This window comes from Citrobacter sp. R56, assembly GCF_016811995.1.
Lineage (GTDB): Bacteria > Pseudomonadota > Gammaproteobacteria > Enterobacterales > Enterobacteriaceae > Citrobacter_D > Citrobacter_D enshiensis.
Window position 1 is genome coordinate 975,965 of sequence record NZ_CP069159.1, and the last position, 57,671, is coordinate 1,033,635.

Here is a 57,671-nt window from a genome sequence, read left to right on the forward strand (position 1 = left end):
ATGGCGGAATACCAGATGCTGGATGGAAAAAAGTGGCGCGTCTCTCTCCCGTTGCCTGTCCCTGGCGAAAATCATCTTTACCAGTTCTGGAAAGGATCCGCAGACGAACTGCAGGCCAGCGTCTTTCTTGACGTAAATGGGATCCGGGTCATCAGCCAGTAACGCGCTTCATAACAGGAATCACATCATCATGACGAAAGCAGAAAAGGTCGTCTGGACCGAAGGGATGTTTCTGCGTCCACACCATTTTCAGCGGACAGAAAGTTACCTGCTCAACCACGTGCGTGAATGGGGAGCGCTGCAACGATCGTATCTGTGGGGATTTCTCGATGTTGAACTGGACGAGGCGATGCTCCGTCAGGGATGCATTGCGCTGAGCTACGCGAGCGGACTGCTTCCCGACGGCACCTTTTTCCACCTGCGCAATGGCCGCAACGCGCCGCCGCCGCTGAAAATCCCTGACAACCTCACCAATGAAAAGGTTGTGCTGGCATTGCCGGTTCGCCGGGGTGAGCGTGAAGAAGTCATCTTTAGTGAAGAGCAGGCTTCGCTGGCGCGCTTCATGGCCTATGAGCAAGACGTTGAAGACGATAACGCGATGTCGGTAGGCGACGCCACGGTACAGTTTGGTCGGCTGCGCCTGAAGCTGATGCTGGAAAACGATCTGACGGCGGAGTGGACCGCTATCGGCGTGGCGTTCGTCACTGAGAAGCGTAACGACAATCACGTGCGGCTGGATAACACCTATATCCCGCCGATGCTGAATGCCAACAACAGCCCGCAGCTTTACAGCATGATTAACGATCTCCACGGTTTACTGGTTCAGCGTAGCCAGCAGATTGGCGGTCGTTTGCGCCAGCCTGGGCGTTTTAACACCTCTGAACTGATTGAATTTACGCTGCTTTCGCTGGTGAATCGCCACCTGGGCGAAGTGTCGCATTTCAAAACGCTCCCGCTGCTGCACCCGGAAACGCTCTGGCGCAGCTGGCTGCCGTTTGCCACTGAACTCGCTACCTGGACGTCGCAGCGCACCGCAGAAAGCATACTGCCCGTATACGATCATGACGATCTGGCGGGCTGCTTTAGCAAGCTGATGCTGATGCTCCGTCAGGGGCTGTCGCTGGTGATGGAAGACCATGCGATTCAGTTGCCGCTCAACGAACGCTCCCACGGCCTGAATATTGCCACCGTACCGGAAACGAGCATGGTGCGTGAGTTTGGTTTCGTGCTGGCCGTGAAAGCCAACGTGCCGGGCGAGCAGCTGCAAACCCATTTCCCTGCGCAAATGAAAGTGGCGCCCGTCTCTAAAATCCGCGATCTGGTTCAGCTTCAGTTGCCGGGTATTATGCTGCGCGCTATGCCCGTCGCGCCGCCGCAGATCCCCTGGCACGCTGGCTACAGCTACTTCGAGCTGGAAAAGGGGGGAGAACTGTGGAACGAGATGGATAAGTCCGGCGCGTTCGCCCTGCATCTTGCGGGGGAGTTCCCTGGACTCGATATGGAGTTTTGGGCCATCCGTAGCCCGACAGAATAATAAAGCGAGCGCTTACTATGCAGGAACGACAGGATCCCGGCAGCGATGCCGCGTTTACCACAGCGAGTGGAAATAACCCGCTGGTGGCGGCCGCCAATCCGCTGCTCAATGCGATTGCGCAAATCCGTCATTCGGTTTCTCACGATGATCAGTTGGCGTTACGCCAGCGCTTAATCGACGAAATTCGCCGCTTCGAAGTGCGCTGCCAGCAGGCAGGATTGCCGTATGAAGTGATCGTCGGCGCACGCTACTGTCTGTGCACGGCGCTGGACGAAGCCGCCGCGCTCACCCCCTGGGGCAGTAGCGGCGTCTGGTCCAGCAGCGGACTGCTGGTGACCTTTCATAACGAAACCTGGGGCGGGGAGAAGTTCTTCCAGCTGTTGGCGCGCCTGTCGCAGAATCCGCGTGAACACCTCCTGTTGCTGGAGATGATCAACTACTGTCTGCTGCTCGGTTTCGAGGGGCGCTATCGGGTGCTGGATAACGGTCGTACCCAGCTTGAGACCATCAAGCAGCGGCTGTGGCAGATGATCCGTGGCGTGCGCGGTAGCTATCCGCCCGCGCTCTCTCCGCATCCGGAAGATCGTCCTGTGCTGCGCAAACTCTGGCGACCGATGGTGCCGCTGTGGGCCTGCGTGGCGCTGGGCGGTTTTATCGCCTGCCTGTTCTATATCGTTCTTAACTGGCGCCTCGGTGACAGTACCAATCCGGTGCTGGCGAAGATCTACCAGTCTCAACTGCCGGAAACCACGATTCAACATCCGGCGCAACAGCTGCCTGCGGTGCTGAACCTGCGCGGTTTCCTGAAACCTGAAATTGATGCCGGGCTGCTGGTAGTGAAGGATGAAGCGGATCGCAGCGTGGTGATTCTGAAAGGTGACGGTCTGTTCGCTTCCGCCTCCACGGTGGTGCGTGACCGCTATGAACCGGTCATCGACCGCATCGCCCAGGCGATGAATAACGTCAGCGGCAAAATTCTGGTGGTGGGGTACAGCGACAACCTGCCGATTCGCAGCGCGCGCTTCGCCTCCAACTATGAGCTTTCGCTGGAACGCGCACGCTCAGTACAAAAACAATTGCAGGGAAGACTCTCGCAACCTGAACGCGTGAAAGCGGAAGGGCGAGGCGAGATCAATCCCGTCGCGCCAAACAACACGCCAGAAAACCGCGCCCGTAACCGCCGTGTGGAAATTACTCTGCTGGTGTCGCCTGAAAATACCCAGGCTGAGCTGAACGGATTGCCGCAAGGAAACTAAGGATGCTGACAACTCTTCTTTCCATTCTCACCAATCGCGTGCTGTGGAGCCTGCTCGGCGTGACGGCGCTTGCCGCGGTGATCTGGATGATTGGCCCGCTGCTCTCCATCGTGGATACCCGGCCGCTCGAATCTGAACAGAACCGCATCATCAGCATCGCGGTGGTCTACCTGATTTGGGCCCAGAGCCACATTCTGCCGCGTTTGTATAACGCCTGGTTAAACCGCAAGTTGATGGACAAGCTCAATGAGAACACCACCAGCCCGGAAGCGGCGGATCCCCAGAAACGGCTGAACAGCGAGGAGCAGATCCTCGCAGGACGTTTCGACGAAGCGGCGCAGATGCTGAAAAAAGCCCACTTCAGCAAAGCGGGTAACCGCACCCAGTGGACCCAGCGGTTCAGTACGCAATATCTCTATCAGTTGCCGTGGTATGTGATCATCGGCGCGCCGGGTTCCGGCAAAACGACAGCGCTGGCCAATTCCGGGCTGCAATTCCCGCTGGCGGACCGCTTCGGTAAAACCGCGCTGCGGGGCATCGGCGGCACACGTAACTGCGACTGGTGGTTTACCAACGAGGCGGTGCTGCTGGACACCGCCGGGCGCTACACCACGCAAGAGAGTGAACAGGTGCAGGACGCCAGCGAATGGCTGGAGTTCATCGCGCTGCTGCGTAAATACCGTCGCCGTCAGCCGATTAACGGCGTCATTATCACCATCAGTATTTCTGACCTGCTGACCCAGTCCGCCGAGGCGTCCCGCCAGCAGGCGGTAAACCTGCGCCAGCGTCTTTCTGAACTGCATGAGCAACTGGGTATTCGCTTCCCGGTCTATGTGATGGTGACCAAGGCCGACCTGCTCAAAGGTTTCCGCGCCTGGTTTGCTGATTACGACAAAGTGCAGCGCGATCAAATTTGGGGCTTTACGCTCCCCTGGGAGCAGACCAAACACGCCGACTTTGATCTGATGGGCAACTTCACCCGGGAGTTCTCGCTTCTGCAACAGCGTCTGGATGCGGGGCTGCCGGAAACCATGCTTAAAGAGCACGATGCGAAAACCCGCGCCGATGCGTATCTCTTCCCGCAGGAGTTCGCCGCGCTGCGCCCGCTGCTGGCGGACTACCTGAGCACGGTCTTCGCCCGTTCTAACTTTGAAACTGAGTTCTCACCGCGCGGGATCTACTTCGCCAGCGGGACTCAGGAGGGGATGCCGTTCGACCGCGTGATGGGCGAACTGAACCGCGCGCTCTCGTTGCCGGAAGGCGAGGAAAGCGATAGCTGGGATTCTGTCAGCAAGGCGTCGCCGATCCCGGGTGCGAAAGGCCAGAGTTTCTTCATCAAAAACCTGCTGCAAAACGTCATTTTCCAGGAAGCCGGTATCGCCGGGGAAAACCGCTGGTGGGAACTGCGCAACCGCGCCGTTACCTGGTCTGGCTATGCGGCGATCCTCGCCCTGTTGGTTATCCTTAGCGGGCTGTGGCTCATCAGCTTTAACCGGAACAAAGCGTATCTGGAAGAGGTGGATGCAAAAGTGCCGCACCTGGAGCAGCAGAGCAAAGCGTTGCAAAACCAGCCACAGCGCGATCTGTTTGCCCTCCTGCCGCTGCTCAACGATCTGGTGGAACTACCAAAAAGCAACGCATTTGACGTCAACGATCCTCCGGTGACTCGCCGTATGGGGCTTTATCGCGGTGATGACGTCAGCGACGCTTCGCAGTCTCTGTATCAGAAAGCACTGGATCAGATGCTGTTGCCTGCCGTGGCGATGCACATCACCACCTGGCTGCGTAACGATAACGGCAGTGATGTTGAATACAGCTACGAGGCGCTGAAGGCGTATCAGATGCTCTATCAGCCGAAGCATTACGACGGCAAGTTTTTGCACTCGTGGGTGATGCTGAATTTACAACGCAATCTGCCGCAAAACGTCACGCAGGCGCAGCTTCAGCAGCTCGAATGGCATCTGACGCAACTGCTGGAGCCGCAAATTCAGTCTTCGCCGTATGCCCGGGACGAGACGCTGGTGGCGCGCGAGCGGGCGCTGATCAACCAGCAGCCGCTCTCCACCCGCGTCTATGGTCGCCTGAAGCGTCTGCTTGAGCATGATGAAAATCTGCAGCCGGTTTCGCTGGCGGACCTGGGCGGCCCGCAAAGCGAACTGGTCTTTTCACGTAAAAGCGGCAAACCGGTGAGTGAAGGCGTGCCGGGCCTCTACACCCCGGATGGTTACTGGAAGAGCTTTAACGGTCAGATTGACAACGTGACCACCGCGCTACACGAAGATGACGCCTGGGTGCTGGGCGCGACGTCATCGCAGGAAGACAAACCGCAGATCGATAACGCCGTACGCCAGCTCTACATGCGTGACTTTATCGCGAACTGGGATCGCTTCCTTGCCGATATTCAGCTCAACAACAGCGCCGATCTTTCTCAACGCATCAATACGGCGCGCCTGCTTTCTGGTGCTAACTCGCCACTGCGCCGTCTGGTTCAGAATCTGAGCCAGGTGCTGGATTTGTCGCACAATGCGCCAGCACCCGAGAATGCCGGGAAAGCCCAGGAGCAGGGCAACCGGGCCACCCGCACGCTGGAAGCGCTGTTTAGCAACAATGACGCAGCGCCGACACAGAGCGCGGTCATGACGCAAACCCCTGAACAGCGGGTCACCGAGCATTATGCGCCGATGATTGAGCTGGCGCAGCCGCTGGAGAAGGGCGGTAAAACGCTCGTTTTTGATGATTTTCTCAAGCAGGTTGATGAGCTTTACCGCTACCTGACGGCCGTCCAGGACGCTGCTAACAGCGGCATGCCGGCACCGGGCGGCGAAGCGATTAGCCGTCTGCAGGCCAGCGCGGGTCGTCTGCCTGGCGGACTGCAAACCATGTTTAGCAATATGGCAGTGGGTGCCAGCAGTGACACCCAACGCCGTGATCTGGAAAACGTCCGCAAGCGGATTAACGTTGAAGTCGGCGGTTTCTGTCGCCAGGCGATTGCCGGTCGTTACCCGCTGGTTCGCAGTGCCAGCACAGAGGTCACGCCTGACGATCTCGCCCGCATGTTCGCGCCGGGCACCGGGCTGATGGACACCTTTTTCCGCGACAATCTGACCAACAAGGTGGATACCACCCAGGCGAACTGGCGCTTTATGCCAGGTATCGATGGCAAAACCCTGCCGGGGAGTGAAGGGCTGCTGCGTCCGTTCCAGCAGGCGCAGTCAATCCGGGATGCGTTTTTCGCCAACGGCGCAACTACCCCCTCTTTCAAGGTGACGGTGCGCACTGTGCGGATGGACAACACCATTCTGAACCTGACGCTGGACGTGGACGGGCAGCAATTGCGCTACAGCCATGGACCCCAGGCGGTGCAGATAATGAACTGGCCGGGACCGGGCGGCACGAACCAGGTGCGTATGCAGTTAGGGCTGGCGAATGGCAGCACGGCCACACTGGTGACTAACGGCGCCTGGGCGCTGAACCGCTTTTTCGATAAAGCTCGCACCAGCCCCGGCGCGGGCAGCCTGAGCCGTCAGGCTACCTTCAGCGTGGATGGTCATCAGGTCACGCTGGAGTTTGCGCCAAACAGCATTCGTAATCCGTTCCAGCTTCCCCGTTTCTCATGCCCATAACCGCAAGGACAGCCGTATGACGAATCCCCCTGCGATGAACCTCTACAGCTGGTATGGCAAATTACCCAGCGCAGGCGACTTTCTGCAGCGTCGTTTTCCTGACGCGTTACAACGCCAGTGGTCCCACTGGTTTCAGGTCGGCCTGCTGGCCTGGCAACAGGAAGAGCAGCGCAGCGGCGAGCGCCAGTTCGCCAAAGCTCCGGTATGGAATTTTGTTGTACCGCCGATGTTGGGTAGCCAGATGATCCAGATGGGCTGTCTGCTGCCAGCCCGTGACAGCGTAGGGCGGCAGTATCCGGTCTGCGCCCAGCTTAGCTTTACGCCTGCTGAGTGGTCGCCGCGTCTGTTGGGGCAGGCCGAAAGCTGGTATCAGCAGCTTGGCCGGGTGGTATTACACGCGGTGCGCAACGGTTACTCCGCCGCGCAACTGGAAGAAGCACTGATGATGATTCCGCCGCCGCAACCCGTTGAGCCGCAGATGCGCTCCGACATCCTGGATGTGATCGGTTATGCCGAAGACGACCCGATAACCCTGGGGTGGCCGCAGGCGGCAGAGTGCTTCGACCCGCAGCGTCAGGCCAGCTTCTGGTGGACCAACCGCTGCGATGGTTACCCGCTTTACACCCACGTTCACAGCGGAAACTTTACCGGGCAGCTTTTTACGCTGCTGTTCGATCCGGCAGGCGGTGCCCGGCCAGGTCGTCACGGCCTCTATCCGCCGATGTTTGAATAAGCAGGGACTCCATGAATATTGATGAAATTCTCGCGCCGATTAGCCACGAAAACCCCTGCGGCGAAAATCTTGAGTACGACGCTGACTTCCAGGCCATGGGGCAGGCAAGCCAGGGCAAAGCCGAACAGCAGTTCGGCGACACCATTATTCCAGCGGAACCTGCCGACTGGAATACGGTGGAAAAGCTCGCCACCCGCCTGTTGGGGCGTACCAAAGATCTGCGCGTCATGCTGGCGTTAACCCATGCCTGGACACGGCGTCGGGGGCTATCGGGATACGCAGACGGTCTGTTGCTGGTAGAGCAGGCGCTTTCCCGCTACTGGGAACCGCTGTACCCACGGCTGGAAGAGTATGGCGAAACCGATCCGTTCTACCGTATTAACGCCCTCGCGGGGCTGGGCGATAAATCCGATCTCACTTTCGCGCTGCGTAATGCCTCGCTGTTGCGCTCAAACGGCGACGAGATTTCGCTGCGCGATGCCCAGGCGCTGCTTGATGGCAGCAAAACCGAATGCCCGGATTATCCCGGTGGTCGTCCAAGGCTGATTGATGAACTGGCCCGCGGCGGCCAGCCCGGCACCGAGGCGGTTTTCTTGATTAACCAACGGCTACTGGCGATCCGCGATCGGCTGGTCGGGCACCTCGGGGAGAGCGGCGTACCGGAAATGGAACAACTGCTGAAAACCGTTGGGCTGGTGGCCAGCGCCTGTCAGATGACCGATATCAGCACGCTGTTGCCGGGCGCTGAGGCGTCGGTTGAACAAAGCGCAACGCCGCCGAGCGCCACAGTTCCGCCCGTTTCGCAGGTCGCGGACTGGCGCAGCGTGCAGGTCACCAGTCGCGCCGACGCGCAGTTGATGCTGGAGAAAGCGAAGCAGTATTTTGCGCAATATGAGCCGAGTCACCCCGCACCATTGATGATTGAACGGGTGCAGCGGCTGTCTGAACTCAACTTTATGGACATTATTCGCGACCTGGCGCCGGACGGCGTTAACCAACTGGAAAACATTTTTGGACGCCGCGAATGACGCGTCCAGGCATTATGACGACAGGCATGACGTCTGCCGTTTCACCTTCACCGCGCATCTTTGACGGAGAACATCATGGCAATGAGTAACAGTGGGCAGAAATTCATCGCACGTAACCGTGCCCCCCGCGTGCAGATCGAGTACGACGTAGAGATCTACGGTGCAGAACGTAAAATTCAGCTGCCGTTTGTGATGGGCGTAATGGCCGATCTGGTGGGCAAACCGGTTGAAAATCTGCCGGCGGTCGACGAGCGTAAATTCCTTGAAATCGATATCGATAACTTCGACGAACGTATGAAAGCGCTGAAGCCGCGCGTTGCGTTCCACGTGGATAACACGCTGACCGGCGAAGGTAAGCTCAACGTCGATCTGACCTTCGACAGCATGGATGACTTCCTGCCGGATGCGGTGGCCCGCAAAGTTGAACCGTTGAACAAGCTGCTGGAGGCGCGTACTCAGCTCTCCAACCTGTTGACCTATATGGACGGCAAAAACGGTGCGGAAGAGCTGATCGCTAAAATTCTGCAGGATCCGACGCTGCTCAAATCCCTGAGCCAGTTGCCGAAAAATGACGATAGCGCGAAAGGTAGCGAGGAATAATCGATGAGCAACCAGACTCAACAACAAGAGCTGCAGGCAGATCAGGCGTTCAGCCAGGACGAATTCAGCGCGCTGCTGAACAAAGAGTTTCGTCCTAAGACCGATCAGGCGCGTTCGGCGGTGGAAAGCGCAGTAAAAACGCTGGCGCAGCAGGCGCTGGAAAACACCGTCACCTTCTCAAACGACACCTACCGCACCATTCAAAATCTGATTGCCGGTATTGATGAGCAGCTCTCGCAGCAGGTGAATCAGATTATTCACCATGACGAGTTTCAGAAGCTGGAAAGCGCCTGGCGTGGCCTGAGCTATCTGGTCAACAACACTGAAACCGACGAGATGCTGAAGATCCGTTTTATGAGCATCTCCAAACAGGAACTGGGCCGTACCCTAAAACGTTACAAGGGTGTGGGCTGGGACCAGAGCCCGATCTTCAAGAAAATCTACGAACAAGAGTACGGGCAGTTTGGCGGCGAACCGTTTGGCTGCATCGTCGGTGACTACTATTTCGACCATAGCCCGCAGGATGTTGAGCTGCTGGGGGAAATGGCGCGCATCGGTTCTGCGGCACACTGCCCGTTCATTACCGGTACCGCGCCGGGCGTGATGCAGATGGAGTCCTGGCAGGAGCTGGCCAACCCGCGCGATCTGACCAAAATCTTCCAGAACACCGAATATGCCGCCTGGCGTTCGCTGCGTGAATCGGAAGATGCCCGCTATCTGGGGCTGGTGATGCCGCGTTTTCTGTCTCGTCTGCCGTATGGCATTCGGACTAACCCGGTCGACAGCTTTGATTTTGAAGAGCAAACCGACGGTGCTAACCACAACAACTACTCCTGGGCGAATGCCGCTTACGCAATGGCCGCTAACATCAACCGCTCCTTCAAAGAGTACGGCTGGTGTACCTCGATTCGCGGCGTGGAGTCCGGCGGGGCAGTCGAAAATCTGCCGTGCCACACCTTCCCAAGCGATGATGGCGGCGTGGACATGAAATGTCCGACCGAAATCGCCATCAGTGACCGTCGTGAAGCTGAGCTGGCGAAAAATGGTTTTATGCCGCTTATTCATCGCAAAAACTCCGACTTTGCGGCGTTCATCGGCGCGCAGTCGCTGCAAAAACCGGCGGAGTACCACGATCCAGATGCCACCGCCAATGCCCGTCTGGCGTCACGTTTGCCCTATCTGTTCGCCTGCTGCCGTTTCGCGCACTACCTGAAGTGCATCGTGCGCGACAAAATCGGCTCCTTCCGCGAGCGCGAAGAGATGGAACGCTGGCTGAATGACTGGGTGATGAACTACGTGGACGGTGACCCGGCCAACTCCTCCCAGGAAACCAAGTCCCGTAAACCGCTGGCAGCGGCAGAAGTGCAGGTACAGGAAATCGAAGATAATCCGGGCTACTACGCCGCGAAGTTCTTCCTGCGCCCACATTATCAGCTGGAAGGCCTGACCGTTTCGCTGCGTCTGGTTTCTAAACTGCCGTCGCTGAAGACGCAGGACGCGTAATGAAGATTACCGGCTCTGCGGGGCCGGTAATCTATCTGGTAGATATTACCGCCAGTAAATAAGGACATACGATGAAAAGTAATATTTTAATCGCAGCCAGTTTGCTGGCCGCCTCTACTCTGGCGATTGCTGATAGCGAAACCTATTCTTATCCGCGTGCTGATGCGCTACCTCAGGATGACACGTCTAATTTTCTCCGTGATCCCGCGTTATTAACCGGTTTTGATTTGAACCTGAGTGCTGAACGTTTTGCGAAAGCATGGCTTTCAAAAACTAACGAGCGTGAACGTATTAAGGCTGACATGTATCTTCTGGGTGTGGTTGATGCATCAGAGGGCATTGCGTGGTGCAAGGGTAAGCCATTTCTTCCTAATACTCTCCATGAATATCTTTATGCTCGTTTTGCCAGCCTGTCGAAGCAGGAAGGGGAACAACGTGCTTCTAAAGTCATCACTGACGGTATGAAAGAGTTGCGGCCCTGCAAACGGGAGAATAATAAATGAGACCATTATATGAGCAGTTGAAACGCCAGCATTACTCTGCAAACCAGACCCGTGCTGGATTTACATCCGCAGAACAACTTTTTTCAGAAATTGGCTACGATTACTCAACGATAATTAAACAGCAACCCGCTTACGAAAATACATGTGCAGTCCGGATGAGTCTGGCATTATTGAAATGTAATATCGATTTTACGGGGCGCTTACCTGTTAAGTCAGGTCCGTATAAAGGCAAGGCAATTGAGGCTGGTGCAAAATTGCTGGCCGATCAGTTGTATAAGTCACATGTGTTTGGAAAAGCTGAAGTTTATACTGACCGTCAGGCGGGCGCGCGATCTATGCTTGGAAGAAAGGGCGTCGTTTTCTTCAATAAGATTGACGGTTACGGTGGTGGACATATCGATCTTATAGAGCCTCTAAGTAGTAATTCGTTTATTTGTAACTCCGATTGCTTTCCTTATTGTAAGGAAATATGGTTCTGGGAATTGGCATGATTCCCAATGTTATTTTTAAATGGAATTACTTGTTTCTGGTTTTTATAAGTTTTGTTGCTAATGGCGGCAATAATAATCTATTATCTTGCTGAAAAAATGAAGTCAAGACTTTGACGTGCACCAGCATTTCAGTGAGAAACGAAGACCAAAAATAATTAGAATTAGAAAAGCGATTTTCCCAAAAAGAAGACCAGCAGACATTGTAGTAAATGTCTCAAGTGTAATGACATACCATGCTGACTGAAAAATATCGATAACAGTGAAAATCCCAATAATGAAAAACACGACTGTTAATATTAATGAGGCAATCTTTTTCATTCACTAATTCTTTCTTGTTAAAACGTAATTGAAATTATTCTAGATGATGCAAAGGTTGGTTGTCTAGCACTTAGTCACCGTCATGAATGGCTGGGTATCATTTAGGGTGGTTGCAATCGCTGCCACTCTGGATATTCTGATCGAATATGATTTCGTCAGATTAGAGGCAGAGGTAAAATATGGACGGTTTTATTCAGCCCCATGCTTTCCTGTTTGCCATATAAGTGCTTTTTCGAAAGCAATAATGTTAATCCACGAAGAGTAGATATTATGGCTATTGATATGTTTCTGAAGGTCGAGGGTGTTACGGGCGAATCTAAAGATTCTAACCACACTGGCTGGACTGATATTACCTCCTTCTCCTGGGGCGCGTCCCAGCCGGGAAATATGAGTGTCGGCGGCGGTGGTGGTGCAGGTAAAGTTAACTTTAACGATCTGCACGTCAATGCACTCATCGACAAATCGACCACCGCCGTTCTGAAGCACTGTGCGAGCGGTAAGCACCTGAGCAAAGTTGAACTGTCTGTCTGTAAAGCGGGCGGCCAGCAGGTTGAATACACTCGTATCACGCTGGAAGATGTGCTGGTGACTGCGGTTCAGTACACCGGCGCAGACAACGGCGATACCGTTGGCGTGACCTATGCATTCCAGGCTGCGAAAGTGAAACAGCAGTACTGGGAGCAGACCACTGCGGGTGGTAAAGGTGCTGAAAGCAGCGCTGGCTGGAATATCAAAGAGAACAAAGAAGCATAATTTGCGTATACGTGGCCGGGGATTACTCCCCGGTCATTATCGTAAAAATAACGATTAAAAGTTTGTGTAAGTCATCGTTGCCAGGATTTTGTACACAGGCGGATTGGGTTATGAAGAGAGCGCTAAGTGCTGCAGCGATAACGTGTCTATGTAGCGCCTGCATATCGCATCCTGCGCAGTATCAACGTCTGACGGTCTCATTAGAAAATAACGCACCGTGCTTTCGTTTTCCTCAGGATTCTGGGCTTACATATCCGATCACCGCTTATGCGCCAACGGTGATGAAGCAAGAAGGCGAGCAGTGGAAAAGGATCTCGTTGTCTGGTTTTAACACCCCCATAGTTTTGTTAAAACCCGGCGTTTGTCATCAATGGAGTGGGATCACCTGGCAGGCCGGAGAATTCGATGTTGCACTAAGAGCTGCAGACAAGAATGGAGCCTTCCGATATGCCGCACGGTTTGAATTATATAAGGATACCGGTGGTCAACTACGGATTAGACAGAACGAATAAGTAGAGAGCATTCCAAATGCCGGCGTTGTTGTTCTCAGCGCAACTGTTGAAGGAACTCAGTTAGTAGGATTGGTTGGTGATCAGCGTCATCATTTAATTTACCGCGGAGATTCATGTGAGCTTTGAAAATGTTTACTCAATTTCCGTCATTTTACTGTTCATTATTTTTATTACTATTGTGGTGACGTTTTATGCTGATTACAGAAAACGCTCCCCTCAGATAGCTAAAGTCTATGAATTATTAAAGCAGCAGCAACTCATTCGGAGTGATGATTATAATATTTGGGAAGGGTTAGGGTTTTGGGGATTTGGTTTTCGAGTGACGATAATATCAAGTCTGTTGAACGGAAAACGCGTTAAGTTAACCCAGTCTCGTTGGCTTGAACCAGTCCCGGTTAAGAATGCGCTGTGTGATTTTGATTTGACATGGATTAATACTTATATCATGAAAAATAAAATTGCGTTGATTGTTTTTGCTGTATTATTAACGCTGTCTTTCTTACATGATATTTGAGTTTGCTATTTATTTCACCAAAGTATGCTTAAAATCATCCTGTGAAATAAAAGCGGGGCGAACAGGAGAAAGGATCAGGGATTGGTTTTCTGGAGACTAATAAATGTATGAGATGATCCGCCTCATAGCGCTCTTTTTTGTTTTTTTGGGATTGCTTATTTCTTTGTTTTTTTACTTTTATTTTTATCGTAAATATTCTGCAGAGCTATCAAAATCATTTCATTTTTTGAGTGATAGGCAATGCTTAGATGTAAATGATTATCTATTTTATGAGCAACTTGGCCTGCCCGGCTTTGCGCATCGAGTGTTATTAATGAAAAAGATTCTGTCCGGCAAAGCCACCACAACAAAAGGTAAAATAATTCTTTCTCCGGAGGTAAGTCAGTTAATAGCATCGACTTACAATTTTTCATGGATAAAAACGTTTTACAAAATGACAATTTTTGTAGCATTTTTAATGCTGCTATTGCTTTTAATGGTTGCCACAGGAAAATAAAGGCATGCCATGCTTAAGCTTAACAAATGTAACGTTATTGGCTCTTGTGATTTTGTTTGCCGCTCTTGTTATCATGGACTTCTACAGTTCTTGTTATTTTAGAAAGCACGAAAATGATTATAAATTACTTCTTTCAGAATATCGGCAAAGAGGCTACGATCTCGATCTGATGACAAATTATGCATCATTTTTTGGTTCGCTGGCGAATTATCAAAAAATAATCTGGTTTGTTCGTCTTCGCAAAGGCGTGAAGATGAAGTTTTCCAAAGACAGAAATGTACAGGTTGAAGCCTATCAATTCGTTCAGTCTTTACCGGAAGAGAGAATCAGCTGGATATTGAAACTGCATCGACGCTATAAAGCTCAGGCCTTACTTTTTACATTATGGCTCCTTACCGGCATTATTTTTCTAAATATAGTCAAATAGCTTAAATCAGCTATTAACCCCCAAACGCCGCCGTTCTCACCCTGAGAGCGGCAGCGTTTGAGCGCTAATCATACCAGCAGGAATACGCCATGCGATTCACGATTATTTCGACAAAACCCGGTCATCAGCCGCCGCAGAGCCGCTGTGATTTTTACGCCCCGGGGGGCACCATTGGTCGCGGTACGGATAACAATCTGGTACTGCCGGACAATGACCGCACCATCTCGCGTCTGCAGGCCATCGTCCATGTGGATGCGCAGGGCGAATGCCGCATGACCAATCGCGGCAGCGTCACCCGCGTGGTGCTGAACGATATTCCGCTGGAGCGGGGTCGTCAGGTTGAGCTTCAGGACGGCGATATTCTCGGTATTGATGACTATCGTATCGAAGTGGCCGATCTTATTCAGGATACCCAGCCGATTAGTCGGATGGCCGCGAGTATCGCTTCACGTCCAACGGCGACGCCTGTACCCCCTGCAGAACCGAAGCCGGTCAGTGCGTCGCAACGTGTTGACGCGGCGCCAACCGCCGTACCGACGGAAATCTGGGACAGCCTGATGCAGGAGTTTTCCATCTCCGACAGCATCTCCAGCGGCCGCGCGAAACCGCAACCTGCCGCATCTCACGATCCGTTCTCACAGCCCAGCGAGCCGGAGCGCAATGCCGACGATCCGCTGGCGCTGTTCAGTGACAGCAATCCACAGCTTGAGCGCAAAAACGTCAATACCGATGCGCTGTTTAGCGATGAAGCGCTGTTTAAAACTGAGAGCATCTTTAACGACGTCACGCCAACCACGCTGGTGGCGCCAGAAGACAACAAACCGACATTGCCAAAAGAAGAGGCGTTGGATGAACTCGATCCGCTGGCGCTTTTTGGCGGCTCGGCCAGCGCACCCGCAGCGCGCAATGACGATCCGCTCGGGCTCATGGGCGGCGCGCCGTTAACGCACCCTGACGAAATTATTACTGAGCAGCCCGTCATGGAGCAGGAAGAGGACGCGCTTGCGGATTCACCGCTGTTTACGCCAGACGTGCAGGAGGAACCGCGCGCTGAAGAGGAGGCACCGGAACGTCAGGATTACGCCGGGTTCACAATGCCGACGCCACAGGCCGTCGCGCGCAGTAACGCCCAGCCGCCAAAAGGACGTCTGCGTATCGACCCGGTAAAAAACGCCGCGTCACCGTCGGCCATCGCCCATAACACCGAGAAGGGCGACGTCCTGCAGGGCGAATTACTGGAAGCGTTGCTTGAAGGTATGGGACTGAGTGAAATGCAGCCGGTGCCGCAGTTCGACCGTGAAAATATGCGCCAGCTTGGCCAAATCTTGGGCATGTTCTCGCAGGGGACAGTAGCGCTGCTCTCATCGCGTTCCATTCTTAAGCGCGGCGTGAAAGCGGATATGACGATGGTGCTCGACGATGCGAACAACCCCTTCAAGCTGCTGCCTTCCGGTAAAACGGTGCTGATCCAGATGTTCGGCACCCCGATGCCGGGCTTTATGCCGCCGACAAAATCGGTGCGTGACGCGCTCATCGATTTGCAGGCGCATCAACTGGGGATGATCTCCGGTATACGCGCCATTATTGCCGCCATGCTGCAATCCTTTAACCCGGAGCAGCTTGAAGAGCAGGCAAAACAGAATGGCGTGAGCTCCCGCCTGGCGCTGCCTGGCAGCCGTAAAGCGGCGCTGTGGGACTATTTTGTCCGCAGCTATGGCGAGACGGCCGGTGAAATTGAAGATGACTTCCACACCCTGTTTGGCGAAGCCTTCCTTCATGCTTATGACATGGAGGTGAATCAGTACAAAGACTCACAGAGTGGATCGGAAGAAAAATGAAGATCGCAACGGCTTCTCTCTCCCGCCAGGGAACGCGCGCCAGCAACCAGGATCAGACGGGAGAAACCATTGGGGAACGTTCAGCCTGCTTTGTCGTCTGTGACGGCATCGCCGGACTGCCCGGCGGCGAGATGGCCGCTGAGCTTGCCCGTAACAGCATTATCTCCCGCTTTGATGGCGACAAACATCTTAACGCCCAGCATATCCGTGACTACGTACAGACGGCGAACCGCACCATTCTCAGTGAACAGCAGGCTGTGCAGGATTATCACCGGATGGGCACGACGCTGGTCAGCCTGTTTATCGACAGAGATTATCGTCTGGCTTACTGGGCGCACGCCGGGGACAGCCGCCTGTACCTGTTTCGCCGCGGCTGGCTGTGGCAGGTGACGACCGATCATAGCCTGATTCAGCAGATGAAAGACGCCGGTCATCAGACGGAAAACCTGAACAGTAATCTGCTTTATCTGGCGCTGGGTATTGAGAACGGCGGGCCGGAAGCCAGCTACAGCGACGTGGTGCCGGTTGAAGACGGCGATGCCTTTTTGCTCTGCACCGATGGCTTCTGGCATGGCGTCAGCGAAGAACAAATGCAGCAGTCGCTGCACATGGTTAATACGCCGCAGGAGTGGCTGACATTAATGCAGCAAATTATTCAAAAGAACGGCGAACAGGAAGGCAATGCACAGGATAACTACACCGCGATTGCGGTGTGGATGGGAAGTCCTCAGGACACCACCTTGCTGCATACGCTCTCTGACGCAACTCAATTTCTTCCCTGCGGAACTGATTAGACATACAAGGATTGATATGAAAATTTGGCTATCGGGTTTGGCGCTTCTGGCGGTGGCTACCACCGCGCAGGCTGAAAACTACCGCATCGTACAGTCGCCTGCGCAAAAGCTGGATATCTGGATCGACGACATTAAAGACAAAACGCCGCAGAGCTGGTGTAAGTCAGAGGTGGCGTTGCGTATTGTGGCGAACGGCAATAAAGAGGTCGCTATCCTCGAAAACTTTGTCCCTCGTCTTGGCGCGTTGCTGAAAAACCAGTGCGGCAAGCTGGATAAGCTGACGTGGAAACTGAACGATCCCGCAGGCGTCACGCTGGCGCGGGGCACGGCAAGCAAGGCGCAGGACTGGGCATTGGTGGTCAAACAAGAGAAGACGACCCCCGCCCGCGTCGAACTCGTGCCGCCTGAGCTAAACCCGGAATCGAACTCGGTTGCCGCAGACCGCACGCCGTGGCAGGAATTTACGCTACAGGATGGCTGTCATCTGCGTACTTTCTGGCAGGGCGGTACCTCTGCGCCAGCGCTGTTTATTCCGGACTCGGACACCACCCGTTGTGAAAACGGCAGCTGGCTGAGTGGTCATACGGTCATCTCTCAGACCCGTAACGGGGCTAAAAAAGAGATGCCCGTTACCTGGATCCACGGTTTCCCGGTGATGGGATTGAGTGAGAAGGTCGATCCGGAAAAGGCGCTGATCACCTCCGTTAATAAAGAACGCATGGTGTTCAGCACCCAAAACAGCAACCAGAGCTGGATGCTTCTGCCTTACGACCCGGCGCTGGGCGGCTGGAAGATAGACGGCACGGTGGCGGTAGAAATTTCCCGCGAGATGGCCAGCGACGATGCGAAGCTGCAGGCGCGTATTAAAGCGGTCAGGCAGACCTGGAGTCCGTGGCTTGCCCCAGGGACTTCTCTCAATATTGTCCTGATCGACACGCTGCGCCCTCAACTGCGCGATCCCGCAATTGGCACCTGGCGCGCGGCGAATTAAGGAGCGGCTATGAATACGCTTTATCAACATCTGGCGGGCGAGTCGCTTAATGACGCACTGCTACGCCTTGAATCACAGATCAAAGCCCGACCCGCAGACGCCGACCTGCGAGCCGCCTTCGTGCAGTTTTTAACGCTAAGCGGAAACTGGGCGCGCGCATTGACCCAGCTTAAGAGCTGGCTGGCGCTGAAGCCTCAGGCGAAACCCATCGTGACGCTGCTTGAACAGTCCATTCAGGGCGAACAGCAGCGTGCGCAGGTACTGGCAGGTATGGCCGCTCCCGCAATGCCACACGCACAGTGGCCGTGGCTGACCACGCTCGCCGCCGCGCTCACGGAAAGCGGCGAACACGCCCACGCGCTACGTCTGACGGCGCTGGAACAGGCACAGGCGAGCGCGGGTCAGCTTGCGTTCGACAATGAAGAGATGCAGGACTTCGAATGGCTGATGGACGGCGATGCCCGGTTGGGTCCCGTGTGCGAAACCATCGTCAACGGCCGCTATTTCTGGCTACCGTTTAGCGCCATTGCGAAGATCCAATTTCAGGCGCCCGCCAGCGTCACGGATCTGGTCTGGCGCCACGCGCTGGTATGCCTGACCGACGGCAGCGAACAGGTCTGCCAGATCCCTGCGCGTTATCCTTTTGCCAATGAGGCGGCAGACGCCGTCAAGCTGGCACGCACCACCGAATGGCGACCGCTGGATAACGACGGCCTGCTTTATCTGGGGCAGGGGCAGAAAGCCTGGCTGAGCGAGCAAAGCGAAAATCCGCTGCTTTCGCTGAGCCTCGTGACGTTTGCCCCGGACGCGGCAAATGAGTAATCCCGCAGGTGAAGGCGATCTGCTGCGTAGCGGCTGGCGTGCCCGTAGCGGGCAGGAAAACGTCGGCGCGCGCGACAAAATGCAGCCCTCGCTGTTGGATCGCCTGACGGATAACGCGCCGGAGCAAAAACGCGAGTCGGCCAACAGCAACCTGATTACCCATGCCGCGCTGCGTCGCCATGTGCTACGGGATTTGCAGTGGCTGTTTAACACCATCAATCACGACTCGTCATACAACCTGAGCGCGTTGCCGCAGGTGAGTCGTTCCGTCGTGAACTTTGGCGTCGCCCCGCTGGCGGGCAAGCGGATGTCGGATATTGAATGGCACGATATCCAGCGCAAGCTGACAGAAGCCATCATTCACTTCGAGCCGCGTATTTTGCCCCAGGGGCTACAGGTGCGCTGTGTCTCTGACACCTCCTCGCTGGATCTGCATAACGTTTTATCGATCGAGATAAAAGGGCGACTGTGGTGTGTGCCGTATCCGCTGGAGTTTCTGTTTCGCACAGATGTCGATCTGGAAAACGGCCATTTTGAACTCAAAGACGCGGGGTAATCATGGAAAGTAAACTGCTCGAGTATTACAACCGCGAACTGGCCTACCTGCGCGAGATGGGGGCGGAGTTTGCCGAACGTTACCCGAAAGTCGCGGGTCGGTTGGGCATGCGCGGCATTGACGTGGCGGACCCTTACATCGAGCGGCTGATGGAAGGCTTCGCCTTTCTGACCTCGCGCGTGCAACTGAAAATGGACGCGGAATTTCCACGCTTTTCCCAGCGTATGCTGGAGATGATCGCGCCGAATTACCTGGCCCCCACGCCGTCAATGGCGATTGCAGAGCTACAGCCCGACAGCAGTCGTGGCGATCTGAGCAACGGTTTTCTGGTTCCACGCGGCACCATGATGGATAGCCTGGCGCTGAAAAAAAACGGCGTAACGTGCAGCTATACCACCGCCCATGAGGTCAATCTGCTGCCGCTGAAAATAGAGAAAGTGGCGCTGGGCGGTATTCCCGCCGATCTGCCGCTGGCGCAACTTGGCCTGAGCCAGCGCGGTGCCTGTAGCGCATTGCGTATTCGCATCGCCTGCGATGGCCCGCAAAACCTCGGACACCTCGATTTTGACCGACTGGCGTTTTTCCTCAGCGGCCCGGACATTGAGGCGCTGAAGCTGCTGGAACTGGTGATGGAGCATCATGTCGGCATCGTCTGCCAGACCCTGAGTGAGCAGCCATTGCGCCAGGTACTCCCGCCAGACGGCCTGCGCCAGGAAGGCTTTGAGCCGGAACAGGCGCTGCTCCCGGACGATCTGCGCAACTTTGACGGGTATCGCCTATTGCAGGAGTATTTCGCGTTTCCGGCGCGTTTCCGGTTCATTAGCCTGAGCGGGATAGGCAAGCTGATTCAACGCTGCGAAAGCGAAAAAGCCTTTGATATTTTCATTCTGCTGGGGAAAACCGATGAGCAACTGGAGCGGGTGGTTGATGCCAGCCATCTGGCTATGCACTGCACCCCGGTCATCAACCTGTTCCCCAAAGTGGCAGCGCGCCAGAAGCTCAGCGAAGGCCAGCACGAATACCATCTGGTGGTGGATAACATCCGCCCGCTGGATTATGAAATCTACGCGGTAAAGGCGATTTACGGCAGCGCCGACGGTCAGCGTGACGACCAGACGTTTCGTCCGTTCTGGAGCACCTGGAGCCAGGACGCGGGCAACTACGGCGCCTATTTTTCCCTGCGCCGCGAACAGCGCGTACTCTCTGAGCATGCCCTGCGCTACGGCACGCGTACCGGCTATGTCGGCTCTGAAGTGTTTGTCTCGCTGGTGGACGAGCGGCACGCGCCGTGGCAGGACGCCCTGCGCTATATCTCCGCTGACGTCCTGTGCACCAGCCGCGATTTACCCCTGATGCTGCAGCAGGAGCTGGGGCAATTCATCATGGCTGACTCCATGCCGGTCAAATCCCTGAACCTGCGAAACGGTCCGACGCCGCCGCGCCCGGCGCTGGCGGAAGGGTTTAGCACCTGGCGACTCATCAGCCAGCTACAGATGAACTACCTCAGCCTGATGGACAGCGAAAACGAAGAGGGCGCGGCGGCGCTGCGTCAGCTGTTAGGTCTTTATGCAAACCTGGCGGAAACGCCGGTTGCGCGCCAGGTGGACGGTGTTCGCCACTGCGTGCTGGAGCCGGTACACCGTCGCGTGCCGGAACCCGGCCCGGTGGTGTTCGCCCGCGGGATCGGCATTACGCTGACGGTGGACGAACGCGCCTTTTCCGGGGCCAGTCCGTGGCTTTTCGGCAGCGTGCTGGAGCGCCTGTTTGCCCGCCTGGTCTCCATCAACAGCTTCACGGAGTTCACTCTGAAAAGCCAGCAGCGCGGTGAGATTGGTTACTGGGCGCCGCGAATGGGGAAAAGGGCGCTGATATGAGCGATGTGATCCCCGCACCGCTGCGCGTGCATCGTCTGACGCCGCTGCCGGAGGCGTTCTGGCGCGACGTCAGGGAGACACCGTGGCGCTACGATCTGTTTCAACTGTTACGCCGTATTGATGCGCAGGGTGGAGAACGTTACCCGCTGGGACGTGCGCCGCTGCCCAAATTTGAGCCGTTACGTATTGGTCAGCAGCCGTCAATGGGGTTTGCGCCCTCGACGGTCGCGCACGTGCGCCAGCGCGAAGATCAAGGCCTGCATGAGGTCTCGATCCTGAGCTTCGGCCTGTTTGGCCCCAACGGGCCGCTGCCGGTTCATATGACGGAATATGCCCGTGAGCGTATTCATCATCATCAGGACGATAGCCTTAGCGCATTTGCCGACCTGTTTCACCACCGCCTGACGCTGCTGTTTTATCGCGCCTGGGCGGATGCGCAGCCTGCCGTCTCGCTCGACCGCGCCGACAACAGACGCTTTGAGGGCTATCTGGCTTCGCTGATCGGTATGGGGCAGCCCGGCCAGATGGAAAAAGGCAGCCTCAGTCCGCACGCCCGCTTTACCCACGCCGGGCACCTGACCCGCCACGGACGCGATCCGGAAGGGCTGGAGAAAATCCTGCGCGACTATTTCAAGGTTCCGGTGAAGCTGGTCAGCAATGTGCCGCAGTGGATGCCGCTTACCCGGCGTGAACAGGCGCAACTGGGCGAAGGGCGTCGCCTGCCGCGCATGGGCGAGTCTGCATTTCTCGGGATTGCGGTACGCGACGTGCAGCACAAGTTTCGTCTCGAGATAGGTCCACTGAGCGCACAAGAGTACAACCACTTCCTGCCCGGTACGGCCCAGGTGACGGCATTGCGCGACTGGGTTCGCCAGTACGCTGGCCTGGAATATGAATGGGAAACGCGCGTGATACTGCGTGCTGAGGCGGTGCAGGGTGCCACCCTCGGTCGCGACGGGCGGTTAGGCTACAACACCTGGCTGGGTATTCAGCCTGAGCCCATACCGCGTGGCGATCTGCTCTATCCCGCAAAGCGGTAGTTTCTTCTACAACATTGTTATCAACGGAACCGAACATGTCAGAAATCAGCCGTGCCGTTCTTTTCGGCAAACTGGACACGCTGTTATTTACCTCTCTGGAAAGCGCTACCGCGTTCTGCAAGCTGCGCGGCAACCCTTACGTTGAGCTGGTGCACTGGCTGCATCAACTGATGCAACAGCAGGATGGCGATTTGCAGCAGGTGATCCGCCACTTTTCACTCGATGAACAACAGCTGACGCGGGATATTGTCGCCGCGCTGGATGCGCTGCCGCGCGGGGCAAGCTCGGTCTCTGATCTCTCCGAGCATATCGATAGCGCCGTTGAACGCGCCTGGGTGTATGGCTCGTTGAAATTCGGCGTCAGCCGTATTCGTGGTGGGCATCTGCTGATCGGCATACTGAAAACCTGGAATCTGGCGAACGTGCTGAAGAGCATCTCTGCCCAGTTTGGCCGTCTCAACGTTGAGGTGTTGATCGCGCAGTTCGACACTATTTGTGCGCAGAGTAAAGAGGCGCAACAGGCGGCGGCCGCTATTGATGCGCCAGCTGGTACGGTGCCTGCCGCCCAGGGGACCCTGGCCCAGTATGGGCAGGATCTGACGTCGCGGGCCAGGGAAGGCAAAATCGACCCGGTGGTTGGGCGTGATGAAGAGATCCGCCAGATGGTCGATATTTTAATGCGCCGCCGGCAGAACAATCCGCTACTGACCGGGGAAGCCGGGGTCGGTAAAACGGCGGTGGTCGAAGGGCTGGCGCGGCGTATCGCCGAAGGCGACGTGCCGGAGCCGTTGCAAAACATCCAGCTGTGGCTGCTGGATATCGGCATGCTGCAGGCGGGGGCAGGGATGAAAGGCGAATTTGAAGCCCGACTCCAGGCATTGATCAATGAAGTGCAGTCGAGCGCGACGCCGATCATCCTATTTATCGATGAGATCCACACCCTGATTGGCGCCGGCGGGCAGCAGGGAACCGGCGACGCCGCTAACCTGCTGAAACCTGCGCTGGCGCGTGGGCAACTGCGCACCATTGGCGCCACCACCTGGGCGGAATACAAAAAGTACATTGAGAAAGATCCGGCGCTGACCCGCCGCTTCCAGACGGTGCAGGTGCACGAGCCGGACGAGGCGAAAGCCGTCCTGATGCTGCGCAGTACCGTGTCGCCGCTGGAGACCCATCATCAGGTATTACTTCTTGATGAAGCGGTCAGCGCAGCGGTGAAGCTCTCACACCGCTACATTCCGGCGCGTCAGTTGCCGGATAAAGCGGTCGCCCTGCTCGATACCGCCTGCGCCCGCGTGGCGGTCAGCCAGAGCGCGCCGCCGCCTCAGCTTGAAGACTGCCTGCGACACCTTGCCGCACTGGAGGTGGAAATGGAGATTGCAGCGCGCGAAGCGCGCGTCGGCGCGGGCGAGCCTGAACGCGTCGCCGCGTTAAAAGCGGCGCGCGATGACTACGAAGCGCAGCGCGACGTTCTGACCCGTCGCTGGCATGAAGAACGCAGCCTGGTCAGCGAGATCGTTGGCCTGCGCGCCGCGTTATTTGCCGCCGGGGATGGCGAGACGACTGAACTGCGCAGCCAGCTTGCCCAGCAGCAGCAGGCGCTGAAAACGTTACAGGGCGATGCGCCGCTGCTGTTCGCGGCGGTGGATGAAAACGTGGTAGCGGCGGTGGTGTCTGACTGGACCGGCATCCCGCTTGGCCGGATGGTGAAAAATGAAATCGACGCGGTGCTGAACCTGGCCGACACGCTGAATCAGCGGGTGATTGGACAGCGCCACGGTCTTGACCTGATTGCCCGTCGCGTCAAAACCTCGCGGGCGAAGCTTGACGATCCGAACAAACCGGTCGGCGTATTTATGCTCTGCGGCCCGTCCGGCGTGGGGAAAACGGAAACCGCGCTGGCACTGGCGGAGTCGCTGTATGGCGGTGAACAGAATGTCATCACCATCAACATGAGCGAATTCCAGGAGGCGCACACCGTCTCTACCTTAAAAGGTGCGCCTCCGGGTTATGTGGGTTATGGCGAAGGCGGCGTGTTAACCGAAGCCGTACGCCGTCGTCCTTACAGCGTCGTGCTGCTGGATGAAATTGAAAAAGCGCATCCGGACGTGCATGAGATTTTCTTCCAGGTCTTCGACAAGGGCTGGATGGAAGACGGCGAAGGGCGACACATCGATTTTCGCAACACCATAATTATTCTCACTTCCAACGTCGGCACCGATCTGATAGGCGCCATGTGCGCCGATCCCGAACTGATGCCGGAGCCGGACGCGCTCGGCGCTGCACTGCGCCAGCCGCTGCTGCAGGTGTTTCCGCCTGCGCTGCTGGGACGTCTGCTGGTGGTGCCGTATTACCCGCTCAGCGACGAGATGCTGGGGCAGATTGTTCGCCTGCAACTTCGACGCATCCAGCGTCGCCTCGAAGAGAATCACACTATCCTCTCGACGTTTGACGACAGCGTCGTGGAACAGATTGTTCAGCGCTGTACCGAGGTGGAGTCCGGCGGACGTATGGTGGACGCTATTTTGACCAACACCTTACTGCCCCAGATGAGCCAGATTTTACTTACCGCCAGCCGCAGCGACGCGCAGTACCGACGTTTGCACGTCGCCTGTGAGCACGGCGAGTTTCACTGTCAGTTTGCCGCGTAACGCAATCATCAAGAGAACTGTTAAAGATGACGGATAATGATAACAATCGGACTGTCCCCAATGCGCTCCCTGTCGGGTACCGTTTCAATGAGTTTGAAATTAAAGAAGTAATTGGCGGTGGGGGATTCGGCATCGTTTATCGCGCCTGGGACCATCAGCTCGAACGCACTATTGCGATCAAAGAGTTTATGCCCGCCTCCCTGGCGTTGCGCGGCGATGATATGACGCTGGTGCTGCGCAGCGAGCGATTTAGCAAAGCGTTTTCTGCGGGCCTGAACAGCTTTATTCAGGAAGCCCGTTTGCTGGCGCGCTTCAATCATCCCAACTTGCTGCACGTGCTGCGATTCTGGGTGCAGAACGACACCGCGTATATGGGCACGCTGTTCTACAGCGGCACCACGCTCTCGCGCTTGCGCGAGGAGAAGCCGGAGCAGATTAACGAAGCCTGGATCCGTCGCATGCTGCCGATGCTGTTTGGGGCGATCAAGACTATCCACGACGAGGGCTATCTTCACCGTGATATCTCGCTGGATAACATTCAGATCCAGGAGAACGGTCTGCCGGTGCTGCTCGATTTTGGCTCGGCGCGCCGCACCATTGGCAATCTCTCCGACGAGACGGAAACCATGTTGCGCCCCGGTTTTGCGCCGATCGAGCAGTACACCGACGATAACGAAAGCGAGCAGGGGCCGTGGACCGATATTTACGCTCTCGGCGCCGTCTTGCGCACCCTGATCGTGGGCTCACCGCCGCCGGTCAGCGTGGTGCGTTCGATTCAGGATACCTGTAAGCCGCTGGTGGAATTGCAGCCACAGGGATACTCGCTGTCGCTGTTGCAGGCTATTGACCGCGCGCTGGCGCTGCGCATGGAAGACAGACCGCAGTCTATCGATGAATTTGCCGCGCTTATTGAGATGCCGGTCGCGGGTATCGATGATGTGCTGAGCGCAAAAAAACCGGGCACCATGCTGGTGCCGGTCGAAGAGAAAAGCGTATCGACCACGGCGTTTGACTGGCGACGTTACAGGATCCCGGTGATTGGCGCCGCAGGCGTACTCGTGGGGATTGTGACGGGGGCGATGCTGTTTAGCGGCGGTCACGAGACGGAAAATCAGACCGCGGAAGTCCGTCCGGCTGAAACGCCGACAGCGACCGCCACCAGCGAACCGGTCGCGGCTCAGCAAACCACCACCGCGCAGGTTCAGCCGCCTGCCACTGCGGACTCCAGTTCGTCGCCAGTAGTAGAAGCCAGCCCTGTCGCGTTGATCTATATCCGTATGCTGGAGGGGGAAAACCTGCGGGTAAACGGCGAGCGTAAAGCGCTGCGTCCGGCAACGAACGGCTATGCCTCTCTCAAACTCCCGGCAGGACAATTCACAATTGAATTGCAGGGAAGCGGTAAGACGCGGGCCCAAATCCTCGACATCGCGAAACCTGGCACCTGGCTGGTGAACCCGTAAACGAAGCTGGTTACAGGACGGAGCGCATGTACAACATCAAATTTATCTACCTTTTTAACGAGAATGTATCGCCCGCGTTATTTGCAAAAATCATCCGCCCGTCCGTTGCCGGACAGTGGATTATGTCGGTACCGGATAATTCGTTACGCTCGCTGTTCACGCGCTACGATCTCCTCCACTCAATAACCGGGGCGAATCCGTATCAGTCGGGGCGAAATACCCGCACGCTGATCGTGCAGGATTTAGACATGGGCAGGGTCGTCGCGATTGATGAAAGTCATCGTAACTGGTCGTCGGTGACGGAAGTTTTTTATATCAATGAAAAAGGCAGGCTTCAGCCTGCCTCGCTCACCGGACTGGGCTGGTATCCGGTGAGCACTATCGTCGACCGATACGAAACCATGGTGAGAACCTATGGTTCCCGCCCTGAGCCTACGGTGCTGCCAACGCAGGTCGTGAAAGCCAAAACGGCGCAGGTGCCGGACCAACCGACGCCGGGCAAAGAGGGCAAAACCTATGCCGCACAGTTGCAGGAGATGACGAAGGCACAACGCTGGCAGGCGCGTAAGGATCTTATCGCTAAGGGCAGTAATAGCCTGTACCCGGATGCGCAAATCGCGGCTAAACGGCTGGCGGCCAATAATATCGCCGTGGAAAAAGCGAAGCTCGCGGGGAATGTTTACAAGACCGTTAATCCGTTAGAAGCGACGCCGAACGTGCCGGAAGGGTGGAAAGATATTAGTAATGACAGTGCGTTACTGAATAAATTTGGTCTTAAAAGCAAAATGCTTTACGACAATGAAACGTCACCGGATTTTCTGGCGCGTGTCTATCAGCCTGATCCTGACGTCTTTGGCAATGATATGAATCCTACGCTGGTGTTCAGGGGATCACGAGAACCCGGACTTGCGTCATTAAAAGACAACGTCTCTTCGCTATTGAGCAAAGGGGAATTGGCTCCGGTTAAAAACGGCGCTGACTGGGCAAACAATGGCGCACAGGGCATGGGGATGGAGTCTGCCTATTATCGAAATGCAGTAGGCATGGGGAATATTTTGGCGAGCTCGGGCCAAAACATCGATATCGCCGGACATTCGCTCGGCGGCGGGCTCGCATCTGCAACGTCAATGGCCAGTGGTAAAGCGGGTTGGACATTCAACGCTGCGGGGCTTAACAGTGACACGGTTGAACAATATGGCGGGAGTGTGCTGGGAAGCACGGACAATATTCAGGCCTACCGTGTTGAAGGTGAACTGCTGACCAAAATTCAGGAAGTGAATCTTTGGGAAGATTTAAAAACGGTGAAGGGACATGTACCGGCATTAATTCTCAAAGAAGAGATCTCTGCCCTCAGCCCTAACGCGGCCGGGATTGCACACGATCTTCCGGGCGGGACCGGAAGCGCACTGGACCGCCATGGGATCGATCAGGCAATTAACTGTATCGAGCAGCAGAAGGACGAGGACATCTCAATCATCAGGAGTCGCTTGTGAAAACGTTTTTAGTAGGCTGCTTCGCACTGTGTTTTACGTTCATGATTCAGGGGTGTAAACAAGATATGGATTTAAATCCGCAGGATTACTTTAGCGGCCAGCAACTCACATTAGCCAATGCGATTGAACACGGTGACGTCGATGACGTTGTTAAACTGGCTTCAGAAATTGATTTAAACAAACCCGGGAAAGAGGATATGACGCTCCTGTTCTGGGCCATCATGAATGCGATCTACGATAAGAAAACGCCCACACAATTAAAGATGATGACCGTACTGGTTAAGGCAGGTGCCGATCCGCTCCAGCCGCGCCCAGCGGGAAAAAGCAGTCCGGCGGAATACGTTTTAAAAGCTGACAGCGGTGACTGGATTAAGGCGTTGCTTGACGGCGGTTTATCGCCAGATGCGAAAGATAAAACGTATAAAGAGCCCATCATTTTTGAAACGATCAAGGCCAAAAATACCGAGACTCTGGCGGCGATGCTCGATATGGGAGCCAATATCAATATCACTGACTCGTTAGGTAATACGCTTCTCATTGAGGCGCTAAATTTTGGCAAATACGATCATGTGTTGTTATTGCTTGAACGCGGAGCCGATGCTGAGATTCGAGGCCACGGTGGCTTGACGATGGGAAGCCTGCTTCAACGCCTGCTGGATAGCGCAAAAGAAGGTAGCGAACAATATCAAACGCTGACCAAAATAAAAGAGACGCTGATCCAGCGTGGAGGGAAATGGCCGCCTGAGTCAGTGAAATAATATGAAGCTAAAAACGAAAGTTTTTTATTTTTGGGGAGGCATGGATGCGCTGGCTATTTTGATATATTGCGTTCATGTGCTGTGGCAAGGTGGGATCCCGCTAATTTCAGATATTTTGTCTTTCAGTCGTATAAGTGATACTGGGACCGTTACAGGAAACGGTATCTACAACACCATTGTTACACTGCTTTTTGCTCTTGATGTGATCTTATTCGTATCACTGTTCATTTCTGCCTGGCTTTTTTTTACACAAAACCGTTATGCAGTCCGGTTTGCATTTATTCAAGAAGTGCTTCGTTTTACTTCACTTCGATGTTCGATTTCGGTCTTTCCATTAATGGCGGGATTGTCAGAACCTGCAAGTATGTTTTTTAATATTTTTTTGTTCGCTACATCTGAAGTTGTGAAAATTTATTCCCTTATATATGTGATTAAATCAAATAAATGAATTTTATATTTTGTAGTGAAGGCGTTGTTAAGGCCGGGAGAATGGTTTTTTGTTTGGTGATTAATGAATTGTGGAGGTGGTGGAATGAAGTGGATGGGCTTTTCTCTATTTGTTGCAATCACTTTAATTTATATCTGGAATGGGAAGGACCACTTTACAAAAAAAGAGTGGTACGCTTTTTTGATAAAATTTATCGCGGTGCTGATTGGCACGTTTGTACTGGTATTTTTCCTGGTGGGAATAACAAAACATATCCCTTTAATAACTAAGGATACCGGGCGGTTGATAATCGCAATTATACCCACTTCATTTATGGCAATATTATTTTCTAAGTTTTCTGTTGTTATGCTTTGTACTATATTTGATACAGTCATGTGTTTTCATAAAAACTATAATACTGCTAAAAACTATTCGGTTTTATTATCGCTGGTTAATAGGTACGGCCCTGGTTTACTGTTGTTGGTAAAATGTCTGGGATCGTTTGGCTGTATACTTGTGTTCTATGGGATCTGGTTTGCCACCAGGGTCTGAGTTAAAACGGTTTTATGAAAACGGATGTTAACTTATTCCCCATAGAGGCTAGCCGCATTTACCAAATGCAGATTATATAGTTATTACAAACGGCGTAAGGCGTAAAAATAACCTTCCGCATGAGCAAAACCCAGGGACATAAATAGATAAAAAGCAAAAAAGATATTGTAAATAATTGGGCGATAACAGGCGAATGCCTTGAATGACATTGTCAGAAATCACCTCCTCGTTATCACTCTCTCTCAGCATAAAACAATTACGGAATAAACATTATGCTTAACCGAATTACCGTCCAGCTCCCGGTTGAGGGGCTGCTGTTCTGGAAACTGTCCGGCCGCGAGGCGATGTCTGAATCGTTTGCCCTGACGCTGACACTGCTTGGCACGGACGCGCGCATTGACCGCAGTAAACTGCTTGGACAACCAGTGACGGTGACACTCCCAACGCAGAGCCTGCTCACGCCGCGCTACATCAACGGCAAGGTGACGCGGGTGGCGGTCAGCGCCGTGGAGCTGACGGGAACCCGCTACGCGGTCTACCAGCTGACGGTGGAGCCGGATCTGTGGCCGATGAAGCGTGACCGTAACCTGCGTATCTTCCAGGGCCAGACGGTACCGCAGATTGTTAAGACGCTGCTGGGGGAACATCAGGTCAATGTAGAAGATAAACTGACCGGCAGCTATCGGGTATGGGACTACTGCGTGCAGTATCAGGAGTCGAGTCTGGACTTTATCAGCCGCCTGATGGAGCTGGAGGGGATTGCTTTCCACTTCCGCCACGAGGCGGACAAACACACCCTGGTGCTCACCGACGCTGCGACGCAACATCTGCCGTTCAGTGGTTATGAGATTATTCCCTACCATCAGACGCCGTCGGGTGGCAGCACAGACGAAGAAGGTATCAGCCAGTGGGCGCTGGAGGACAGCGTGACGCCGGGGATTTACAGCCTGGACGACTACGACTTCCGCAAACCGAACGCGTGGCTGTTCCAGGCGCAGCAGAACCCGGCCTCACCCCAGCCTGGCAGCATTGACGTGTACGACTGGCCGGGGCGTTTTGTGGATCACGGTCACGCCGAGTTCTACGCCCGTATCCGTCAGGAGCGCTGGCAGGTGGAACACCAGCAGATACAGGCCACGGCGACGGCCGCTGGCATCGCGCCTGGGCACACGTTTACCCTGAGCAACGCGCCGTTTTTCAGTGATAACGGTGAGTATCTGACCACGGCGGCGAGTTACCACTTTGAAGAGAACCGCTACGCGAGCGGAGAGGGGGAAACTATTCACCGCACCGACTTCACCGTTATCCCGTCGTCGGTGGCGTATCGACCGGCGCAGACCACGGCGTGGCCGCGCACCTATGGCCCGCAGACGGCAAAGGTGGTGGGGCCACAGGGGGAGAGTATCTGGACGGACAAATACGGCCGGGTGAAGGTGAAATTCCACTGGGACCGCCTCGCGAAAGGCGATGACACCAGTTCCTGCTGGGTGCGAGTCTCCAGCGCCTGGGCGGGTCAGGGGTACGGTGGGGTACAAATTCCGCGTGTGGGTGATGAAGTGGTGGTGGACTTTATCAACGGCGATCCGGACCGCCCGATTATCACCGGTCGCGTGTACAACGAAGCGAGCATGCCGCCGTGGGCGCTACCGGCAGCAGCCACCCAGATGGGGTTCATGAGCCGGAGCAAGGACGGCGCGGCGGACAACGCCAACGCCTTGCGTTTTGAGGATAAGGCGGGTGAGGAACAGGTGTGGATCCAGGCCGAGCGTAATCTGGACATTAACGTTAAAAATGATGAATCCCATTCGACAGAAAAAAACCGTACCCAATATGTGGGGGAAAATGAAACCCTGCGGGTAGCCAAAGATCAGCAGGCAGGGATCAAAGGGGATATCATTTGTCTGGCAGGAAAAAGTCGAAGCGATAAAGCCGTGAACAACTATACGCTTTCTGCGGGCAATACCTTGCGGCTGGAGTGTGGTGAAAGCGCGATTGAATTATCGAAAGATGGCAGCGTTAATATTATCGGTAATAACTTCAATTTCACCGCGAAACAGCAGGCGCAAATTAATACGCTTTCTGGCGAACTGCATTTAAACCCGAACGGTGGCAGCAATGCTATCGATCCCCCAGGGGCTGCCCATCAGGCCGATCTCCAGCATGAAGTGGACAGTTTCTTTGTGTTTAATGCCAGTAAGTAAGAGTAACCGGAAAGGCTGATTATATTAAGAGACTGATAAGAACCTGATCCCTGCTCCTGGCGGAGATGGTATGATTAAAACGGGTCGTGTTACAGTTCTGATAGGAGATTAAAATGTATCAATAAGGAATAATGTGATGAATTTGTTTTTCTGTATTTTATTTTTAGTTCTGACCTTGGTACTTATCTGGAATGGGAACGATCGCTTCTCTAAAAAACAGTGGATTACTACGGGCTTAATGCTTGTCGTCGTACTGGCTGCAACTGTTATTGTTAGCTTTTCATTTAAATGGTTGGCGCAATCATTTTCAATTTTTTCAATTGTAATGGCTAAACATTATTCTGTTGTTTTTTCAATGTCATTTTTGTGCATTTGGGGTTTAAAAGTTGCAGTGGTTCTTCTTTGTACTATTTTTTCCGGGATTATGAAGGGGCATAAAACGTACAACCCTGAAAAATATGAACAAGTATCATCCCTGTCGGGGATCGTTGCACCAGGCTTACTTATCATAGTAAAAGGTTTAGTTTCCTTTGGTTGCGTTCTTATATTTTCAGGTCTATGGCTTAAGTAAGAGTGATGAGTGAGGTGATAACATGGATGTAGATAAAAATACAGTTTTCCTCAATGTGCAATAAAGTCTGTTGAGAAATAATGAATTTAGGAGAGCGGTCTATCACTGTACGGGATGAGTTATCACTGCTGTCGAAAAGATAAGAGTTTTTTATCAAATGTATATTTATACATTAATGACACCTGGTATTAAGTAGAACGGGATGGGATAATTATTACCTGGTGTGTTACTGTTTTAATTGGCGATTAGAGATTGCAAGGGGATAGCTACGTAATGAAATGGAAGTATTTACTCAGCATATAAATGATGGTCTGGACCAGCTTCCGGCTTATAGAGGAGAGACATTCCGCGGTATGAATAGTTTACCTTCAAATATTTTGGATGCTTATGTTCCAGGTAAAACGGTTATCGATCCCGCCTTTGTTAGTACTGATATTAACCAAGGGTTCAGCGGACCTATCCAAATGCGCATTGAAGGTATTTCGGGTAGGAAAATTGATTTCTTATCAGAATTTAATGCAACCGAAACTGAAGTGCTCTTTAAGCCGAATACTACATTTGATGTTATCAACAGGTCAGATGAATTTGGGATAACAAATATAGAATTAAGGGAAATACCATGATCGATCTTCATACTGAAGATTCAGTGATTAATCATTATGCCGATCGCTACCGTAACTTTATGCCAGTAAATGTCCGTAAGGGTATACGGGGTAATGGTGTCGATGATGCTACTTCATTTCAGGCATGGGATGAAACATTACCTTTAATCACAACTGAAGCTATTTCACGTGATAAAGCGATTGGGGCATTAGTGGGTCTGGCTGTTGGGGATGCTGTTGGGACTACCCTCGAATTTAAACAAAGGGATAGCGAATATATAAATGATATGCTCGGCGGTGGACCTTTTCAATTAAAACCTGGTGAATGGACTGATGATACGTCAATGGCATTGTGCCTCGCGGAAACTTATCTTTCTGAAAATAGAATGCATACTGATGTTCTGAGAAAATTTCTCGTGAGATGGTATCAAACAGGCGAAAACAGCAGTAACGGGCGTTGTTTTGATATTGGGAATGCAACGCGTTTTGCTCTGGAACAGTATATTCGTATCGGACCATCCTGGTGCGGTAATACTGAGAAAAACACTGCTGGCAATGCGGGGGTTATTCGTCAAGCCCCGGTATCGATCTTTCGCAGAAAATCTTTGCGCGCGATTTATTTTGAATCTCAGGCACAGAGTCGGGCTACTCATGGTGCAGTTGAATCTATTAATTCGTGTCAGTTTCTGGGATTGATCTTGCATTACTTAATTAATGGTTATGAAAAAGAAAAGACTTTTTCGCCCCATGTTTTTCCTCTATGCGCACGTGTAATGATCATCAATGCGGGTGAATACAAGCATAAAACGCGCAACCAGATTCGCTCTAGTGGCTATGTTATTGATACCCTTGAAGCCGCAATGTGGGCCGTATGGAATACGGATAATTTCCGGGATGCGATTCTCCTGGCGGCCAATCTTGCCGATGATGCCGATAGCGTGGCGGCGACGGCGGGACAAATAGCCGGCGCGTTGTACGGTTATTCCGGTATTCCTCAGGAGTGGAAGGACAAACTTGTCCAACACGAACGTATTGCCAGAATGGCAGGTGAATTGTTTGACAGGGCACCTGAGGACACATTTTTATAATCATGTTTCAAACATGGCCCGGTTATTCTTCCGTGCCATGTAGTTAATATACCGAATGCCATTTTGCTTCGATAATTGAACGGTATTTAACCGTTATTTTTTCTCACGAGCAACGTTTCAGAGCGCCGGTCTCGCATCGTTGTATATATAAAGGCCATGATAAAAATCACCGTGAATAACACGACGATGGTGGGGGCGGGGGCGCTGTCGATAAAAAATGACAGATAAACGCCCAGAAATGAGGTGATGACCGAAAGCACGGTGGCCAGCATCAGCGCCTGGGCGAAACGGCGGGTGAGTAAAATGGCTATCGCGCCTGGGGCAATCAGCAGAGATATCGACAAAATGATGCCCACGGATTTTAGCGTGGCGACAATGGTCAAGGCGATCATGCACAGCAGCCCGTAATGCAGCAACGTGGTGTTCAGGCCGCTGGCTCTGGCCTGATTCGGGTCAAACGCATGCAGCAATAAATCCTTCCATTTCAGACCGATAACCAGCGCTATCCCCAGCGCAATCAGCGCGGTTTGCAAAATATCGGTCAGCGAAACGCCCAGCATGTCGCCAAACAGAATGTGGTCCAGATGAACGTCCGACTGGATAGAAACATACAGCACCAGCCCCGCGCCAAACATGCCGGAAAAGACAATCCCCATGATGGTGTCGCGCTTAATACGGCTGTTGTCGTCGAGATAACCTGTCGCAACGGCGCAGAACAATCCGGCGATGAACGCGCCGATAGCCAGAGGAATGCCGGCCATCCAGGCAAGGACGATCCCCGGAAAAACCGCATGACTCATCGCATCGCCCATCAGCGCCCAGCCTTTCAATACCAGGAATACCGAAAGCAGTGCGCAGGGCACAGCGACAATGGCGGAGACGGCCAGCGCATTGCGCATAAAGTCGAACTGGAAGGGTTCCAGCAACGTGGTTAAGAACATGAGGACTCCTTGTTCATTCGCGCGCGGCGACGGTTTGCCAGCAGGCCATGTTTCGGCGCGAAGACAAACGCGGTCAGGAACAGCAGGGTTTGCAGGACGACGATAATGCCGCCCGTCGCGCCATCCAACCAATAGCTGAGCCAGGCGCCAAAAAAGCTGGTCAGGCTGCCGATAGCCACGGCGATGACGAGCAGGCGAGGGAAACGGTCCGTCAACAGCCAGGCGGTTGCGCCGGGTGTCACCACCAGGCAGATAACCAGAAACGCGCCGACCGTTTGCAGCGCCGCGACGGTGGAGACGGAGAGCAGCGTGAAGAACAATAACTTTAAGCGACCCGGATTGAGCCCAATGGAACGGGCATGATTTTCATCGAAAAAGGTTACCATCAGATCCTTCCATTTCAATAGAAGGATCGTCAGAGAAACGGCGCCGATAATGGCGAGTTGCACAATATCTTCCGGCGCGATGGCCAACACGTTGCCCAGAATAATGGTCTGAATGTTGACGGACATCGGATTGAGCGAAACCATAAACAGCCCGATGCCAAAGAACGATGAGAAGATCAGACCAATAATGGCATCTTCTTTCAGACGCGATCGCTGGTTGAGAAACAGCATACAGCCAGCGGCAAGTCCCCCGGAGAGAAACGCGCCGAGCGAGAAGGGCAATCCCAGCATATACGCCCCCGCCACGCCGGGGACGATAGAGTGCGAGAGCGCATCGCCAATCAGCGACCAGCCTTTGAGCATTAAATAGCAGGAGAGAAAGGCGCACAGCCCGCCGACCATCGCTGACACCCACATGGCATTGAGCATGTACTGGTAACCAAAGGGTTCCACAAGCCAGTTCATGATTAATCTCCCTCGTTGGCGGTTCGGTGCGAGATAAACGGGCGCTCGTCATCGGTAATGATATGCTCTTCGCTACCACTCAGCGCCACATGGCGCAATACGCCGCTGAACGCCAGTTCGAGATTTTCTGCCGTGAAGGTGGTTTCAGTGGGGCCGCTCGCCAACACTGTCCCTTTGATCATCACCGTGTAATCACAAAACTCCGTCACCGACCCCAAATTATGGGTGGAAACCAGCATGGTGCGGCCTTCATCGCGCAGTTCACGTAACAGCGTGATGATTCGCGCTTCGGTTTTTACATCCACGCCGGTAAAAGGCTCGTCCAGCAGGATCACCTGACCATCCTGGGCAATCGCGCGGGCAAGAAAAACCCGCTTTTTTTGCCCGCCGGAGAGTTCGCCTATCTGGCGATGGCGGTACTCCAGCATGTCCACGCGCGCCAGGGCGGCGTCAACGCACGCGTGGTCGTGTGCCTTCGGACGACGTAGCCATCCCATGTGGCCATAACGCCCCATCATCACGACATCTTCCACCAGCACCGGAAATGACCAGTCCACCTCTTCTGACTGGGGGACATAGGCAATCAGATTCTGCTTCAGCGCTTTGTTCACCGGCTGTTGCAAGATCGATATCTCTCCAGCCGCCAGACGGACAAACCCCATCAGCGCCTTAAACAGCGTGGATTTACCCGAGCCGTTGACGCCCACCAGGGCGGCAATCGAGCCGCCAGGGATCTGAAACGTGGTGTTCCGTAGCGCAGTGTGACCGTTGCGATAGGTCACCGTGACACTGTCGGCGGTAATGGCAGCGTGGCTCATTTCTGACTCCTCAGACCGTCATTGATACCGCTGACGATGGTTTCAGTGGTGACGCGCAGTAAATCCAGATAGGTCGGTACCGGGCCATCGGCGGTACTCAGGGAATCGACATACAGTACGCCGCCGTAGTGCGCGCCAGACTCACGGGCGACCTGACGGGCAGGTTTATCAGAGACGGTGCTTTCGCTGAAGACGGTGGGGATCTGATGTTGTCTGATCGCATCGATCACTTTGCGTACCTGTTTAGGCGTGCCCTGCTGATCGGCATTGATCGGCCACAGATACAGCTCCCTGAGATTGTTATCCCGCGCCAGGTAGGAGAATGCGCCTTCACTGGTGACCAGCCAGCGTTTATCGGCGGGGAGCGTGGCCAGTTCGTCGCGCAGCGGATCCAGCGTCTGGCGAATCTTCACCTTATAGCTCTCGGCATTTTTTTGATAAACCGCTGCGTTTTGCGGATCGTACTTCGCCAGCGCATCGCGAATATTATCGACATAAATGAGCGCGTTTTCTGCCGACATCCAGGCGTGCGGGTTGGGTTTGCCATTGTACGGACCTTCGCTAATGCCCATCGGTTGCACGCCCGCAGAGACCGTGACTTCCGGTACGCCAGAAAGATGCTGATAAAATCGGGCGAACCACAGCTCCAGGTTCATGCCATTGGAGAGAATAAGCTGCGCGCCTTGCGCCCGTTTGATGTCGCCGGGGGTGGGCTGATATTCGTGAATCTCAGCCCCCGGTTTGGTTATCGAACTGACTTCCGCCGCGTCGCCCGCCACATTTTTTGCCATATCAGCAATGACCGTAAAGGTGGTGATTACCTTGAATTTCTCTGTGGCCCAGGCGGGCGTCAGTGTTAGCGATGCCAGGACACCAGCAAGGAAAAAGGACGTCAAACGAGGCAGGTTCGGCATAGTATCCCTCATGGAAAAGTGGTTAATTATTCTTCAAATATAGCCTTTGCTATGTTATATAGCACACAGCATAGTTAAATGAAAATAATTCTTATTTGCGTAGCTGGCTAAGCATGTGTCACCTTCGGGTGATAGTCTGCAGGGGGAATAAGTTGTAAAATAAATGCACTTTAATGTGGTGGAGGCACTATGTCCGGCAAGCGAATCGCGCGTGAAAAACTGACGATCAAAAAAATGATCGCGTTATACGAGAGCCAGTGTCCACAGGCCCTGGATGAACCAGGGCATTACGCCGCGCTGTTCGCCTATGCACAAAAACGGCTGGACAAGTGTGTGTTTGGCGAGGAGAAACCGGCCTGTAAACAGTGTCCGGTGCACTGTTACCAGCCAGCAAAGCGTGAAGAGATGAAGCAGATTATGCGCTGGGCGGGGCCGAGAATGCTCTGGCGTCACCCGATGTTGACCGTGCGTCATCTGATTGACGACAAACGTCCCGTCCCGGAGTTACCGGAAAAATATCAGCGTAAGAAGTGAGTGTGAATTGCCTGATGGCGCTGCGCTTATCAGGCCTACGGACAAACCCCACCTGTAGGCCGGATAAGGTGCTTGCACCGCCATCCGGCAACGCTTCGTTTACACCAACGCATCCTTATCAATACCCAGCCGCTTCATCCGTGAAAGCAGCGTGGTTCGCTTAAGCCCCAGACGCTGGGCTGCGCCTTTCGGTCCTGCCACGACGCCATTCGTCTCTTTCAGCACACGCAGAATCAACTGAAATTCATCTTCGCCATCCTGTGCAACTTCGGTGGCGACCGCGGGCGTGGCCTGCGTGAATATGCCGACATCCGGAAGCGAGAGTTGTAACACATTGCCCCGGGTCAGCAGCACGGCGCGCTCCACCACGTTTTCCAGTTCGCGAACGTTACCAGGCCACTCCATATTGCTCAGGGTACGTAGCGTTTCTGCGGGGATGCTGTCGATGTTACGTCCCATCCGACGGGCGATTTTAAAGGTGAAGGCTTTCACCAGCAGCGGAATATCTTCCGGGCGTTCGCGCAGCGGTGGGAGCTGGATCGGGAAGACGTTCAGGCGGTAATAGAGATCGTTGCGGAACTCGCGATCGGCCACCATCTTTTTCAGATCGCGGTTGGTGGCGGCGATCAGTCGCACATCGGTCTGGATCAGCTTATTGCTGCCCAGGCGTTCGAACTCCTGCTCCTGGAGAACGCGCAGCAGTTTGGGCTGCAGCTCCAGCGGCATGTCGCCCACTTCATCGAGAAACAGCGAACTTTTATCTGCCAGCTCAAAACGCCCGATGCGCTGGGCGCTGGCCCCCGTGAACGCGCCACGCTCATGACCAAACAGATCGCTTTCCAGTAGTCCGGCAGGCATCGCGGCACAGTTCATTTTCACCATGCGACGCGTGTTACGCCCGCTCAGGTTGTGAATCGCGCGGGCGATCAGTTCTTTACCGGTGCCGGTTTCTCCCAGAATCAGGACCGTACTGTCGCTTTGCGCCACCATCTCGACCTGCTTGAGGACGTTGTACATCGCCTCACTGCGTCCAATGATCTCGCCAAAATCACTGTCGACATTATTCAGCTGTTCGGTGAGCGCCAGGTTTTCGTCCACCAGGCGCTCCTTGAGACGGTGGATTTCCTGATAGGCGAGGGCATTATCGACGGCAATCGCCACGCGTTCGGCGATTTGACGCAGCAATTTCAGGTTGGTGGTGGTGAAGATTTTTTCTTCGCATTGCGCCAGTTTCAGCACGCCGAGCATGGTGTTGCCGGACATCAGCGGCAGCAGGCACAGCGTTTGCAGTTGATTACCCCAGGTGTCGAACAGCATACGTTCGTAAGGGGCAAGCGCATCCCTTTCGTTCAGGTTAATCAGCAGCATCTCTTTGCTTCTGAACACCCGTTCAGTGAGGGTGCCTGCTTCATCCACCTCACTTTGCTGGTGAGCGGGATGTGTTTTATCCAGATAATGGGTAGACCAGATATTCAGTTTATTTTTGTGATGGCTGCGCAGAACAATACTGATTGCGTCGATGTTGAAGTAGTAGTGGATCTCTTTCGCCACTTCGCTGACCAGCTCGTCGATGTCGAGACGCGAGAGCACCGCATTGGTGATTGCCACCAGAATACGGAAGTTATCGCGTTCGCGGCACAGCAAATCGTAATCGACGTTGTTCGAAACCCGACACTGAATTTGCTCGGCAACCACCGAGACAATCTGCGTAATGGTTTGCAGGCGTTGGTACTCTTTTTCGCTCCACGGGCGGTCTTCATTGCGGATAAATTCACAGCCGCCAAAGATACGCCCGTCTGCCGCCAGCGGTAGCAGGCAATAGTGGCCAAATTCACCGTATAACCCGGAGGAGGCCAACTGGGGCCAGGTTTCCGTAAACTCATGGAAGTTACAGTGCAATGCGTCGGGACGAGACAGAATACGGCGAACCGGGCCGTGCGCCAGCACCGTTTCGTCTTCATATTCGATCGGCTTACTGTTTTCTTCGCGCGTCGCGTAATAGCGTGCGCGCTGTGTTTGTGCCTGCCATAACACAATAGCCGCGCTGTCGGCTAATGCCGAACGCCTGACCAGTTGGGAAAGCGCTTCACTGAGCGAAGCCAGATCGGGCTGCTGCAATAATGTACGAGTAATATCAAACAACCCTTGCTGTCCGAGATCGCTCATCGGTGTATACGACATGTTGCTTTTCCAGGAAAGTACCGCACTGCGGCAAGAAAACAAAATTATAGGTTTTGTAGGCCGGATAAGCGTAAGCGCCATCCGGCATGATTACAGAATTAACAAATACGTGGCAGAGGTTCGGAGTGCGGCAAATCAAGGGTACGTTTGACGCCATATAAACCCGCGAGACGAACGCCTTTACGCTCGACCACTTCGCCAATCAACGCGGCATCACGTCCCAGAGGATGCGAACGGAGCGCTTCCAGCACCTGTTCAGCCGCCTGACGTTCAACGGCAATCACCAGCTTACCTTCGTTGGCAAAGTTAAGGGCATCCAGTCCCAGCAGTTCGCACACGCCACGCACCGCCGGTTTTACCGGGAGGGAGGTTTCAGACAGCTCAATACCGCAACCGCTGGCAGCGGCGAATTCATGAGTGACCGCGTTTACGCCACCACGGGTGGCATCGCGCAGCGCCTTCACGCCGGTAATATTGTGTAACGTCTGAATCAGCGGGGTGAGTACGGCGCAGTCGCTCACCAGCTCGCCATCCAGCCCCAGTTGTTCGCGCAGATTGAGAATAGTGGCGCCATGATCGCCCAGCGTACCGCTTACCAGCAGAACGTCGCCTGGGGTCAGGGTTTGCGCGCCCCAGTGAATATCGGCCGGAATAGCCCCCATTCCCGCAGTGTTGATGAACAGCTTGTCTGCCGCGCCACGCTGAACGACTTTAGTGTCGCCGGTCACAATGGCGATACCCGCTTCGCGAGCCGTTGCCGCCATACTGTTCACCACGGTTTTCAGCGTCTCCATCGGCAACCCTTCTTCAAGGATAAAACCGCAAGACAGATAACGCGGGATCGCGCCGCTGACCGCAACGTCGTTCGCGGTGCCGCAAATGGCCAGTTTGCCAATGTTGCCGCCTGGGAAAAATAACGGGTCAATGACGTAGCTGTCGGTCGAGAAGGCCAGACGATCGCCTTCTGCCATTAATTGCGCCAGATCCAGACGCGCCTGATCTTCTTGTTCCGCCAGCCACGGGTTGGCAAAAGCTTCCATAAACAGACTGTTGATCAGCTGCTGCATGGCCTGTCCGCCACTTCCGTGGGCGAGTTGTACGCTATTCATGCTTCACACTCCTGCTGACGATACTGATACCAGGCGGCACATGCGCCTTCGGAAGAGACCATCAGTGCGCCAAATGCGGTTTGCGGATTACAGGTGTTACCAAACAACGAGCATTGATTCGGTTTACATTTGCCGGTCAACACTTCCCCGCAACGTGCGCGCGGATCGTCGTATACCTGCTGCGGCGCCGGTTGGAAATGCGCTTCGGCATCAAACCGTTGGTAGTCTGGCATCAGATGAACGCCAGATGACTCAATCACACCAAGGCCGCGCCATTCGCTGTCACCCGTCACGCAGAACACCTCGGCAATCGCCTGTTGCGCCAGGGCATTACCAGCATCCGGCACCACACGGCGATACTGGTTTTCGACCAGACTATGGGCTGCGATTTTCTGCTCAACCAGCATGGCGACGCCTTGCAACAGATCAAGCGGTTCGAATCCTGCGACTACCAGCGGACGGTGGAACTCGCTGGCGATAAAGTTATAGGCGTCGGTACCGATCACCATGCTGACGTGACCCGGTGCGAGGAAAGCGTCGATGCCACTGTCCGGCTGTTCCAGCAGGCAGCGTAGCGTGGGGATAAGCGTGATGTGCTGGCAGAAAAAGTAAAAGTTCTGCACGTCTCGCGCTTTTGCCTGTTGCAGCGTAATGGCGGTGGTCGGCATGGTGGTTTCAAAACCCAGCCCGAAGAACACGACTTTACGCGTCGGGTTTTCCTGCGCCAGTTTGAGCGCATCCATCGGGGAGTAAACAATGCGGACATCGGCGCCGCGCGCTTTGGCCTGCAGGAGAGAACCCTGCTTGCCCGGTACGCGCATCGCATCGCCAAAGGTGCAGAAAATCACTTCCGGGTGGCTGGCGATTTCGACACAGCTATCAATTCTGCCCATCGGCAGTACACAGACCGGGCAGCCAGGACCGTGAATAAACTCCACGTTCTCGGGCAATAACTGGTCGAGGCCGAATTTGAAGATAGCGTGGGTGTGACCGCCGCAGATTTCCATGATACGCAGCGGGCGTTCGGCAGTGTATGGGAGATGGACCGCGCGCTCACGCAGATGGTCGATTAACTGCATCACCTGTTCCGGTGCGCGATATTCGTCAACAAAACGCATTATTTTTCCTCACCAAACAGCAAAGCGCCGACGTCCGGCTCAACTTCAAACATGTTTTGTAGCGCGTCGAGGGTATCGCGCGCTTCGGCTTCATTAATCACACTCATGGCAAAACCGACGTGGACCAGCACCCACTGGCCTAAACGCGGCTCACCGTGTTCATCGCAGCTGCCGACCAGCGTCAGGTCGACGTCGCGCTGAATGCCGCAAACGTCGACTTTCGCCTGGTTACCGTCAATGGTACGGATTTGACCCGGAACGCCTATGCACATCGCTGTGCCTCCAGCCAGTTCAGCCACTGATCCATCCCTTCGCCGCTGGTGGCGGAAATCAGAATAATTTCAATCTCCGGGTTCACTTCACGTGCGCTGGCGATGCACTTCTCAACATCGAAGTTGAGGTAGGGCAGCAGGTCGATTTTGTTGAGCAGCATCAGCGAGGCGGCAGCAAACATATGCGGGTATTTCAGCGGCTTATCTTCGCCTTCGGTGACGGAAAGCACCGCCACTTTATGACGTTCGCCGAGATCAAAACTGGCCGGGCACACCAGGTTGCCGACGTTTTCAATAAACAGAATGCCGTTGTCTTCTAAAGGCAGACGCGGCGCGGCATCGGCAATCATCTGCGCGTCAAGGTGGCAGCCTTTACCGGTGTTCACCTGGATGGCCGGCGTGCCGGTGGCGCGAATACGGGCTGCATCGTTGACGGTCTGCTGGTCGCCTTCAATCACCGCACACGGCACGCGCTCTTTCAGTTTCATCAGCGTTTCGGTGAGCAGCGTGGTTTTGCCGGAACCAGGGCTTGAGACAAGGTTAAGCACCAGATGCTGGCGAGCAGCGAAGCGAGCGCGGTTACGTTCGGCCAGGCGGTTGTTTTTGTCCAGCACGTCGATTTCAACTTCCAGCATCCGGCGCTGGCTCATGCCTGGCGCATGGGTTCCGGCTTCGCCGTGCCCATAATGCAGGTCGCCTTCTTCCGTCTGGCTGGGGGTAAAATTGGACGTCTTCACGCCGGTGATATTGAGCGCCGGGCGAGCCGCCGGGGCAAATGGCGCACCACGAAACGCCGAATGAGGGTTATGTTCATCGCCCTCGATATAAAGGTTGCCTTCAGCGCAACCGCATGTTGTACACATCGCTCACTCCTGGTCTATTTCTATTCTTCTAATTTGTAAGCCGTCATCGGCCACGATCCTCAGTGTGTCGCTGTTGCATTGCGGACAACGGCGGACGCGCTGTGTCAGCAACGTGACGTATTGCTGACAAGACTCGCACCAACATTCGGCTTCTTGTTCTTCGAGGTGCAGTTTACAACCTTCCGCCAGGGTGCCGCGGCATACCAGATCAAAACAAAAGGCGAGAGCACTGGTTTCGACACAAGAAAATGCGCCAATTTTGAGCCAGACCCCAGTTACCTTTTGCGCACCGTGTTGTGCGGCCTGTTGTTCGATCAATTCCAGTGCCCGTTGGCAGAGGGTTATTTCGTGCATATCGCCTCCCATCATCTATTGCTGCGGTAAAAGCAATAAACATGCCAGTTATTGTTTTTGGCACGCTGACACTGACGACGATGACGAAATGACATGTCGTCACTGCATTATTTGCTTGTATATATATGAAAAACAAGCAATTTAAAGTTGGCATGGAACGTGCTTAAGGCAGGCTATCTCACGTAAACGGGTAACCTGACATGACAATTTGGGAAATAAGCGAAAAAGCCGATTACATCGCTGAACGGCACCGTCGCCTACAGGACCAGTGGCGTATCTACTGTAATTCGCTGGTCCAGGGGATCACCCTGTCGAAAGCGCGCCTGCATCACGCAATGAGCTGCGCGCCGGACAAAGATCTTTGCTTCGTTCTTTTTGAACACTTCACGATCTACGTCACCCTGGCTGACGGTTTCAACAGCCACACCATTGAGTACTACGTTGAAACGAAAGATAGCGAAGAAAAACAACTCATTGCGCAAGCGCAGCTGACCATCGACGGCAAAGTCGACGAGCATGTCAGCAACCGCGATCGCGAGCAGGTGCTGGAGCACTATCTCGAGAAAATCGCCAGCGTTTACGACAGCCTGTATGCCGCCGTGGAAACCAACACTCCGGTAAATATGCACCAACTGGTAAAGGGACAAATCCCGGCGGCGTAAGCCAGAGGTTTTGCCCGTTTTGTTCGCGATGCGGTCTGAAGCCGCGTCACGACTGTTTTGGGGATGGGAGTGTCGACGAGTGTCGAAAATGACACTTGATGGACATATTTTCGTCAAAAATGACTATCACCTGAGGAATGCCTGGTGAATCGTTTTGTAATTGCTGACTCCACGCTCTGTATTGGCTGCCACACTTGTGAGGCCGCCTGTTCAGAGACGCATCGCCAGCATGGCCTGCAGTCAATGCCGCGCCTGAAAGTGATGCTTAATGAAAAAGAATCTGCGCCACAACTTTGCCATCACTGCGAAGATGCGCCGTGCGCGACCGTGTGTCCTGTCAACGCCATCAACCGCGTAGATGGCGCTGTACAGCTGAATGAAAGCCTGTGCGTAAGCTGCAAACTGTGCGGGATTGCCTGCCCGTTCGGCGCGATAGAGTTTTCCGGCAGCCGTCCGCTGCATATTCCGGCCAACGCCAATACCCCGAAAGCGCCGCCTGCGCCTCCTGCCCCGGCTCGCGTCAGCACGCTGCTGGACTGGGTGCCGGGTGTTCGCGCCATCGCCGTGAAATGCGATCTGTGCAGTTTTGATGAACAAGGTCCTGCCTGTGTACGGATGTGCCCAACCAAAGCCCTGCATCTGGTCGAAAACACCGATATCGCCCGCGCCAGCAAACGTAAGCGTGAACTGACGTTCAATACCGATTTTGGCGATCTCACCTTGTTTCAGCAGGCTCAGAGTGGGGATGCAAAATGAGCGTAATTTCACTGATTAATAGCGGCGTGGCCTGGTTTGCCGCCACGGCGGTTCTGGCATTTCTGTTCTCCTTTCACAAAGCGTTGAGCGGCTGGATTGCGGGCGTGGGCGGGGCCATTGGCAGCCTGTTCACCGCGGCGGCGGGCGCTCTTTCGTTGACTCACGCATTGGCGGTCAGCGGTGTGATGCCGTTTATCGGACATACCCTGCAAGTGACGCCGTTAAATGCTATCTGGCTGATTACGCTCGGTCTGTGCGGGCTGTTTGTCAGCCTGTACAACATTGACTGGCATCGTCATCCGCAGGTGAAAGCCAACGGTTTGTTGGTGAATTTATTAATGGCGGCAGCGGTCTGCGCCGTGGTCGCCAGCAACCTCGGCACGATGGTGGTGATGGCTGAGATTATGGCGCTGTGCGCCGTGTTCCTGACCGGTGGCAGTAAAGAAGGCAAGCTGTGGTTTGCGCTTGGCCGTATTGGCACACTGCTGCTGGCGGTTGCCTGCTATCTGGTGTGGCAGCGCTATGGCACGCTGGAACTGCGTCTGCTCGACCTGCGCACGCAGGCATTGCCGCTTGGCTCCGACATCTGGCTGCTCGGCGTTGCCGGTTTTGGTCTGCTGGCCGGAATTATCCCGCTGCACGGCTGGGTGCCTCAGGCGCACGCCAACGCCAGCGCACCCGCTGCGGCGCTGTTCTCCACCGTTGTTATGAAGGTCGGTTTGTTAGGGATTCTGTCTCTGTCGCTGATTGGCGGCAATGCGCCGCTGTGGTGGGGTATTGCACTGCTGGTGTTGGGCATGATCACCGCGTTTGTCGGCGGTCTGTATGCGCTGATGGAGCATAACATTCAGCGTCTGCTGGCCTACCACACTCTGGAAAACATCGGCATTATTCTGCTCGGCCTTGGGGCTGGCGTGACCGGTATTGCGCTGCAACAACCGGCGCTGATTGCGCTCGGTCTGACGGGCGGTCTCTACCACCTGGTGAACCACAGCCTGTTCAAAAGTGTACTGTTCCTCGGTGCTGGCAGCATCTGGTTTCGTACTGGTCATCGCGATATCGAAAAACTGGGCGGCATCGGCAAACGCATGCCGGTGATTTCTATTGCCATGCTGGTTGGGCTGATGGCGATGGCCGCGCTGCCGCCGCTGAACGGCTTTGCCGGTGAGTGGGTTATCTACCAGTCTTTCTTCAAACTGGGTAACAGCGGCACATTTATTGGTCGTTTGTTAGGGCCGTTGTTGGCCGTTGGGCTGGCGATTACCGGTGCGCTGGCGGTGATGTGTATGGCGAAAGTCTACGGCGTTACCTTCCTCGGTGCGCCGCGGACCAAAGAGGCGGAGAACGCCTGTTGCGCGCCATTCCTGATGTCGGTGAGCGTGGTGGCGTTGGCGATTTGCTGCGTGTTGGGCGGTGTTGCCGCGCCGTGGCTGCTGCCGCTTCTCTCCTCTGCCGTTCCTCTGCCGCTGGAAACCGCGAATACCACGGTTTCTCAGCCAATGATTACCCTGCTGTTGATTGCCTGTCCGCTGCTGCCTTTCATTATCATGGCGATTTTCAAAGGCAACCGTCTGCCGTCGCGTTCACGCGGTACGGCATGGGTGTGTGGTTACGATCACGAGCAGTCGATGGTGATCACCGCGCACGGTTTTGCCATGCCGGTGAAAGAGGCCTTTGCGCCGATACTCAAACTGCGTAAATGGCTCAATCCGGTCTCACTGGTTCCGGGCTGGCAGAACGCGGCCGCGCCGGTGCTGTTCCGTCGCCTGGCACTGATTGAGCTGGCGGTGCTGGTGGTGATTGTGGTTTCACGAGGAGCCTGAGAATGAGTGTTTTATATCCGTTAATTCAGGCGCTGGTGTTGTTTGCCACTGCGCCGTTGCTGTCTGGTATTACCCGCGTGGCGCGGGCCCGTTTGCACAATCGTCGCGGACCGGGCGTTTTGCAGGAATATCGCGACATTATCAAACTGCTGGGTCGCCAGAGTATTGCGCCTGCGGATTCCAGCTGGGTTTTTCGCCTGACGCCATTTGTGATGGTCGGCGTGATGCTGACCATCGCTACCGCGCTGCCGGTGGTGACCGTCGGTTCTCCGCTGCCGCAACTAGGCGATTTGATCACCCTGATCTACCTCTTCGCGATCGCCCGTTTCTTCTTTTCTATCGCCGGTCTGGATACCGGTAGCCCGTTCACCGCGATTGGCGCCAGCCGTGAAGCGATGCTCGGCGTACTGGTAGAGCCGATTCTGCTGCTGGGCCTGTGGGTCGCGGCGCAGGTGGCCGGTTCCACGCATATCAGCAATATCGCCGACACGATTTACCACTGGCCTGCGGCCCGCAGTATTCCGCTGATTCTGGCGCTGTGCGCCTGCGCATTCGCCACGTTTATCGAGATGGGCAAACTGCCGTTTGACCTCGCGGAAGCGGAGCAGGAGTTGCAGGAAGGTCCGCTGACCGAGTACAGCGGCAGCGGTTTTGCGGTGCTGAAGTGGGGCATCAGCCTGAAACAACTGGTGGTGCTGCAAATGTTTGTCGGCGTGTTCCTGCCGTGGGGACAGATGGAAACCTTTACTGCGGGCGGATTGCTGCTGGCGCTGGTGATTGCCGTCGTCAAGCTGATTGCTGGCGTACTGGTGATCGCGCTGTTCGAAAACAGCATGGCGCGTCTGCGTTTTTGCGCCACTTCACGCGTGACCTGGGCCGGTTTTGGGTTTGCGTTTTTAGCCTTCGTCTCCTTGCTGGCGGCGTGATTAAGAGAGTTTGAGCATGTCTGAAGAAAAAGTAGGTCAACAATACCTTGCGGCGCTGCACCAGGCATTTCCGGGCGTAGTTCTGGACGAAGCCTGGCAGACCAAAGATCAGCTGACGATTACGGTGAAGGTGAACTACCTGCCGGAAGTGGTCGAGTTCCTGTATTACAAGCAGGGCGGATGGTTGTCCGTGCTGTTCGGTAACGACGAACGCCAGCTGTGCGGCCGTTATGCCGTGTACTACGTACTGTCGATGGAGCAGGGCGTTAAATGCTGGGTCACCGTCCGTGTTGAAGTGGATGCCAACACGCTGGAGTTCCCGTCGGTGACCCCACGTGTTCCGGCGGCGGTCTGGGGCGAGCGTGAAGTCCGCGACATGTACGGTCTTATCCCGGTAGGTTTGCCGGACGAGCGTCGTCTGGTATTGCCGGATGACTGGCCGGATGAACTCTATCCGCTGCGTAAAGACAGCATGGATTACCGTCAGCGTCCGGCGCCGACTACCGACGCTGAGACTTACCAGTTCATCAACGAACTGGGCGACAAGAAAAACAATGTGGTGCCGATTGGCCCGCTGCATGTGACCTCCGACGAGCCGGGTCACTTCCGTCTGTTTGTTGACGGCGAGAACATTATCGACGCCGACTACCGTCTGTTCTATGTCCACCGTGGCATGGAGAAACTGGCGGAAACCCGTATGGGGTATAACGAAGTCACTTTCCTGTCGGATCGCGTCTGCGGGATTTGCGGCTTTGCCCACAGCACCGCCTATACCACCTCCGTTGAAAACGCGATGGGCATTGTGGTGCCGGAACGTGCGCAGATGATCCGCGCCATTCTGCTGGAAGTGGAGCGTCTGCACTCACACCTGCTGAACCTCGGCCTGGCCTGTCACTTTACCGGCTTTGACTCCGGCTTTATGCAGTTCTTCCGCGTGCGTGAAACCTCCATGAAAATGGCGGAGATCCTCACCGGGGCGCGTAAAACTTACGGTCTGAACCTGATCGGTGGGATTCGCCGCGATCTGCTGAAAGAGGACATGATCCAGACTCGCCAGCTGGCGCAGCAGATGCGCCGCGACGTGCAGGAGCTGGTGGATATGCTGCTCAGCACGCCGAACATGGAGCAGCGCACCGTCGGTATCGGTCGTCTGGATCCGGAAATCGCCCGTGACTTCAGTAACGTCGGCCCGATGGTTCGTGCCAGCGGTCATGCCCGCGACACCCGCGCCGATCACCCGTTTGTCGGTTACGGTCTGCTGCCGATGGAAGTTCACAGTGAGCAGGGCTGCGACGTGATCTCCCGTCTGAAAGTGCGCATCAATGAAGTCTATACCGCACTGAATATGATCGACTTTGGCCTCGACAATCTGCCGGGCGGCGCGCTGGCGGTGGAAGGCTTTACCTATATTCCGCATCGTTTTGCGCTGGGCTTCTCGGAAGCGCCGCGTGGGGATGATATCCACTGGAGCATGACCGGCGACAACCAGAAGCTGTACCGCTGGCGCTGCCGTGCGGCGACCTACGCCAACTGGCCGACGCTGCGTTATATGCTGCGCGGCAACACCGTTTCCGATGCGCCGCTGATTATCGGTAGTCTCGATCCTTGCTACTCCTGTACTGACCGTATGACCGTCGTCGACGTGCGTAAGAAGAAGAGCAAAGTCGTGCCGTACAAAGAACTTGAGCGCTACAGCATTGAGCGTAAAAACTCGCCGCTGAAATAAGGAATCGCCATGTTTACCTTTATCAAAAAAGTCATCAAAACCGGCACACCGACCTCGTCTTATCCGCTGGAGCCGATCGCGGTTGATAAAAACTTCCGTGGTAAGCCGGAGCATAATCCGCAGCAGTGTATTGGCTGCGCGGCTTGCGTAAATGCGTGTCCGTCAAACGCGCTGACGGTCGAAACCGATCTGGCCACCAATGAACTGGCCTGGCAATTCAACCTCGGTCGCTGCATCTTCTGTGGCCGTTGTGAAGAAGTCTGCCCTACGGCGGCGATCAAACTGTCGCAGGAATACGAACTGGCGGTATGGAAGAAAGAAGACTTTCTGCAACAGTCTCGCTTTGCGCTGTGCAACTGTCGCGTGTGCAATCGTCCTTTTGCTGTTCAGAAAGAGATCGATTACGCCATTGCGCTGCTTAAGCACAACGGCGACAGCCGTGCGGAAAATCACCGTGAAAGCTTTGAGACCTGCCCGGACTGTAAGCGCCAGAAATGCCTGGTGCCGTCCGACCGTATTGAACTGACTCGCCATATGAAAGAGGCCAGCTGATGAGCAATTTATTAGGCCCACGTGATGCCAATGGTATTCCGGTACCGATGACGGTGGATGAATCCATCGCCAGCATGAAAGCGTCGTTACTGAAAAACATTAAGCGTTCGGCGTACGTCTACCGTGTGGACTGCGGCGGTTGCAACGGTTGCGAAATTGAAATTTTCGCCACCCTCTCTCCGCTGTTTGACGCCGAGCGTTTTGGTATCAAAGTGGTACCGTCGCCGCGCCACGCAGACATTCTGCTATTTACCGGCGCGGTCACCCGCGCAATGCGCTCACCGGCGTTACGTGCCTGGCAATCTGCGCCAGATCCGAAAATTTGTATCTCCTACGGGGCCTGCGGCAACAGCGGTGGTATATTCCACGATCTTTATTGCGTCTGGGGCGGCACCGACAAAATCGTCCCGGTGGATGTCTACATTCCTGGCTGTCCGCCAACGCCTGCGGCAACGCTGTACGGCTTTGCGATGGCGCTGGGTCTGCTGGAGCAGAAAATCCATGCGCGTGCGCCAGGTGAACTGGATGAACAGCCCGCTGAGATCCTGCATCCGGAGATGGTGCAACCGCTGCGCGTGAAGATTGATCGCGAAGCGCGTCGTCTGGCCGGTTATCGCTATGGCCGCCAAATTGCCGATGATTACCTGCGCCAGTTAGGGCAGGGCGAACATCAGGTGGCGCGCTGGCTCGAAGCAGAGAACGATCCGCGTCTGACCGAGATCGTCACGAATCTTAACCATGTTGTTGAAGAGGCGCGTATCCGATGAGTGAAACGGTGGTGTTCAGTCAACTGAGCCGTAAATTTATTGATGAGAATGATGCAACGCCCGCCGAGGCGCAGCAGGTCGTCTATTACAGCCTGGCGATTGGCCACCACCTGGGGGTCATCGATTGTCTGGAAGCGGCGTTGACCTGCCCATGGGATGACTACCTGGCCTGGATCGCCACGCTTGAAGGGGGCAGTGAAGCCCGCCGTAAAATGGAAGGCGTACCGAAGTACGGCGAAATCGTCATTGATTTTAGCCATGTGCAAATGCTGGCGCGCGCGTTTGATAACGCGCTCGCCGTGCAGACGCCGCCACAACAGGCGTGGAGCAAGCTGATGCTCAGCATGCTTCATGATATTCATCAGGAAAGCGCCATCTATCTGATGGTGAGGAGACACCGTGACTGACGTTTTATTGTGTGTCGGCAACAGTATGATGGGTGACGACGGCGCAGGCCCGCTGCTGGCGGAGATGTGTGCCGCAGCGCCGAAAGGCGACTGGATTGTCATTGACGGCGGCAGTGCGCCGGAAAACGACATCGTGGCGATTCGCGAATTACGTCCGAGCCGCTTGCTGCTTGTTGATGCCACCGATATGGGGCTCAATCCCGGCGAAATCCGCATCATCGATCCTGACGACATCGCCGAGATGTTTATGATGACCACCCATAATATGCCGCTCAACTACCTGGTCGATCAGCTTAAAGAGGATGTTGGCGAGGTGATTTTCTTAGGCATTCAGCCGGATATCGTCGGGTTCTACTATCCAATGACTCAGCCGATCAAAGATGCCGTAGAAACGGTTTACCAGCGACTGGAAGGCTGGGAAGGGCACGGTGGATTTGCGCAGTTAGAGGCTGAGGAATGACAACGCCGGATGGCGGCTTCGCCTTATCCGGCCTACAAAACCACGTAATCGTGTAGGCCGGATAAGCGTTAACGCCATCCGGCACTGCCCGTTACGCTAAATCTTCCCCGTTACTGGCAATCACTTTCTTATACCACCAGAACGATTTTTTCCGCGTCCTTTCCAGCGTACCGTTTCCGGCGTCGTCCCTGTCGACATACACGAATCCGTAGCGCTTGCTCATTTCGCCGGTAGAAGCCGAAACCAGATCGATACAACCCCAGGTGGTGTATCCCATCAGCGGTACGCCGTCTTCGATAGCATCGGCCATCGCCCGAATATGCTCGCGCAGATAGCTGATCCGGTAATCGTCGTTGATGTTGCCATCGGCATCGATTTCATCTTTCGCGCCGAGACCGTTTTCCACCAGGAATAACGGTTTCTGATAGCGGTCGTACATCATGTTCATGGTGATGCGCAGACCGAGCGGGTCAATGCCCCAGCCCCATTCGCTTACCGTGATGTGGGGGTTACGCAGGGACTTCACCACGTTGGCTGCGGTGGTGTTTTTCGTGTTCATCTCCGCCGAGGCGCAGCGTGACGCGTAATAGCTGAAGGAGACGAAATCGACGGTATTTTTCAGGATCGCATCATCTTCCGGGGCTTTCTCAATCACCACCCCTTTTTCGCGGAATACGCGAGCGGAATAGGCGGGATACGCGCCGCGTGCCTGCACATCAATAAAGAACAGGTTTTCGCGATCTTTTTCCAGCGCCGTCCAGACATCTTCCGGTTTGCAGGAGTACGGGTAAAAGTTACCGCCCGCCAACATACAGCCGACCTGGTTTTGTGGGTTAACCTCGTGGGCTATTTTGGTCGCCAGCGCGCTGGCGATCAGCTCATGGTGCGCGGCCTGGTATTTCACCTGATCCTGGTTTTCTCCCTCTTCAAACACCAGACCGGCACCGGAGAATGGGCTGTGCAGCATAATGTTGATTTCGTTGAAGGTGAGCCAGTATTTCACCAGACCATCAAAGGCTTCGAAGCAGGTACGCGCATAACGGGTGAAAAACTCGACCATTTTGCGGTTGCGCCAGGAGCCGTATTCGGTGACCAGATGCATCGGCACATCGAAGTGACACAGGGTGACTAATGGCTCAATACCGTACTTTTTGCACTCGGCAAACACCGCGCGGTAAAACGCGATGCCTTCCTCGTTCGGCGTCAGTTCGTCGCCGTTAGGGTAAAGGCGGCTCCAGGCGATGGAGGTACGAAACACCGTGAAGCCCATTTCCGCCATCAGCGCGATATCATCTTTATAACGATGATAAAAATCAATTGCCTCGTGGCTCGGATAAAACTCGTCATCCCGCAACTGGAAACGCTTTTCCTGACCCAGTTTCACCGGCATACGGCGCTCGCCGTGTGGGATCATATCGACGGTGGTCAGCCCTTTGCCGCCTTCCCGGTATGCCCCTTCAGACTGGTTGGCGGCCAGTGCGCCGCCCCATAAAAATCCTTGCGGAAATACAGACATAGTAAACCTCAATTAATGCCAGTCAGACGCTGGCGCCTTTCGCAGTATTCGGTTGTGCGGCCTGGTTTTTTCTGGCCTGTTCAGCCGCATCTTCGACAGGAATATCTTCAAAGCCAAGGAGTAACGTCAGCACAAAGGACAGCACCACTGCTAATGCCATTACCCCAAACACCCACACGATGGTCATCGGATTGGCGGGGTCGAAGAACTGAACGCTGGTGAACAGCCCCGGTGCGGCCATTGAGTGGCTGGCAAGACCGGCCATCCCGGCGACCGCGCCGCAGATAAAGCCGCTAATAAGGCTGGCAATCAGCGGGCGTTTCAGACGCACCGCCACCCCGTAGAGCGCCGGTTCAGAAATCCCGGCCATAATCGCGGAAGCGGCGGCGGCCAGCGCCGTCTGGCGCAGTTCCGGGTTTTTGGTTTTCCAGGCGACGGCTAAAGAGGAGCCGCCGAGCGACAGGTTGGCGCCAATTTCTGACGGCATTACCATCCCTTCTTTGCCCGTTTCGGCGATGGTCTGGATGATGGTTGGCGTAAAGACGCGGTGCATCCCGGTCATCACCAGCAGCGGCCACAGTGCGCCCATAATGGCGACGGAAAGCCAGCCGAGGTAGCCGTGGATGGTGTAGACCAGCGCGGAAATGGCGCTACCGATCCAGATCCCAATCGGGCCAATCAGCACGATGGCAAGCGGGGCGGCGATCAGGACGATCAGCATCGGTTTCAGGAAGTTTTTGGTTACCGCTGGCGTAATACGATCGACCCAGCGTTCGATGTACGACAGACACCAGGTCATCACCAATGCAGGGATCACCGTATAGGTATATTTCACTGCGGTCACCGGGATCAGGGCGAACTCCACGTGCTCACCCTGGGCCGCTTTCGCCATCAGGTCGATAAAGCTCGGATGTACCAGCACGCCCGCGATGGCAATCGCCAGCGACATATTGGTTTTGAATTTAATGGCGGCCGACGCCGCGACCATCAGCGGCAGGAAGAAGAACGCGCCATCGCCGATCACGGTCAGAATGGTCAGCGTCGAAGAGCCTTTCACCAGCACACCGGTCATTTCCAGGATCATGGCCAGCAGTTTCAGCATCGATCCGCCGATAATCGCCGGGATCAGCGGGGACATGGTGCCGATCAGCGCGTCCAGGATCCCCGCGCCAATGCGCTTGAGCGTCAGCTTCGGTTTGCCGACGGGCGCTGCGGGCTGCATCTCTCCAGGCAGCAGATTCACGATTTCACGATAAGCCTGTGAAACGGTGTTGCCGATGATCACCTGACATTGGTTGTCATTGCGGACCACGCCGAGTACGCCGCTGAGCGCTTTTAAGGTTGCGCTATCGACACGCGAGTCTTCTTTGACGACGAAACGCAAACGCGTCATGCAGTGTGTGACGGCAGTAATGTTGTCGACACCACCCAAAGCCGACACGATGGAGCCCGCCAGTGCCGCATAATTCTTGGACATCGGAATTTACCCTGTTTTATCAGTAAGGTACGTTATATCGCCATGCTTCGTTGCCTGGAATCTGGCGGTGAGGAAACACACAATAGGAAACCGGTTCCACAAAATCATGATTAATTTTTAGTTTTGTGGCAAGATCAATTTGTGATCATTTTTATAATTGTGATTATGATCACTCGTTATTTGAGGGGGGATTTGCCATCCAGGACAATCCTGATTGGGTGAAGTACACTGCGTGCCATTGCGTACAAATGGATGAGTAATATGACGACGATGCTGGAGGTGGCGAAGCGCGCCGGTGTGTCGAAGGCGACGGTTTCCCGGGTGCTTTCAGGTAACGGCTACGTCAGCCAGGAGACCAAAGACCGCGTGTTTGAGGCTATCGAAGAGAGCGGATATCGCCCTAATTTGCTGGCGCGCAGTCTGGCGGCCAAGAGCACCCAGACGCTCGGCCTGGTGGTGACGAACACCCTGTATCACGGCGTCTATTTTAGTGAGTTGCTGTTTCATACGGCGCGTATGGCGGAAGACAAAGGCCGTCAGTTGCTCCTTGCCGATGGTAAGCACAGCGCTGAGGAAGAGCGTCAGGCGATCCAGTATCTGCTCGATCTGCGCTGCGACGCGGTGATGATCTACCCGCGTTTTCTCAGCGTGGATGAGATAGACGACATTATCGACAGCCATTCTCAGCCGATTATGGTGCTTAACCGTCAGTTGCGAAAAAACAGCAGCCACAGCGTCTGGTGCGATCAAAAACAGACCAGCTTTAACGCCGTCACGCAGCTGATTGCCTCCGGTCACCAGGAGATCGCGTTTATAACCGGCTCAATGGATTCCCCGACCGGTGTGGAACGTCTTTCTGGTTATAAAGATGCGCTGGCGCATCATGGTATCGCCTTAAATCATGACCTGATTGTGAACGGAAAATGGACGCCGGCCAGCGGTGCGGAAGGCGTTAACACGCTGCTCTCCCGTAACGTCAATTTCACGGCGCTGGTCGCCAGTAATGACGACATGGCGATTGGCGCCATCAAACAGCTACACGAGCAGGGAATGAGCGTGCCTACGCAGGTGTCGGTGATTGGATTCGACGATATTGCGATGGCCCCGTATACCATTCCGGCGCTTTCCAGCGTCAAAATTCCGGTCACCGAGATGGTTCAGGAGACGATTGGGCGACTTATCTTTATGCTGGACGGCGGGGCATTTACGCCGCCTAAACCCTTTACCGGCGAGCTTATCCGCCGCGACTCGCTAGCGCTGTCACATCCGGGCTAAGGGTTGTCAATTGTCATCGTCACTAGTGACGATGACACCTCAAAATCACACAGCACAAATAAAAATTCGTTTAATAACAGCCGGTTAAAAACTGGCACGAATTATGAATACTTCGGCACATAATCTGTCATTGCTGGAGAATTTGATGAACCGTTTCATCATTGCTGACGCTACGAAATGCATTGGTTGCCGTACTTGTGAAGTGGCCTGTGTGGTATCCCATCAGGAAGATCAGGACTGCGCGTCGCTGACCCCTGAAACCTTTTTACCGCGCATCCACGTTATCAAAGGGGTGAATGTCTCCACGGCGACGCTGTGCCGTCAGTGCGAAGACGCACCGTGCGCGAATGTCTGCCCGAACGGTGCGATCAGCCGTGATAAAGGGTTTGTTCATGTCATGCAGGAGCGCTGCATTGGCTGTAAAACCTGCGTGGTGGCGTGCCCGTACGGCGCGATGGAAGTGGTTGTCCGTCCGGTGATCCGCAACAGCGGGGCGGGCCTGAACGTACGTGCAGAAAAAGCAGAAGCCAATAAATGTGACCTGTGCCATCACCGCGATGCGGGCCCGGCCTGTATGGAAGTGTGTCCGACTCACGCTTTGATCTGCGTGGATCGCAACAAGCTTGAGCAACTGAGCGCAGAAAAACGTCGCCGTGCGGCGCTGGATTCTACCGCATCGCTGCTCTTCTGATATCTGAAAATCCGCGTAAAATACGGTAGTACTTATGCCGGATGGCGATGCTCACGCATCTTATCCGGCCTACTGTTCGCATCCCCGTAGGCCTGATAAGCGAAGCGCCATCAGGCAAACCGGGATAGATGACTGCGGAAACGACTTAATGACACTAAACAATCACTCCGGCGTACAGCTGCGTATTCGCGGTAAAGTGCAGGGCGTCGGGTTTCGCCCCTTTGTCTGGCAACTGGCGCAACAACTGCAACTGCACGGCGATGTCTGTAATGACGGCGATGGCGTCGTCGTTCGCCTGCTGGAAGAGCCCACCACGTTTATCGCTGAACTGCATCAGCATTGTCCGCCGCTGGCGCGTATCGACAGCGTTGAGAGCGAGCCTTTTGCCTGGTCGCAACGGCCTGCTGACTTCACCATTCGCCAAAGCGCGGGGGGAACGATGAACACGCAGATCGTCCCGGATGCCGCCACGTGCCCTGCCTGTCTGACTGAAATGCGTACCCCTGGCGAGCGGCGCTACCGTTACCCCTTTATCAACTGCACCCACTGCGGTCCGCGCTTCACCATTATTCGCGCCATGCCGTACGACCGCCCGTTTACCGTGATGGCGTCATTTCCTTTGTGTCCGCAATGCGATAAGGAGTACCGCGACCCGTATGACCGCCGCTT

At 54.8% G+C, this 57,671-nt stretch carries 55 protein-coding genes (2 of these 55 running past the window's edge); 43 read left to right on the top strand and 12 right to left on the bottom strand.

Going from position 1 to position 57,671, the window contains the following annotated elements:
• The 30 genes from tssJ to tri1 form a co-directional block, all read left to right on the top strand.
• On the top strand, window positions 1-162 hold the end of the coding sequence (gene tssJ, locus JM656_RS04610) for a type VI secretion system lipoprotein TssJ (protein WP_203360202.1). The gene continues 342 nt to the left of window position 1, outside the view; 162 of the gene's 504 nt are visible here — the last part of the coding sequence; its start codon lies off the left edge, out of view; its stop codon occupies window positions 160-162.
• A gap of 28 nt (window positions 163-190) precedes the next feature.
• Window positions 191-1,534 carry a type VI secretion system baseplate subunit TssK gene (gene tssK, locus JM656_RS04615; protein WP_203360203.1) on the top strand — a complete coding sequence of 448 codons (1,344 nt, stop codon included), beginning with the start codon at window positions 191-193 and terminating at the stop codon, window positions 1,532-1,534.
• Window positions 1,535-1,551: 17 nt separating this feature from the next.
• Window positions 1,552-2,790 (top strand): DotU family type VI secretion system protein, encoded by a 1,239-nt coding sequence (locus JM656_RS04620; protein ID WP_203360204.1) that lies wholly within the window; start codon window positions 1,552-1,554, stop codon window positions 2,788-2,790.
• 2 nt (window positions 2,791-2,792) lie between these two features.
• On the top strand, window positions 2,793-6,413 hold the full coding sequence (tssM, locus tag JM656_RS04625; RefSeq protein ID WP_203360205.1) for a type VI secretion system membrane subunit TssM: 3,621 nt from the start codon (window positions 2,793-2,795) through the stop codon (window positions 6,411-6,413).
• A 16-nt stretch (window positions 6,414-6,429) separates the two neighbouring features.
• Window positions 6,430-7,146, top strand: a complete 717-nt coding sequence (gene tagF, locus JM656_RS04630; RefSeq protein WP_203360206.1) for a type VI secretion system-associated protein TagF — start codon at window positions 6,430-6,432, stop codon at window positions 7,144-7,146.
• An 11-nt stretch (window positions 7,147-7,157) separates the two neighbouring features.
• Entirely contained in the window at window positions 7,158-8,174 is a 1,017-nt protein-coding gene (gene tssA, locus JM656_RS04635; protein WP_203360207.1) for a type VI secretion system protein TssA, read from the top strand.
• Between the two features lie 75 nt (window positions 8,175-8,249).
• The gene (gene tssB, locus JM656_RS04640) at window positions 8,250-8,774 is read left to right on the top strand and encodes a type VI secretion system contractile sheath small subunit (protein WP_203360208.1); all 525 of its coding nucleotides are present in this window, start codon (window positions 8,250-8,252) and stop codon (window positions 8,772-8,774) included.
• Window positions 8,775-8,777: 3 nt separating this feature from the next.
• On the top strand, window positions 8,778-10,277 hold the full coding sequence (gene tssC, locus JM656_RS04645; RefSeq protein ID WP_203360209.1) for a type VI secretion system contractile sheath large subunit: 1,500 nt from the start codon (window positions 8,778-8,780) through the stop codon (window positions 10,275-10,277).
• Between the two features lie 71 nt (window positions 10,278-10,348).
• A complete protein-coding gene (locus JM656_RS04650; RefSeq protein WP_203360210.1) occupies window positions 10,349-10,780 on the top strand; it encodes a Rap1a/Tai family immunity protein in 432 nt (143 codons plus the stop codon).
• A complete protein-coding gene (locus JM656_RS04655) occupies window positions 10,777-11,271 on the top strand; it encodes a T6SS effector amidase Tae4 family protein (RefSeq protein ID WP_203360211.1) in 495 nt (164 codons plus the stop codon). Before JM656_RS04650 ends, JM656_RS04655 begins: the two co-directional genes overlap by 4 nt.
• Window positions 11,272-11,859: 588 nt before the next feature.
• The gene (locus JM656_RS04660) at window positions 11,860-12,342 is read left to right on the top strand and encodes a type VI secretion system tube protein Hcp (RefSeq protein WP_203360212.1); all 483 of its coding nucleotides are present in this window, start codon (window positions 11,860-11,862) and stop codon (window positions 12,340-12,342) included.
• A 627-nt stretch (window positions 12,343-12,969) separates the two neighbouring features.
• Window positions 12,970-13,368: a hypothetical protein gene (locus JM656_RS04665; protein ID WP_203360213.1), complete on the top strand. Its 399-nt coding sequence runs from the start codon at window positions 12,970-12,972 to the stop codon at window positions 13,366-13,368.
• Between the two features lie 103 nt (window positions 13,369-13,471).
• Window positions 13,472-13,864: a hypothetical protein gene (locus JM656_RS04670; RefSeq protein ID WP_203360214.1), complete on the top strand. Its 393-nt coding sequence runs from the start codon at window positions 13,472-13,474 to the stop codon at window positions 13,862-13,864.
• A gap of 4 nt (window positions 13,865-13,868) precedes the next feature.
• Entirely contained in the window at window positions 13,869-14,291 is a 423-nt protein-coding gene (locus JM656_RS04675) for a hypothetical protein (protein ID WP_203360215.1), read from the top strand.
• Between the two features lie 89 nt (window positions 14,292-14,380).
• Complete coding sequence (tagH, locus tag JM656_RS04680; RefSeq protein ID WP_203360216.1) at window positions 14,381-16,129, top strand: type VI secretion system-associated FHA domain protein TagH; 1,749 nt, start codon at window positions 14,381-14,383, stop codon at window positions 16,127-16,129.
• Window positions 16,126-16,923: a PP2C family serine/threonine-protein phosphatase gene (locus JM656_RS04685; protein ID WP_203360217.1), complete on the top strand. Its 798-nt coding sequence runs from the start codon at window positions 16,126-16,128 to the stop codon at window positions 16,921-16,923. Before tagH ends, JM656_RS04685 begins: the two co-directional genes overlap by 4 nt.
• 16 nt (window positions 16,924-16,939) lie before the next feature.
• Window positions 16,940-17,914 (top strand): hypothetical protein, encoded by a 975-nt coding sequence (locus JM656_RS04690; protein ID WP_203360218.1) that lies wholly within the window; start codon window positions 16,940-16,942, stop codon window positions 17,912-17,914.
• 9 nt (window positions 17,915-17,923) lie between these two features.
• Window positions 17,924-18,736: a type VI secretion system accessory protein TagJ gene (locus JM656_RS04695; RefSeq protein WP_203360219.1), complete on the top strand. Its 813-nt coding sequence runs from the start codon at window positions 17,924-17,926 to the stop codon at window positions 18,734-18,736.
• Window positions 18,729-19,292, top strand: coding sequence for a type VI secretion system baseplate subunit TssE (gene tssE, locus JM656_RS04700; protein ID WP_203360220.1), 564 nt, complete (start codon window positions 18,729-18,731; stop codon window positions 19,290-19,292). Before JM656_RS04695 ends, tssE begins: the two co-directional genes overlap by 8 nt.
• Before the next feature lie 2 nt (window positions 19,293-19,294).
• The gene (gene tssF / locus JM656_RS04705) at window positions 19,295-21,166 is read left to right on the top strand and encodes a type VI secretion system baseplate subunit TssF (RefSeq protein WP_203360221.1); all 1,872 of its coding nucleotides are present in this window, start codon (window positions 19,295-19,297) and stop codon (window positions 21,164-21,166) included.
• On the top strand, window positions 21,163-22,206 hold the full coding sequence (tssG, locus tag JM656_RS04710) for a type VI secretion system baseplate subunit TssG (protein WP_203360222.1): 1,044 nt from the start codon (window positions 21,163-21,165) through the stop codon (window positions 22,204-22,206). The genes tssF and tssG overlap by 4 nt, the downstream gene beginning before the upstream one ends.
• Window positions 22,207-22,241: 35 nt before the next feature.
• Window positions 22,242-24,857: a type VI secretion system ATPase TssH gene (tssH, locus tag JM656_RS04715; RefSeq protein ID WP_203360223.1), complete on the top strand. Its 2,616-nt coding sequence runs from the start codon at window positions 22,242-22,244 to the stop codon at window positions 24,855-24,857.
• A gap of 26 nt (window positions 24,858-24,883) precedes the next feature.
• The gene (locus JM656_RS04720) at window positions 24,884-26,317 is read left to right on the top strand and encodes a serine/threonine-protein kinase (RefSeq protein ID WP_203360224.1); all 1,434 of its coding nucleotides are present in this window, start codon (window positions 24,884-24,886) and stop codon (window positions 26,315-26,317) included.
• A 26-nt stretch (window positions 26,318-26,343) separates the two neighbouring features.
• Entirely contained in the window at window positions 26,344-27,810 is a 1,467-nt protein-coding gene (locus JM656_RS04725; protein WP_203360225.1) for a phospholipase, read from the top strand.
• Between the two features lie 41 nt (window positions 27,811-27,851).
• Window positions 27,852-28,568, top strand: a complete 717-nt coding sequence (locus tag JM656_RS04730; protein ID WP_203361220.1) for an ankyrin repeat domain-containing protein — start codon at window positions 27,852-27,854, stop codon at window positions 28,566-28,568.
• Between the two features lies 1 nt (window position 28,569).
• On the top strand, window positions 28,570-29,016 hold the full coding sequence (locus JM656_RS04735; RefSeq protein WP_203360226.1) for a hypothetical protein: 447 nt from the start codon (window positions 28,570-28,572) through the stop codon (window positions 29,014-29,016).
• 803 nt (window positions 29,017-29,819) lie between these two features.
• The gene (locus tag JM656_RS04740) at window positions 29,820-31,748 is read left to right on the top strand and encodes a type VI secretion system Vgr family protein (protein ID WP_203360227.1); all 1,929 of its coding nucleotides are present in this window, start codon (window positions 29,820-29,822) and stop codon (window positions 31,746-31,748) included.
• 136 nt (window positions 31,749-31,884) lie between these two features.
• Complete coding sequence (locus JM656_RS04745; protein ID WP_203360228.1) at window positions 31,885-32,319, top strand: hypothetical protein; 435 nt, start codon at window positions 31,885-31,887, stop codon at window positions 32,317-32,319.
• Window positions 32,320-32,597: 278 nt separating this feature from the next.
• Window positions 32,598-32,942, top strand: a complete 345-nt coding sequence (locus tag JM656_RS04750) for an ADP-ribosyltransferase (RefSeq protein WP_203360229.1) — start codon at window positions 32,598-32,600, stop codon at window positions 32,940-32,942.
• The gene (tri1, locus tag JM656_RS04755; protein ID WP_203360230.1) at window positions 32,939-34,009 is read left to right on the top strand and encodes an ADP-ribosylarginine hydrolase Tri1; all 1,071 of its coding nucleotides are present in this window, start codon (window positions 32,939-32,941) and stop codon (window positions 34,007-34,009) included. The genes JM656_RS04750 and tri1 overlap by 4 nt, the downstream gene beginning before the upstream one ends.
• An 86-nt stretch (window positions 34,010-34,095) precedes the next feature.
• Here tri1 and sitD read toward each other — a convergent pair whose 3' ends face one another.
• The 4 genes from sitD to JM656_RS04775 are packed head-to-tail and all read right to left on the bottom strand — an operon-like array spanning window position 34,096 to window position 37,533.
• Window positions 34,096-34,950 carry an iron/manganese ABC transporter permease subunit SitD gene (gene sitD / locus JM656_RS04760; protein ID WP_203360231.1) on the bottom strand — a complete coding sequence of 285 codons (855 nt, stop codon included), beginning with the start codon at window positions 34,948-34,950 and terminating at the stop codon, window positions 34,096-34,098.
• Window positions 34,941-35,801, bottom strand: coding sequence for an iron/manganese ABC transporter permease subunit SitC (gene sitC, locus JM656_RS04765; RefSeq protein WP_203360232.1), 861 nt, complete (start codon window positions 35,799-35,801; stop codon window positions 34,941-34,943). Before sitC ends, sitD begins: the two co-directional genes overlap by 10 nt.
• 2 nt (window positions 35,802-35,803) lie before the next feature.
• Window positions 35,804-36,619 (bottom strand): iron/manganese ABC transporter ATP-binding protein SitB, encoded by an 816-nt coding sequence (sitB, locus tag JM656_RS04770; protein WP_203360233.1) that lies wholly within the window; start codon window positions 36,617-36,619, stop codon window positions 35,804-35,806.
• A complete protein-coding gene (locus JM656_RS04775; protein WP_203360234.1) occupies window positions 36,616-37,533 on the bottom strand; it encodes a metal ABC transporter substrate-binding protein in 918 nt (305 codons plus the stop codon). The genes sitB and JM656_RS04775 overlap by 4 nt, the downstream gene beginning before the upstream one ends.
• 189 nt (window positions 37,534-37,722) lie before the next feature.
• Between JM656_RS04775 and JM656_RS04780 the strand changes: the two genes are divergently transcribed.
• The gene (locus tag JM656_RS04780) at window positions 37,723-38,067 is read left to right on the top strand and encodes a nitrous oxide-stimulated promoter family protein (protein WP_203360235.1); all 345 of its coding nucleotides are present in this window, start codon (window positions 37,723-37,725) and stop codon (window positions 38,065-38,067) included.
• A 99-nt stretch (window positions 38,068-38,166) separates the two neighbouring features.
• Here the strand turns inward: JM656_RS04780 and flhA are convergent, their stop codons facing one another.
• From flhA to hypA, 6 genes are all read right to left on the bottom strand, one after another.
• Window positions 38,167-40,248, bottom strand: a complete 2,082-nt coding sequence (gene flhA, locus JM656_RS04785; protein ID WP_203360236.1) for a formate hydrogenlyase transcriptional activator FlhA — start codon at window positions 40,246-40,248, stop codon at window positions 38,167-38,169.
• A gap of 98 nt (window positions 40,249-40,346) precedes the next feature.
• Entirely contained in the window at window positions 40,347-41,357 is a 1,011-nt protein-coding gene (gene hypE, locus JM656_RS04790; protein WP_203360237.1) for a hydrogenase expression/formation protein HypE, read from the bottom strand.
• Entirely contained in the window at window positions 41,354-42,475 is a 1,122-nt protein-coding gene (gene hypD, locus JM656_RS04795; RefSeq protein WP_203360238.1) for a hydrogenase formation protein HypD, read from the bottom strand. The genes hypE and hypD overlap by 4 nt, the downstream gene beginning before the upstream one ends.
• Window positions 42,475-42,747 (bottom strand): hydrogenase 3 maturation protein HypC, encoded by a 273-nt coding sequence (gene hypC, locus JM656_RS04800; RefSeq protein WP_192613227.1) that lies wholly within the window; start codon window positions 42,745-42,747, stop codon window positions 42,475-42,477. The genes hypD and hypC overlap by 1 nt, the downstream gene beginning before the upstream one ends.
• Entirely contained in the window at window positions 42,738-43,610 is an 873-nt protein-coding gene (gene hypB / locus JM656_RS04805) for a hydrogenase nickel incorporation protein HypB (protein ID WP_203360239.1), read from the bottom strand. The genes hypC and hypB overlap by 10 nt, the downstream gene beginning before the upstream one ends.
• A 3-nt stretch (window positions 43,611-43,613) precedes the next feature.
• Entirely contained in the window at window positions 43,614-43,964 is a 351-nt protein-coding gene (gene hypA, locus JM656_RS04810; RefSeq protein WP_162381912.1) for a hydrogenase maturation nickel metallochaperone HypA, read from the bottom strand.
• A gap of 200 nt (window positions 43,965-44,164) precedes the next feature.
• Between hypA and hycA the strand changes: the two genes are divergently transcribed.
• From hycA to hycI, 9 genes are all read left to right on the top strand, one after another.
• Window positions 44,165-44,626, top strand: coding sequence for a formate hydrogenlyase regulator HycA (gene hycA / locus JM656_RS04815; protein ID WP_203360240.1), 462 nt, complete (start codon window positions 44,165-44,167; stop codon window positions 44,624-44,626).
• A 144-nt stretch (window positions 44,627-44,770) separates the two neighbouring features.
• Window positions 44,771-45,382 (top strand): formate hydrogenlyase subunit HycB, encoded by a 612-nt coding sequence (hycB, locus tag JM656_RS04820; RefSeq protein WP_192613224.1) that lies wholly within the window; start codon window positions 44,771-44,773, stop codon window positions 45,380-45,382.
• A complete protein-coding gene (hycC, locus tag JM656_RS04825; protein ID WP_203360241.1) occupies window positions 45,379-47,205 on the top strand; it encodes a formate hydrogenlyase subunit 3 in 1,827 nt (608 codons plus the stop codon). Before hycB ends, hycC begins: the two co-directional genes overlap by 4 nt.
• 2 nt (window positions 47,206-47,207) lie before the next feature.
• The gene (locus JM656_RS04830; protein ID WP_203360242.1) at window positions 47,208-48,131 is read left to right on the top strand and encodes a respiratory chain complex I subunit 1 family protein; all 924 of its coding nucleotides are present in this window, start codon (window positions 47,208-47,210) and stop codon (window positions 48,129-48,131) included.
• A 16-nt stretch (window positions 48,132-48,147) separates the two neighbouring features.
• On the top strand, window positions 48,148-49,857 hold the full coding sequence (gene hycE, locus JM656_RS04835; RefSeq protein ID WP_203360243.1) for a formate hydrogenlyase subunit HycE: 1,710 nt from the start codon (window positions 48,148-48,150) through the stop codon (window positions 49,855-49,857).
• A 9-nt stretch (window positions 49,858-49,866) separates the two neighbouring features.
• Window positions 49,867-50,409, top strand: coding sequence for a formate hydrogenlyase subunit HycF (gene hycF / locus JM656_RS04840; protein WP_203360244.1), 543 nt, complete (start codon window positions 49,867-49,869; stop codon window positions 50,407-50,409).
• Window positions 50,409-51,176: a formate hydrogenlyase subunit HycG gene (gene hycG, locus JM656_RS04845; RefSeq protein WP_192613219.1), complete on the top strand. Its 768-nt coding sequence runs from the start codon at window positions 50,409-50,411 to the stop codon at window positions 51,174-51,176. Before hycF ends, hycG begins: the two co-directional genes overlap by 1 nt.
• Window positions 51,173-51,583 (top strand): formate hydrogenlyase maturation HycH family protein, encoded by a 411-nt coding sequence (locus JM656_RS04850; protein ID WP_203360245.1) that lies wholly within the window; start codon window positions 51,173-51,175, stop codon window positions 51,581-51,583. The genes hycG and JM656_RS04850 overlap by 4 nt, the downstream gene beginning before the upstream one ends.
• Window positions 51,576-52,043 carry a hydrogenase maturation peptidase HycI gene (gene hycI / locus JM656_RS04855; protein WP_203360246.1) on the top strand — a complete coding sequence of 156 codons (468 nt, stop codon included), beginning with the start codon at window positions 51,576-51,578 and terminating at the stop codon, window positions 52,041-52,043. Before JM656_RS04850 ends, hycI begins: the two co-directional genes overlap by 8 nt.
• 91 nt (window positions 52,044-52,134) lie before the next feature.
• On the opposite strand, the gene JM656_RS04860 is transcribed toward hycI, so the two are convergent.
• On the bottom strand, window positions 52,135-53,559 hold the full coding sequence (locus JM656_RS04860; protein ID WP_203360247.1) for a 6-phospho-beta-glucosidase: 1,425 nt from the start codon (window positions 53,557-53,559) through the stop codon (window positions 52,135-52,137).
• Window positions 53,560-53,581: 22 nt separating this feature from the next.
• A complete protein-coding gene (gene ascF, locus JM656_RS04865) occupies window positions 53,582-55,036 on the bottom strand; it encodes a PTS cellobiose/arbutin/salicin transporter subunit IIBC (RefSeq protein ID WP_203360248.1) in 1,455 nt (484 codons plus the stop codon).
• Between the two features lie 261 nt (window positions 55,037-55,297).
• On the opposite strand from ascF, the gene JM656_RS04870 reads away from it, so the two are divergent.
• The 3 genes from JM656_RS04870 to hypF all read left to right on the top strand — a co-directional run.
• Window positions 55,298-56,311 carry a LacI family DNA-binding transcriptional regulator gene (locus tag JM656_RS04870; RefSeq protein ID WP_203360249.1) on the top strand — a complete coding sequence of 338 codons (1,014 nt, stop codon included), beginning with the start codon at window positions 55,298-55,300 and terminating at the stop codon, window positions 56,309-56,311.
• 145 nt (window positions 56,312-56,456) lie between these two features.
• Window positions 56,457-57,002 (top strand): electron transport protein HydN, encoded by a 546-nt coding sequence (hydN, locus tag JM656_RS04875; protein ID WP_192613214.1) that lies wholly within the window; start codon window positions 56,457-56,459, stop codon window positions 57,000-57,002.
• A 148-nt stretch (window positions 57,003-57,150) separates the two neighbouring features.
• Window positions 57,151-57,671 carry the start of a carbamoyltransferase HypF gene (gene hypF / locus JM656_RS04880; protein WP_203360250.1) on the top strand. It continues 1,720 nt past the right edge of the window, so 521 of the gene's 2,241 nt are visible here — the first part of the coding sequence; the start codon lies at window positions 57,151-57,153; its stop codon lies beyond the right edge, outside the window.

Coding starts and splice junctions, on each gene's coding strand:
- ascF (WP_203360248.1), bottom strand. CDS start 55,036: ATGTCCAAGAATTATGCGGCACTGGCGGGCTCCATCGTGTCGGCTTTG.
- hypA (WP_162381912.1), bottom strand. CDS start 43,964: ATGCACGAAATAACCCTCTGCCAACGGGCACTGGAATTGATCGAACAA.
- JM656_RS04725 (WP_203360225.1), top strand. CDS start 26,344: ATGTACAACATCAAATTTATCTACCTTTTTAACGAGAATGTATCGCCC.
- JM656_RS04685 (WP_203360217.1), top strand. CDS start 16,126: ATGAAGATCGCAACGGCTTCTCTCTCCCGCCAGGGAACGCGCGCCAGC.
- hycA (WP_203360240.1), top strand. CDS start 44,165: ATGACAATTTGGGAAATAAGCGAAAAAGCCGATTACATCGCTGAACGG.
- sitC (WP_203360232.1), bottom strand. CDS start 35,801: ATGAACTGGCTTGTGGAACCCTTTGGTTACCAGTACATGCTCAATGCC.
- tssE (WP_203360220.1), top strand. CDS start 18,729: ATGAGTAATCCCGCAGGTGAAGGCGATCTGCTGCGTAGCGGCTGGCGT.
- hypC (WP_192613227.1), bottom strand. CDS start 42,747: ATGTGCATAGGCGTTCCGGGTCAAATCCGTACCATTGACGGTAACCAG.
- JM656_RS04670 (WP_203360214.1), top strand. CDS start 13,472: ATGTATGAGATGATCCGCCTCATAGCGCTCTTTTTTGTTTTTTTGGGA.
- JM656_RS04740 (WP_203360227.1), top strand. CDS start 29,820: ATGCTTAACCGAATTACCGTCCAGCTCCCGGTTGAGGGGCTGCTGTTC.
- hypE (WP_203360237.1), bottom strand. CDS start 41,357: ATGAATAGCGTACAACTCGCCCACGGAAGTGGCGGACAGGCCATGCAG.
- JM656_RS04655 (WP_203360211.1), top strand. CDS start 10,777: ATGAGACCATTATATGAGCAGTTGAAACGCCAGCATTACTCTGCAAAC.
- tssK (WP_203360203.1), top strand. CDS start 191: ATGACGAAAGCAGAAAAGGTCGTCTGGACCGAAGGGATGTTTCTGCGT.
- hycG (WP_192613219.1), top strand. CDS start 50,409: ATGAGCAATTTATTAGGCCCACGTGATGCCAATGGTATTCCGGTACCG.
- JM656_RS04675 (WP_203360215.1), top strand. CDS start 13,869: ATGCCATGCTTAAGCTTAACAAATGTAACGTTATTGGCTCTTGTGATT.
- JM656_RS04730 (WP_203361220.1), top strand. CDS start 27,852: ATGATTCAGGGGTGTAAACAAGATATGGATTTAAATCCGCAGGATTAC.
- JM656_RS04650 (WP_203360210.1), top strand. CDS start 10,349: ATGAAAAGTAATATTTTAATCGCAGCCAGTTTGCTGGCCGCCTCTACT.
- hydN (WP_192613214.1), top strand. CDS start 56,457: ATGAACCGTTTCATCATTGCTGACGCTACGAAATGCATTGGTTGCCGT.
- hycE (WP_203360243.1), top strand. CDS start 48,148: ATGTCTGAAGAAAAAGTAGGTCAACAATACCTTGCGGCGCTGCACCAG.
- JM656_RS04750 (WP_203360229.1), top strand. CDS start 32,598: ATGGAAGTATTTACTCAGCATATAAATGATGGTCTGGACCAGCTTCCG.
- tssG (WP_203360222.1), top strand. CDS start 21,163: ATGAGCGATGTGATCCCCGCACCGCTGCGCGTGCATCGTCTGACGCCG.
- sitB (WP_203360233.1), bottom strand. CDS start 36,619: ATGAGCCACGCTGCCATTACCGCCGACAGTGTCACGGTGACCTATCGC.
- hypD (WP_203360238.1), bottom strand. CDS start 42,475: ATGCGTTTTGTTGACGAATATCGCGCACCGGAACAGGTGATGCAGTTA.
- hycC (WP_203360241.1), top strand. CDS start 45,379: ATGAGCGTAATTTCACTGATTAATAGCGGCGTGGCCTGGTTTGCCGCC.
- JM656_RS04870 (WP_203360249.1), top strand. CDS start 55,298: ATGACGACGATGCTGGAGGTGGCGAAGCGCGCCGGTGTGTCGAAGGCG.
- JM656_RS04735 (WP_203360226.1), top strand. CDS start 28,570: ATGAAGCTAAAAACGAAAGTTTTTTATTTTTGGGGAGGCATGGATGCG.
- JM656_RS04860 (WP_203360247.1), bottom strand. CDS start 53,559: ATGTCTGTATTTCCGCAAGGATTTTTATGGGGCGGCGCACTGGCCGCC.
- JM656_RS04830 (WP_203360242.1), top strand. CDS start 47,208: ATGAGTGTTTTATATCCGTTAATTCAGGCGCTGGTGTTGTTTGCCACT.
- tssF (WP_203360221.1), top strand. CDS start 19,295: ATGGAAAGTAAACTGCTCGAGTATTACAACCGCGAACTGGCCTACCTG.
- flhA (WP_203360236.1), bottom strand. CDS start 40,248: ATGTCGTATACACCGATGAGCGATCTCGGACAGCAAGGGTTGTTTGAT.
- JM656_RS04690 (WP_203360218.1), top strand. CDS start 16,940: ATGAAAATTTGGCTATCGGGTTTGGCGCTTCTGGCGGTGGCTACCACC.
- JM656_RS04620 (WP_203360204.1), top strand. CDS start 1,552: ATGCAGGAACGACAGGATCCCGGCAGCGATGCCGCGTTTACCACAGCG.
- JM656_RS04720 (WP_203360224.1), top strand. CDS start 24,884: ATGACGGATAATGATAACAATCGGACTGTCCCCAATGCGCTCCCTGTC.
- tssB (WP_203360208.1), top strand. CDS start 8,250: ATGGCAATGAGTAACAGTGGGCAGAAATTCATCGCACGTAACCGTGCC.
- tssH (WP_203360223.1), top strand. CDS start 22,242: ATGTCAGAAATCAGCCGTGCCGTTCTTTTCGGCAAACTGGACACGCTG.
- sitD (WP_203360231.1), bottom strand. CDS start 34,950: ATGTTCTTAACCACGTTGCTGGAACCCTTCCAGTTCGACTTTATGCGC.
- JM656_RS04695 (WP_203360219.1), top strand. CDS start 17,924: ATGAATACGCTTTATCAACATCTGGCGGGCGAGTCGCTTAATGACGCA.
- tagF (WP_203360206.1), top strand. CDS start 6,430: ATGACGAATCCCCCTGCGATGAACCTCTACAGCTGGTATGGCAAATTA.
- JM656_RS04745 (WP_203360228.1), top strand. CDS start 31,885: ATGAATTTGTTTTTCTGTATTTTATTTTTAGTTCTGACCTTGGTACTT.
- JM656_RS04775 (WP_203360234.1), bottom strand. CDS start 37,533: ATGCCGAACCTGCCTCGTTTGACGTCCTTTTTCCTTGCTGGTGTCCTG.
- tri1 (WP_203360230.1), top strand. CDS start 32,939: ATGATCGATCTTCATACTGAAGATTCAGTGATTAATCATTATGCCGAT.
- tssA (WP_203360207.1), top strand. CDS start 7,158: ATGAATATTGATGAAATTCTCGCGCCGATTAGCCACGAAAACCCCTGC.
- tssM (WP_203360205.1), top strand. CDS start 2,793: ATGCTGACAACTCTTCTTTCCATTCTCACCAATCGCGTGCTGTGGAGC.
- JM656_RS04660 (WP_203360212.1), top strand. CDS start 11,860: ATGGCTATTGATATGTTTCTGAAGGTCGAGGGTGTTACGGGCGAATCT.
- JM656_RS04780 (WP_203360235.1), top strand. CDS start 37,723: ATGTCCGGCAAGCGAATCGCGCGTGAAAAACTGACGATCAAAAAAATG.
- tssC (WP_203360209.1), top strand. CDS start 8,778: ATGAGCAACCAGACTCAACAACAAGAGCTGCAGGCAGATCAGGCGTTC.
- hypB (WP_203360239.1), bottom strand. CDS start 43,610: ATGTGTACAACATGCGGTTGCGCTGAAGGCAACCTTTATATCGAGGGC.
- tagH (WP_203360216.1), top strand. CDS start 14,381: ATGCGATTCACGATTATTTCGACAAAACCCGGTCATCAGCCGCCGCAG.
- JM656_RS04850 (WP_203360245.1), top strand. CDS start 51,173: ATGAGTGAAACGGTGGTGTTCAGTCAACTGAGCCGTAAATTTATTGAT.
- hycF (WP_203360244.1), top strand. CDS start 49,867: ATGTTTACCTTTATCAAAAAAGTCATCAAAACCGGCACACCGACCTCG.